At 63.3% G+C, this 57,069-nt stretch carries 55 protein-coding genes (2 of these 55 running past the window's edge); 22 read left to right on the forward strand and 33 right to left on the reverse strand.

The features are described 5' to 3' along the window. Positions 1–332: the 3' portion of an ABC transporter permease gene (locus tag P0D70_RS02295; RefSeq protein WP_408182148.1), read on the forward strand. The gene continues 463 nt to the left of window position 1, outside the view; 332 of the gene's 795 nt are visible here — the last part of the coding sequence; its start codon lies beyond the left edge, outside the window; it ends in the stop codon at positions 330–332. Positions 333–357: 25 nt separating this feature from the next. Beyond that, a complete protein-coding gene (locus tag P0D70_RS02300) occupies positions 358–1,785 on the forward strand; it encodes an aldehyde dehydrogenase family protein (RefSeq protein ID WP_091802660.1) in 1,428 nt (475 codons plus the stop codon). A gap of 107 nt (positions 1,786–1,892) precedes the next feature. On the opposite strand, the gene P0D70_RS02305 is transcribed toward P0D70_RS02300, so the two are convergent. From P0D70_RS02305 to P0D70_RS02320, 4 genes are all read right to left on the reverse strand, one after another. After that, entirely contained in the window at positions 1,893–3,572 is a 1,680-nt protein-coding gene (locus tag P0D70_RS02305; protein ID WP_408182152.1) for a GMC family oxidoreductase, read from the reverse strand. Positions 3,573–3,691: 119 nt separating this feature from the next. Further along, positions 3,692–4,750 carry an ABC transporter substrate-binding protein gene (locus P0D70_RS02310; protein WP_408182155.1) on the reverse strand — a complete coding sequence of 353 codons (1,059 nt, stop codon included), beginning with the start codon at positions 4,748–4,750 and terminating at the stop codon, positions 3,692–3,694. A 341-nt stretch (positions 4,751–5,091) separates the two neighbouring features. After that, the gene (locus tag P0D70_RS02315) at positions 5,092–5,508 is read right to left on the reverse strand and encodes a rhodanese-like domain-containing protein (protein ID WP_408182157.1); all 417 of its coding nucleotides are present in this window, start codon (positions 5,506–5,508) and stop codon (positions 5,092–5,094) included. A gap of 120 nt (positions 5,509–5,628) precedes the next feature. After that, entirely contained in the window at positions 5,629–5,934 is a 306-nt protein-coding gene (locus P0D70_RS02320; protein ID WP_091802669.1) for a hypothetical protein, read from the reverse strand. 152 nt (positions 5,935–6,086) lie between these two features. On the opposite strand from P0D70_RS02320, the gene P0D70_RS02325 reads away from it, so the two are divergent. Beyond that, positions 6,087–7,388, forward strand: a complete 1,302-nt coding sequence (locus tag P0D70_RS02325; RefSeq protein ID WP_408182373.1) for an NRAMP family divalent metal transporter — start codon at positions 6,087–6,089, stop codon at positions 7,386–7,388. Positions 7,389–7,450: 62 nt separating this feature from the next. Here the strand turns inward: P0D70_RS02325 and P0D70_RS02330 are convergent, their stop codons facing one another. The 3 genes from P0D70_RS02330 to P0D70_RS02340 all read right to left on the reverse strand — a co-directional run bounded on the left by P0D70_RS02330 (position 7,451) and on the right by P0D70_RS02340 (position 9,829). Further along, on the reverse strand, positions 7,451–7,969 hold the full coding sequence (locus P0D70_RS02330) for a response regulator (RefSeq protein WP_091802672.1): 519 nt from the start codon (positions 7,967–7,969) through the stop codon (positions 7,451–7,453). A gap of 286 nt (positions 7,970–8,255) precedes the next feature. Next, the gene (locus P0D70_RS02335; RefSeq protein ID WP_408182163.1) at positions 8,256–8,768 is read right to left on the reverse strand and encodes a phasin family protein; all 513 of its coding nucleotides are present in this window, start codon (positions 8,766–8,768) and stop codon (positions 8,256–8,258) included. 176 nt (positions 8,769–8,944) lie between these two features. Beyond that, positions 8,945–9,829 (reverse strand): manganese catalase family protein, encoded by an 885-nt coding sequence (locus tag P0D70_RS02340; protein ID WP_408182165.1) that lies wholly within the window; start codon positions 9,827–9,829, stop codon positions 8,945–8,947. 527 nt (positions 9,830–10,356) lie between these two features. On the opposite strand from P0D70_RS02340, the gene P0D70_RS02345 reads away from it, so the two are divergent. Next, positions 10,357–12,426, forward strand: a complete 2,070-nt coding sequence (locus P0D70_RS02345) for a putative bifunctional diguanylate cyclase/phosphodiesterase (protein ID WP_408182167.1) — start codon at positions 10,357–10,359, stop codon at positions 12,424–12,426. A 121-nt stretch (positions 12,427–12,547) separates the two neighbouring features. Then, positions 12,548–13,354, forward strand: coding sequence for a hypothetical protein (locus tag P0D70_RS02350; RefSeq protein WP_091802684.1), 807 nt, complete (start codon positions 12,548–12,550; stop codon positions 13,352–13,354). Positions 13,355–13,463: 109 nt separating this feature from the next. Here P0D70_RS02350 and dapA read toward each other — a convergent pair whose 3' ends face one another. Beyond that, the gene (dapA, locus tag P0D70_RS02355; protein ID WP_408182170.1) at positions 13,464–14,387 is read right to left on the reverse strand and encodes a 4-hydroxy-tetrahydrodipicolinate synthase; all 924 of its coding nucleotides are present in this window, start codon (positions 14,385–14,387) and stop codon (positions 13,464–13,466) included. A gap of 383 nt (positions 14,388–14,770) precedes the next feature. On the opposite strand from dapA, the gene P0D70_RS02360 reads away from it, so the two are divergent. Further along, on the forward strand, positions 14,771–16,063 hold the full coding sequence (locus P0D70_RS02360; RefSeq protein WP_091802691.1) for an aspartate carbamoyltransferase: 1,293 nt from the start codon (positions 14,771–14,773) through the stop codon (positions 16,061–16,063). 46 nt (positions 16,064–16,109) lie between these two features. Here P0D70_RS02360 and P0D70_RS02365 read toward each other — a convergent pair whose 3' ends face one another. Next, positions 16,110–16,961, reverse strand: coding sequence for an alpha/beta hydrolase (locus P0D70_RS02365; RefSeq protein WP_408182172.1), 852 nt, complete (start codon positions 16,959–16,961; stop codon positions 16,110–16,112). 181 nt (positions 16,962–17,142) lie between these two features. After that, positions 17,143–18,024, reverse strand: coding sequence for an aldo/keto reductase family oxidoreductase (locus P0D70_RS02370; RefSeq protein ID WP_408182174.1), 882 nt, complete (start codon positions 18,022–18,024; stop codon positions 17,143–17,145). 104 nt (positions 18,025–18,128) lie between these two features. Between P0D70_RS02370 and P0D70_RS02375 the strand changes: the two genes are divergently transcribed. Continuing rightward, positions 18,129–19,031 (forward strand): LysR family transcriptional regulator, encoded by a 903-nt coding sequence (locus tag P0D70_RS02375; protein WP_408182176.1) that lies wholly within the window; start codon positions 18,129–18,131, stop codon positions 19,029–19,031. 149 nt (positions 19,032–19,180) lie between these two features. Continuing rightward, a complete protein-coding gene (locus P0D70_RS02380) occupies positions 19,181–20,398 on the forward strand; it encodes a sensor histidine kinase (RefSeq protein ID WP_408182178.1) in 1,218 nt (405 codons plus the stop codon). Between the two features lie 145 nt (positions 20,399–20,543). Here P0D70_RS02380 and P0D70_RS02385 read toward each other — a convergent pair whose 3' ends face one another. The 3 genes from P0D70_RS02385 to dld form a co-directional block, all read right to left on the reverse strand. Further along, complete coding sequence (locus P0D70_RS02385) at positions 20,544–20,891, reverse strand: hypothetical protein (protein WP_408182180.1); 348 nt, start codon at positions 20,889–20,891, stop codon at positions 20,544–20,546. Positions 20,892–20,902: 11 nt separating this feature from the next. Then, positions 20,903–21,916 carry a hypothetical protein gene (locus P0D70_RS02390; RefSeq protein ID WP_408182182.1) on the reverse strand — a complete coding sequence of 338 codons (1,014 nt, stop codon included), beginning with the start codon at positions 21,914–21,916 and terminating at the stop codon, positions 20,903–20,905. A gap of 261 nt (positions 21,917–22,177) precedes the next feature. Next, entirely contained in the window at positions 22,178–23,917 is a 1,740-nt protein-coding gene (dld, locus tag P0D70_RS02395) for a D-lactate dehydrogenase (protein WP_408182184.1), read from the reverse strand. A 156-nt stretch (positions 23,918–24,073) separates the two neighbouring features. On the opposite strand from dld, the gene P0D70_RS02400 reads away from it, so the two are divergent. Next, complete coding sequence (locus P0D70_RS02400; RefSeq protein ID WP_408182186.1) at positions 24,074–24,973, forward strand: LysR family transcriptional regulator; 900 nt, start codon at positions 24,074–24,076, stop codon at positions 24,971–24,973. Positions 24,974–25,172: 199 nt separating this feature from the next. On the opposite strand, the gene P0D70_RS02405 is transcribed toward P0D70_RS02400, so the two are convergent. The 9 genes from P0D70_RS02405 to P0D70_RS02445 form a co-directional block, all read right to left on the reverse strand. Further along, positions 25,173–25,757 carry a hypothetical protein gene (locus tag P0D70_RS02405; protein ID WP_091802717.1) on the reverse strand — a complete coding sequence of 195 codons (585 nt, stop codon included), beginning with the start codon at positions 25,755–25,757 and terminating at the stop codon, positions 25,173–25,175. 540 nt (positions 25,758–26,297) lie between these two features. Beyond that, entirely contained in the window at positions 26,298–27,500 is a 1,203-nt protein-coding gene (gene pcaF / locus P0D70_RS02410; protein WP_091808795.1) for a 3-oxoadipyl-CoA thiolase, read from the reverse strand. 464 nt (positions 27,501–27,964) lie between these two features. Then, a complete protein-coding gene (gene denD / locus P0D70_RS02415; protein WP_408182189.1) occupies positions 27,965–28,945 on the reverse strand; it encodes a D-erythronate dehydrogenase in 981 nt (326 codons plus the stop codon). Positions 28,946–28,962: 17 nt separating this feature from the next. Further along, positions 28,963–29,751: a 2-oxo-tetronate isomerase gene (gene otnI / locus P0D70_RS02420; RefSeq protein WP_408182192.1), complete on the reverse strand. Its 789-nt coding sequence runs from the start codon at positions 29,749–29,751 to the stop codon at positions 28,963–28,965. 69 nt (positions 29,752–29,820) lie between these two features. Then, a complete protein-coding gene (locus tag P0D70_RS02425; RefSeq protein WP_408182194.1) occupies positions 29,821–31,155 on the reverse strand; it encodes an MFS transporter in 1,335 nt (444 codons plus the stop codon). A gap of 72 nt (positions 31,156–31,227) precedes the next feature. Next, positions 31,228–31,890, reverse strand: coding sequence for a 3-oxo-tetronate 4-phosphate decarboxylase (gene otnC / locus P0D70_RS02430; RefSeq protein WP_408182196.1), 663 nt, complete (start codon positions 31,888–31,890; stop codon positions 31,228–31,230). Then, a complete protein-coding gene (gene otnK, locus P0D70_RS02435; RefSeq protein WP_408182198.1) occupies positions 31,887–33,197 on the reverse strand; it encodes a 3-oxo-tetronate kinase in 1,311 nt (436 codons plus the stop codon). The genes otnC and otnK overlap by 4 nt, the downstream gene beginning before the upstream one ends. Positions 33,198–33,211: 14 nt before the next feature. Beyond that, complete coding sequence (ltnD, locus tag P0D70_RS02440) at positions 33,212–34,102, reverse strand: L-threonate dehydrogenase (protein ID WP_408182200.1); 891 nt, start codon at positions 34,100–34,102, stop codon at positions 33,212–33,214. Positions 34,103–34,169: 67 nt separating this feature from the next. After that, complete coding sequence (locus P0D70_RS02445) at positions 34,170–34,874, reverse strand: FadR/GntR family transcriptional regulator (protein ID WP_408182202.1); 705 nt, start codon at positions 34,872–34,874, stop codon at positions 34,170–34,172. A gap of 207 nt (positions 34,875–35,081) precedes the next feature. Here P0D70_RS02445 and P0D70_RS02450 point away from each other — a divergent pair, with 207 nt between their 5' ends. Continuing rightward, complete coding sequence (locus P0D70_RS02450; protein ID WP_408182204.1) at positions 35,082–35,906, forward strand: IclR family transcriptional regulator; 825 nt, start codon at positions 35,082–35,084, stop codon at positions 35,904–35,906. A 58-nt stretch (positions 35,907–35,964) separates the two neighbouring features. On the opposite strand, the gene P0D70_RS02455 is transcribed toward P0D70_RS02450, so the two are convergent. After that, positions 35,965–37,266 (reverse strand): MFS transporter, encoded by a 1,302-nt coding sequence (locus P0D70_RS02455; RefSeq protein ID WP_408182206.1) that lies wholly within the window; start codon positions 37,264–37,266, stop codon positions 35,965–35,967. 82 nt (positions 37,267–37,348) lie between these two features. Then, positions 37,349–38,539 (reverse strand): M20 aminoacylase family protein, encoded by a 1,191-nt coding sequence (locus P0D70_RS02460; RefSeq protein ID WP_408182208.1) that lies wholly within the window; start codon positions 38,537–38,539, stop codon positions 37,349–37,351. Positions 38,540–38,673: 134 nt separating this feature from the next. On the opposite strand from P0D70_RS02460, the gene P0D70_RS02465 reads away from it, so the two are divergent. Continuing rightward, positions 38,674–39,582 carry a LysR family transcriptional regulator gene (locus tag P0D70_RS02465; RefSeq protein ID WP_408182210.1) on the forward strand — a complete coding sequence of 303 codons (909 nt, stop codon included), beginning with the start codon at positions 38,674–38,676 and terminating at the stop codon, positions 39,580–39,582. A 6-nt stretch (positions 39,583–39,588) separates the two neighbouring features. On the opposite strand, the gene phnN is transcribed toward P0D70_RS02465, so the two are convergent. Genes phnN through phnF form a run of 3 tightly spaced genes read right to left on the reverse strand, consistent with a single transcriptional unit; the run spans position 39,589 to position 41,623 of the window. After that, positions 39,589–40,143, reverse strand: coding sequence for a phosphonate metabolism protein/1,5-bisphosphokinase (PRPP-forming) PhnN (phnN, locus tag P0D70_RS02470; protein WP_408182375.1), 555 nt, complete (start codon positions 40,141–40,143; stop codon positions 39,589–39,591). A gap of 5 nt (positions 40,144–40,148) precedes the next feature. Then, positions 40,149–40,868: a DUF1045 domain-containing protein gene (locus tag P0D70_RS02475; protein ID WP_408182212.1), complete on the reverse strand. Its 720-nt coding sequence runs from the start codon at positions 40,866–40,868 to the stop codon at positions 40,149–40,151. Beyond that, positions 40,865–41,623, reverse strand: a complete 759-nt coding sequence (gene phnF, locus P0D70_RS02480; protein ID WP_091802756.1) for a phosphonate metabolism transcriptional regulator PhnF — start codon at positions 41,621–41,623, stop codon at positions 40,865–40,867. The genes P0D70_RS02475 and phnF overlap by 4 nt, the downstream gene beginning before the upstream one ends. Before the next feature lie 181 nt (positions 41,624–41,804). Here phnF and phnG point away from each other — a divergent pair, with 181 nt between their 5' ends. The 7 genes from phnG (at position 41,805) to P0D70_RS02515 (ending at position 47,795) form a co-directional block, all read left to right on the forward strand. Then, entirely contained in the window at positions 41,805–42,302 is a 498-nt protein-coding gene (gene phnG / locus P0D70_RS02485; protein ID WP_408182215.1) for a phosphonate C-P lyase system protein PhnG, read from the forward strand. Next, positions 42,302–42,925, forward strand: coding sequence for a phosphonate C-P lyase system protein PhnH (phnH, locus tag P0D70_RS02490; protein WP_408182217.1), 624 nt, complete (start codon positions 42,302–42,304; stop codon positions 42,923–42,925). Before phnG ends, phnH begins: the two co-directional genes overlap by 1 nt. Next, the gene (locus tag P0D70_RS02495) at positions 42,925–44,103 is read left to right on the forward strand and encodes a carbon-phosphorus lyase complex subunit (protein WP_408182219.1); all 1,179 of its coding nucleotides are present in this window, start codon (positions 42,925–42,927) and stop codon (positions 44,101–44,103) included. The genes phnH and P0D70_RS02495 overlap by 1 nt, the downstream gene beginning before the upstream one ends. Further along, on the forward strand, positions 44,100–45,023 hold the full coding sequence (locus P0D70_RS02500) for an alpha-D-ribose 1-methylphosphonate 5-phosphate C-P-lyase PhnJ (RefSeq protein WP_091802768.1): 924 nt from the start codon (positions 44,100–44,102) through the stop codon (positions 45,021–45,023). The genes P0D70_RS02495 and P0D70_RS02500 overlap by 4 nt, the downstream gene beginning before the upstream one ends. Then, entirely contained in the window at positions 45,020–45,790 is a 771-nt protein-coding gene (gene phnK / locus P0D70_RS02505; RefSeq protein ID WP_091802770.1) for a phosphonate C-P lyase system protein PhnK, read from the forward strand. The genes P0D70_RS02500 and phnK overlap by 4 nt, the downstream gene beginning before the upstream one ends. An 8-nt stretch (positions 45,791–45,798) precedes the next feature. After that, the gene (gene phnL, locus P0D70_RS02510) at positions 45,799–46,563 is read left to right on the forward strand and encodes a phosphonate C-P lyase system protein PhnL (RefSeq protein ID WP_408182222.1); all 765 of its coding nucleotides are present in this window, start codon (positions 45,799–45,801) and stop codon (positions 46,561–46,563) included. Between the two features lie 98 nt (positions 46,564–46,661). Beyond that, entirely contained in the window at positions 46,662–47,795 is a 1,134-nt protein-coding gene (locus P0D70_RS02515) for an alpha-D-ribose 1-methylphosphonate 5-triphosphate diphosphatase (RefSeq protein ID WP_408182224.1), read from the forward strand. 90 nt (positions 47,796–47,885) lie between these two features. Here the strand turns inward: P0D70_RS02515 and P0D70_RS02520 are convergent, their stop codons facing one another. The 5 genes from P0D70_RS02520 to P0D70_RS02540 all read right to left on the reverse strand — a co-directional run bounded on the left by P0D70_RS02520 (position 47,886) and on the right by P0D70_RS02540 (position 52,331). Further along, complete coding sequence (locus P0D70_RS02520) at positions 47,886–48,332, reverse strand: lytic transglycosylase domain-containing protein (RefSeq protein WP_408182226.1); 447 nt, start codon at positions 48,330–48,332, stop codon at positions 47,886–47,888. Between the two features lie 58 nt (positions 48,333–48,390). Further along, positions 48,391–48,732 carry a hypothetical protein gene (locus tag P0D70_RS02525; protein WP_408182228.1) on the reverse strand — a complete coding sequence of 114 codons (342 nt, stop codon included), beginning with the start codon at positions 48,730–48,732 and terminating at the stop codon, positions 48,391–48,393. 11 nt (positions 48,733–48,743) lie between these two features. Next, a complete protein-coding gene (locus P0D70_RS02530; protein WP_408182377.1) occupies positions 48,744–49,052 on the reverse strand; it encodes a hypothetical protein in 309 nt (102 codons plus the stop codon). Between the two features lie 322 nt (positions 49,053–49,374). Then, on the reverse strand, positions 49,375–51,186 hold the full coding sequence (locus tag P0D70_RS02535) for a diguanylate cyclase domain-containing protein (RefSeq protein ID WP_408182380.1): 1,812 nt from the start codon (positions 51,184–51,186) through the stop codon (positions 49,375–49,377). Continuing rightward, positions 51,186–52,331 (reverse strand): ABC transporter substrate-binding protein, encoded by a 1,146-nt coding sequence (locus P0D70_RS02540; RefSeq protein WP_408182230.1) that lies wholly within the window; start codon positions 52,329–52,331, stop codon positions 51,186–51,188. The genes P0D70_RS02535 and P0D70_RS02540 overlap by 1 nt, the downstream gene beginning before the upstream one ends. Before the next feature lie 495 nt (positions 52,332–52,826). Here P0D70_RS02540 and P0D70_RS02545 point away from each other — a divergent pair, with 495 nt between their 5' ends. The 3 genes from P0D70_RS02545 (at position 52,827) to P0D70_RS02555 (ending at position 55,635) form a co-directional block, all read left to right on the forward strand. Next, complete coding sequence (locus P0D70_RS02545) at positions 52,827–53,069, forward strand: hypothetical protein (protein WP_091802790.1); 243 nt, start codon at positions 52,827–52,829, stop codon at positions 53,067–53,069. Between the two features lie 420 nt (positions 53,070–53,489). Then, positions 53,490–54,272 (forward strand): ABC transporter substrate-binding protein, encoded by a 783-nt coding sequence (locus P0D70_RS02550; RefSeq protein WP_091802793.1) that lies wholly within the window; start codon positions 53,490–53,492, stop codon positions 54,270–54,272. Between the two features lie 247 nt (positions 54,273–54,519). Continuing rightward, positions 54,520–55,635 carry a succinylglutamate desuccinylase/aspartoacylase family protein gene (locus P0D70_RS02555; RefSeq protein ID WP_091808806.1) on the forward strand — a complete coding sequence of 372 codons (1,116 nt, stop codon included), beginning with the start codon at positions 54,520–54,522 and terminating at the stop codon, positions 55,633–55,635. A 122-nt stretch (positions 55,636–55,757) separates the two neighbouring features. Here P0D70_RS02555 and P0D70_RS02560 read toward each other — a convergent pair whose 3' ends face one another. Then, the gene (locus P0D70_RS02560; protein ID WP_091802796.1) at positions 55,758–56,564 is read right to left on the reverse strand and encodes a MetQ/NlpA family ABC transporter substrate-binding protein; all 807 of its coding nucleotides are present in this window, start codon (positions 56,562–56,564) and stop codon (positions 55,758–55,760) included. A gap of 296 nt (positions 56,565–56,860) precedes the next feature. Between P0D70_RS02560 and P0D70_RS02565 the strand changes: the two genes are divergently transcribed. After that, positions 56,861–57,069: the 5' portion of a porin gene (locus tag P0D70_RS02565; protein ID WP_091802799.1), read on the forward strand. 955 nt of this gene lie beyond the right edge of the window; only the first 209 of its 1,164 coding nucleotides appear in the window; it begins with the start codon at positions 56,861–56,863; its stop codon lies off the right edge, out of view.

The following is a 57,069-nucleotide window of genomic DNA, read 5'->3' on the forward strand; positions in this document are numbered from 1 at the left end:
ATCTGCGCACCTTCGACCGCACGCAGGAAATGGTCGCGCGCAGCCTCGGCATGAATCGGTTTCGCAGCTTCATGACGGTTACGCTGCCGCAGATCAAGGCAAGCGTCATCTCCGGTGCGGTGTTCGTGTTCATCCAGGCGCTCGACGAAACGGTGGTCGCGCTCTTCGTGTCGGGCGGTTCGAACCAGACGCTGACGCGCCGCATGTTCGTGACGCTGCGTGACGAGATCGACCCGACCATCGCCGCGATCAGCACGATGCTGACCGCGCTTACGCTGTGCCTTGTGATGATCGTCGTGGTGAGCCGCCGTTCGGGCGCGGCACGCGCCTGATTTCTTTCCTCAAGATACCTATTACATGGTCAATGCACTGAAGTTCTATATCGACGGCGCGTGGGTCGAGCCGTTGGGCAACGCACGCCGCTCCGTCGTCGATCCCTGTACCGAGGAAGCCTTCGCCGAAGTGGCGATGGGCACGCCCGCCGATGCCGATCGCGCGGTAGCCGCCGCGAAACGCGCGTTCACGTCGTTCTCGCAGACCACGCCGGCCGAACGCCTCGCGTTGATCCGCCGCATTCTCGAGGTGTTTCTCGAACGTCACGACGAGATGGGCGACACCATTTCGCGCGAACTCGGCGCACCGCGCGCCATGGCGCATGCGTGGCAGGCCGGCATCGGCCGGCGGCATCTCGAAGAACTGATCCGCACGTGTGAGACGTTCGCCTGGCAGCGCCGGAAGGGCACGACGCTCGTCAATCACGAACCGGTGGGCGTGGTCGCGCTCATCACGCCGTGGAACTGGCCGATCAATCAGATCGTCTGCAAGGCCGCGCCCGCCATCGCGGCCGGTTGCACGATGGTGCTCAAGCCCAGCGAAGTCACGCCGCTGAACGCCCTGCTGTTCGCGGAGATACTCGACGCCGCGGGCGTGCCGCCGGGCGTCTTCAACCTCGTCAACGGCGACGGGCCAACGGTCGGCGCGGCGCTCGCGGCGCACCCCGACGTCGATATGGTGTCGTTCACCGGATCGACGCGCGCGGGCGTTGAAATTGCGAAGCTCGCGGCGCCGACAGTCAAGCGCGTGCACCAGGAACTGGGCGGCAAGTCCGCGAACATTCTGCTGGACGACGTCGATTTCGAGGCGGCGGTCACGGCCGGCGTCAACTCGTGCTTCAACAACAGCGGGCAATCATGCAATGCGCCGACGCGCATGCTCGTCCCCGCGGCACGTCACGACGAAGCCGTGGCGATCGCGCGGCGGGCGGCGCAAGCGCAGCGCGTCGGCCCCGCCGACCACGAGCGCACGACAATGGGCCCGGTTGTCAGCGGCGTGCAGTTCGAGCGCGTGGAGCGGCTCATCGCGGCCGGTATCGACGAAGGCGCGCAGGTCGTGGCCGGCGGCCTCGGGCGTCCGCCAGGTCTTGAGCGTGGCTTCTACGTGCAACCCACCGTGTTCGCGGACGTGCGCCCCTCCATGACGATCGCGCGCGAGGAGATCTTTGGCCCGGTGCTCGCGATCATGCCGTACCGCGACGAGGAAGAAGCCATCGCGATCGCCAACGACAGTCCCTTCGGGCTCGCGGCCTACGTTCAATCCGCCGATCTGGACCGCGCGCGGCGCGTGGCGTTCAGGCTCCGTGCCGGCAGTGTGTATCTGAACTACCCGTCATGGGACGCGGGCTCGCCGTTCGGCGGATACAAGCAGTCGGGCAACGGCCGCGAGTACGCCGAATGGGGACTCGAGGCGTTTCTCGAAGTGAAGGGCATTGTGGGGTTTGGCGACTGACTGTGTTCGGGCCTTGCTGGGCTAAATGCCCGGAGGTAGGCAAAACATTCGCTGCTCGACACATGCGCCGGGCCGTCGCGTTGCAATGCTACGGCCCGGCATCACATTCACGCGCGTTCGCGCAACATATCCGCAATCCGCTCCGCGATCATGATGGTCGGCACATTCGTGTTCGCGCACGGAATCGAAGGCATCAACGACGCATCGCATACGTAAAGTCCGCTGACGCCATATACCGCGCCGCGCGCGTCGCACACGGCGAGCGGATCGTCGGGGGCGCCCATGCGGCAGGTTCCAGACGGATGCCAGGTGCCGCCCACCGAGCGTGTCACGAAACGCGTCAGCGCGTGATCGTCGGCAAGCAGTTCGTCGAGCGTCACGCCTTGCGTGACCACACACCGCACGAGCCAGCCGCGCAACGGTCCGGCAATGTCGAGCAGTGCGCTCAGCAGGCCGCGCTGCAATGCATTCCACACGCCCGGCACGGCCACGCTCGCCACGCGGGGTGAATAGCTCGAAGGCAGCAGCGTGTTGCGATGCCTCGCCATCAGCGGATCGGCCAGAGTCCGGGCGCCAAAGCGCAGCGCGAGCTTCAGCCGTTCGAGATCGCGCGCGTCGGACAGCATGTTGAAGTCGACAGCGGGTTCGTCGTGCGGATCGGCCGACACGAGGCTCACGCGGCCGCGCGAGTACGACTTGTTGACCCAGAAAAAGAGCGTGCCGAGCCGGTAACCGACCGAGTGCCAACCCGATCGCGACAGGATCGCGCCGTGCATGTCGCCGGGCACCGCGCCGCTCACGCCCGAAGAAAAACGCACGATCGCCTGCTCGTGATGCTCGTCGGGATATAACGTGCGGGCGGCGCGCGGCAGAACCGCGGATACGGCGATCGATGGATGTTCCATCAGATTGCCGCCGACACCGCCGCGATCGGCCAGCACCTCGATACCGAGTGCGGTCAGCTCGGACGCCGGACCAATGCCGCTTCGCATCAGAAGGGCCGGGCTGTGAATCGCGCCCGCGCAGATGATCACCTGTCTGGCGCGCACTGCTTCGCTCACCCCGTCTTCGCCGACGAGCCGCGCGCCGATGGCGAGCTTGCCGTCGAACAGCACGCGTTCAACCAGCGTGTGCGTGCGGATCGTGAGATTCGGCCGGGCGCGCACGGCGTCGTCGAGATAGCAGACCGAGGTCGGGATGCGCTCGCCCGCTTCGCTCACTGCGATCGAACCGATGAACGTGCCGTCCTGCCACGTGCCGTTCTGGTCGTCATGCCGCGTGTAGCCACGCGCGTCGAGCGTGTCGAGCACCGCGCGTACGAATGGCGAGATGCGCGCCCACGGCGTGCGCTGGATCCGGACCGGCCCGCTCGCGCCGTGCAGCGCGCCGTCAAAGTCGCAATCGGTTTCGAGCTTGCGGAAGTACGGCAGACAGGCGGCCCAGTTCCAGCCGTGCGCGCCTTGGGCGTGCCATTCGTCGTAATCGGCCGGCGCGCCGCGGTTCGCCATCAGCGCGTTGATCGCCGAACCGCCGCCGAGCAGGCGCGCCTGCTCGTAACGGCGTGTCGCGGCCGAGGCGCTCATGCGTGCCTTCAGGCGCTGCCAGATGTTCGTGGTGTCGAGATAGGCGCGGCCCGGATAACGGCTGCGCACCGTTGCGGGCATGTCCGTTCGCGAGATATTGCGGCCGGCCTCGACGAGGCAGACGGTCTTGCCCGCGTCTTCGGAAAGACGCGCGGCCAGCACGCAGCCGGCCGAGCCGCCGCCGAGAATCAGATAGTCGATCACGTTCGATGTATGCGCAGACGATGCGCGGTGCGGGACGCGCAAAAAAACCGCTGGGATTGGCGCGCGGGTTTGACATTCAACTGTCCAGCAACCCGCGCGTGCGCAACCAGGTCTTTCGCTTACTGCATGAACTTGAGCCAGCGCGCCTTCGCCTGAATGCCGGCGTCCGACGCCCACCATTCCTCCGACATCAACGCCTGCTTCGACGCGTTCTCCGGTGAACTCGGCAACTCGCTCGCGCGCTTGGCGTCGATTTTGCCGGTCTTGAAGGCCGCAGGATTGCCCGGCCCGTAGTCGATATACAGCGGCAGGTTGGCCTGCAAGTCGGGCGACACGGCCGCGTTGAGGAACTTGATCGCATCGGGCAGGTTCGGCGCGTTCTTCAGCACACACAACTGCGTGTTCTGCAGAATGCCGTCGTTGTACGTGAAGTCGATGTCCGGATTGTCCTTGCGCACGGCGCTCGCGCGACCGTTCCAGATCATCGTCATGTCGACTTCGCCGTCGTGCAGCAATTGCGCCGACTGACCACCCGAAGTCCACCAGACGGTCACGTCCGGCTTGATCTGCTGCAGCTTCCTAAACGCGCGATCCACGTCGAGCGGATAGAGCTTGTCGCGCGGCACGCCGTCCGCGAGCAGTGCGGCTTCGAGCACGGTCTGCGGGTCGTTGCGCAGCGCACGGGTGCCGGGGAACGCCTTCACGTTCCAGAAATCGGCCCAGCTTTGCGGCACCTTCTTCAATGTCTTCTTGTTATAGCCGATCACGGTCGAATAGAACTCGTACGCGACCGAGTACGGCGTGCGGTACTTCTCCGGCATGGCCGCCGCATTCGGAATCTTCGCGAAGTCGAGCTTCTCCAGCAGCCCTTCCTTGCCGCCGCGCAGACAGTTGGAAGTCGGCGTGTCCACCACGTCCCAGATCGGCTTGCCGGTGGCGGCCTGAGCCTTGATCTGTGGCCACGCGTCCGGAATGCTGTCCTGGTTCACGGTGATATTCAGCAGCTTCGCAGCCGGGTCGAGGATGGCTTTGGTCTGGGCTTCCTGATAGGTCCCGCCTTGAGAGACAAAGGTAATCTTCCCGGCAGCGAAAGCAGGCGTCAGACACGCAGGCACGAGGCCCGCGACGCCAAGAATCAGAACCGCTGCAAGCGGGCGCAACGTTGGCTTCTTGATCACGACTATGTCCTCGAAACGGTTTGGCGAAAGATATCGTGGATGTAATGCGCGTTGAGCCAAATATAGTGAATCTATTTTTTTGCGACAATGCCGCAATTGTTGTGGGGTCCATGACATCACGTTATGGCAAACGTGCGGCGTTGCGTGCCGGGCGCGCGGCACTGCCCTGCCCGACCGTATGGTCTGCGTGGGCCGCCGCGCGCAGTATGAACATGCGCGGCGGCGCCCCACGGCAGCGCTTGAAATAGCTGGCACATCGGGCGGCTGCAACTCGCCGGATTCAGCCAAACGCTTCGTGTTCGGTTTCGAGTCTATTGTTCACAAACAGTCAAGCCAACGCCTCATTTCTCGATGGCAAGCTGGAAACCCTCGTCGAGCCAACCTGTCACGCCGCCGGTCATGACCTTGACCGGACGACCGAGGCGGGCGAGCCTGATTGCGGCGCGCGTGGCTCCGTTGCAGTGAGGACCCGCGCAATACGTGACGAAGAGTGTGTCGGGCGGATAATCGGCAAGCTTGGACTCGACGATCTTGCCATGCGGGAGGTTCACGGCGCGAGGCACATGGCCGCGGGCAAAAAGTGCGGGGCCACGCACGTCGAGCAGGACAAAATCCATAGCGAGCCCATCACTGGCTTCAAGCGCCGCGTGTACGTCCGCGCAATCTGTTTCGAATGACAACAGCGAGCTGAAGTGGGCGAGCGCCGCGGCGCTATCTGCTGCAGGAACGGCTGAGACCGGGGAGATGACCGGGGACATATAAGGCTCCTTGTGGGTGAATCGTTGCCATGCATTCTCCCGGTCTCATGGGCGAGCAACCAGTGGCCTGATTGACATATTCCGGCAACATCACGCCACGGCTGCCCGCTACGGCAAGCGCTAACGTGCGCCGTTGTCGGCGGGCGCCGCGTAGGTCCTCTTATGAAGTTCGGGCCGGACGCTGAACATCGGTTCGTTGATCCAGGTCACAAAATCGTCGTGCCAGTGATCCCACTCGTAGTCGCTCAACTCGAACTCGTCCTCGATAATTCCGGAATCGTCACTGGAGACGAATGCGTAGATAACCTTACTGCCATTCCAGAACGCGATAGCGTAGCCTGTCAGGTCGGCACTGGTGCCGTAAGGAATGTCGCGCAACATCGACGCCAGTTGCGTCTTGAACTGGTCGAGGGTCAAGGATTTCATCGCGCGCTCCGCTGTGTGGTTTCCAGTCCCGTCAGCAAGCTCCGCGCCCGGCGGCCGCTATGAGAGCCACGATGTACCGGCTTGTAAGATTGATAGGGCAGACTCTCGCGGTTCCCGCGACATCGCGGGCACGGATACTCAAGGGCTCAATGATGGATATCAACATCGACCCGTCCGATAAGCCGGACCCCGAGGTTCAGTCGTGGCTCGAAAAGCTCGGACCCGGCCTCATCACCGGCGCGGCGGACGACGATCCCAGCGGAATCGCAACCTATTCGCAGGCCGGCGCGCAGTTCGGCTTCAACATGCTGTGGACCGTCATCGTCACGTATCCGTTGATGGTTGCCATTCAGGTCGTCAGCGCCCGACTGGGACGCGTGAGTGGCCACGGACTCGCAACCAACATCCGGCGCCACTATCCGGCCTGGCTGCTCTATGGATCGGTTTTCCTGCTGCTGGTCGCCAATACGATCAATATCGCGGCGGATCTGACCGCAATGGGCGCCGCAGTGAACCTGGTGATCGGCGGTCCGACGCACATTTACACGCTCGCGCTCGGCCTGTTGTCAGTTCTGCTGCAGGTCTTCATTCCATACCGCAGTTACGTGCACGTGCTGAAATGGCTGACGCTTGCATTATTCGCCTACGTCGGCACGGTGTTCGTCGTCGATATTCCGTGGCACACGGTCATCGTGCGTACCGTCAGTCCACATCTGTCATGGAAAAGCGACTACGTCACCACCGTGGTCGCCGTGCTTGGCACCACCATCAGCCCCTATCTGTTCTTCTGGCAGGCGTCGCAGGAGGTCGAGGAAATGCGCGCCGCAACCGGGCAGCGGGCATTGAAGAACGCACCCGGCCAAGGACCGGCCAGTTTGCGCCGGATCCGGATGGATACGTGGGTCGGAATGGGCTTTTCCAACCTGGTCGCTTTTTTCATCATCCTGACGACTGCCGCCACCCTCAACGCCCACGGCCTAACGGACATCCAGACGTCGTCGCAAGCGGCGCTCGCATTGAAGCCGATTGCAGGAAGGTTTGCGTTCGTTCTGTTCAGTCTGGGCATCGTCGGTACTGGCCTGCTCGCCTTACCCGTGCTGGCCGGTTCCGCCGCGTATGCCATGGCCGGCGCCTTCAACTGGCGAAACAGCCTCGCGCTGAAACCGCAACTGGCGAAACGGTTTTACGGCATCGTCGTGCTGTCGACCCTTATTGGTCTCGCGATGGGATTCACGAGTATCGATCCCGTCAAGGCGCTTTACTGGAGTGCGGTGATCAACGGAGTCGTGTCCGTGCCCATCATGGCGCTCATGATGTTCATGGCGGTGAATCCGAAGATAATGGGCAGCTTCGTCATCTCGAGACGCCTGTCGGTCGCCGGTTGGGCCGCTACGGGAGCGATGGGAATTGCCGCGGTCGCCATGTTCTGGTTCATGCTCGCCCCCGCGAGTTAATACGCGGCGGGGCGGCGCTGCGATGTTTTTGCCAAGTGCGCCGAAGGGGGCGGCAGCGAAATTCAACTGCCGCTTCGCTGCGCCGACGCTGAACTATCCGATAGAGGGGATGGCGCCGACTCAGCGTTTCCCACTGGTTCATGCCGGAGCAACCTGAAAATCATGTTCTCGAGTTGCGGTAGTTCTGCAGGCTTCCGGCAAACGGCATCGAAACCGACCTCTTTCATTTCGCGGATGTAATCGGCGGTATCGAACGCGGTAAATGCCAGAAGGGGAATCTTCCCCGTCGCCTCGATTCTCCGAAGCGCCGCAGCCACACCAATGCCGGACAGGCCGGGCATGGCGACATCGAGAACTATGCAATCAGGGAGCCACGCCTTCGCTTCCCTCACGGCGTCCGAGCCGTGGTAGACGGTTCGCACGCTCATGCCGCCGGCCTGTAGATACGCGCTAAGCGCATCAGCCGACGGACGTGAATCATCCACGACGAGCACGCGCACGGGCACCGCGCTCGAAACGTACTCGCGCTGCCCTCCGGTCGAATGATCCGGGCAAGCGCGATTTTCAGAAATGGAATTCATGGGTTTTCTCTCGCTGCTGGCGCGTCGGTATTGCGCCGTTACCTAGTCGCAGCGCAACAGCCGTTCCCACTCTCCTGCGCCATTCATTCGCCCCCCTGCCGGCAACGGGCAGGCGTGGACGAAACAGTCGCGTGGCCAGCAATACTGGAGCGCGTGACGGCTGCCGGTTCTTTAGCGGATGCCGTGCGAGTGGCCGAACAGCGCCATCGCACGGCAACCACGACGCGCCAACATAGACGGAATGGAAAAAGACTCGTCCGTCAGACACGGCGCCGTCCAATGCTACTCAATGCAAGTCGCCTCGAACGTCGTCCGAAGAAACCACCCTGCCCGAGCTATCCACAATGCCTACCCGCTCAGCAGAGGCGACCGTGGATTGCGCCATGCCAGGCAGGTCCAGAATGCCGCCGCGCTCCTGAACGAAGGCGTTGCCACAAGCCATGTCGACCATTTCAGCGAGCGTATTCAAAGAACTACCGAAATGCGCCTGCATCGCGTTGAATAGTCCGATTCGCGTGTCGGCGGCAATCTCTTCCACATGCCGCCAATAGGCAAAGGTCTTCGTGACCGCAGCCGGAAATTGCTGCGACTGGAGATCGAAGACTTCACTGAGCGATTGAGCAGAAAGTGCCGCGTCCGCCAATGCCTGCTGCTCGGACAACGATGTCTTGACGGTCTGGATGTTGAGCTCGACAACTTTCTCGACCCCGGCAAGCACTTCGGTGTTGCAGTCGAAGGCAGCTTCGATTGCCGTGTCACGTTGACGCGAGGAGAACTGATCCGAGATTTGAGGGTACATAAAGACTCCGTTGTGGTTAGGCGCGGGTTGCGCCGCAAGGTGGCGTCGTCCGGACGCCCATCACGCCATGTGTGCTGCGCGGACGACTGAAACGAAACGCCGCGGCCCGCGTGGCGGGGCCGGCGACGGTGATTTCGACTACGAACGCTGTTACTTCGCTGCGACTTCGCCAGCTGTTACTTCGCTACGGCGGCATCCTGCCCGGCGCCGAGGTCAGCCCCGGTGACAGGGTCGGTTCCAGTCGCGGAAGCCGTTCGCGATGCCATCGCACTCAACACCTCGACCTCCTGTTCCGAAACCTGAACGCTCGCGAAACCATCGCCGCCGTCCACCGCCGGCTGCGGCTTGTCGACGAAGTCCCAACCGGGACCTTCATTCCACGGGCCGCGCGGCGCGTCGTCACCGTCGGACATGTTGTAATAAACGTTGGTAAATTCTGGAACGCCGGGCAATTTCCCCTGCGGGAAGTTGGGCTGGATAGAGTGCAAGGCTTTCTCAAACGATTTCTGATGCGCAATCTCGCGCGTCATGAGAAAGCCGAGCGCCTCCTTGATACCCGGGTCGTCGGTCACATTGATCAACCGCTCGTAGACAATCTTTGCTCGGGCCTCCGCAGCGATATTCGACCGCAGATCCGCGGTCGGCTCGCCGATCGTATCGATGTAGGCAGCCGTCCACGGCACGCCCGCCGAATTGGTCAAGGCCGGGCCGCCACCGTAGAGCAAAGCGGTAGTGTGCGAATCGTTGCCGCCTCCCGTGAGTGAACGGTAAAGCTCGGCCTCCTGCTCCACGCCTTCGGCAAGTTGACCCTTCGCGCCCTTGTTGAGCATCGCGACAATTGAGCCGACGATCTCCAGATGACTGAGTTCTTCCGTTGCGATGTCAAACAGCATGTCTCGCCTGCCGGGATCGTCCTCGCTAACCGCCTGCGTGAAATAGCGGCACGCCGCGGCCAGTTCACCTTGCGGGCCGCCGAACTGTTCAAGAAGCAGATTGGCCAGACCGGGATTGGGCATCGCTACACGGACGGTGTATTGAAGTCGCTTGTTGTGTACGAACATCGCATTTCTCCAGAAAAGATTGCGGGCGCCGCTGGAGTGCTTCACGCCGTGAGAGGCGGAAGGACTGACGGAGCAGAGGGACATTCATTGAAAAACCAGGTTTGTCGGCGATGACGAACGCGTATGCGGAATGCCCCACCGTGGGTCTCAGAGCAGCCGCTCTGGCGAAATAGGGTGCGCGCGCAGGAACGCGACGAGAAAACACCTGCGACTCCCGACTCCGCATGCACCGTGCCTGGCGCATGAGCGTTTTGATCGAGCCACGCCGCGCGCCGATGCATCGGTGGCGGTCCTACCGGCGCGCAAACGCCATGCCGCTTATCACGACGCCTCCCGTCAGCCCCCCCCCTCGCGCCGTCGAGCGGCGGCAATTACCCGCTCACTCACCGAAAGTTTCGCCCCGGCACGACCCGCGCACCGGCGAAGTGGCCGAAAGCTGGGGCTAACATGTTGAAAACGAATTAAATATTTGTCGCGAACGGTCGATAACATGTTCAGCCGCTTCCCTTTCGGCGGTTGGACTAGACATGCAGAGCTCATATAACCTTTGGCTGGTGGTCATTTCGTTCGCCGTCGCGACGCTCGCGTCCTATACGGCACTCGATCTGACCGGCCGGATCTTCCTGCTGGCCTCGCCACGTGCGCGGCGCGCATGGCGCCTGGGCGGCGCCGCGGCACTCGGTGTCGGCATCTGGTCGATGCACTTCATCGCCATGCTCGCCTTTTCGCTGCCGATTCCGCTCGGCTACGACTTCGCGACCACCGCCGCTTCGCTCGGACTCGCGACCGGCGCTTCATATCTGGCGCTGCACATCACGACCCATGAACAGTTGAGGGCAGGCCGGCTGCTGGCGGGCGGCGTGGTGATGGGATGCGGCATCGCCGGCATGCACTACGTCGGCATGGCGGCGATGCAGATGACGCCAGGCATCGTTTATCAACCGGCGTGGTTCGCCGCCTCGCTGGCCATCGCCGTCGGCGCGTCGAGCGCCGCGCTGTGGCTTGCGCGCGCGCTCAGCGACGACGACGCGCGCCACGTGGTGCGCAAGCGTCTCGCCGCGGCGCTGGTGATGGGCGTCGCGATCAGCGGCATGCATTACGCCGGCATGGCCGCCGCCGGGTTTCCGGCTGGTGCCGTGTGCGGCGCGGCCAAGGGTGTGAACACCACGTGGCTCGCGACCTCGGTGATCCTGTTCACCTTTGCCATTCTGACCGTCACGCTGATGCTGTCGCGTTTCGATGCGCGCACAACCTTTCTGGTCGGCTCGGTGTCGAGACTGAATGGCCAGATCGTGCAGCTCGCCACGCTCGACGCCCTGACCGGACTGCCGAACCGCAGCACGCTGACCGAGCGCATCGAACACGCGATCCAGCGCGCGCAGCGGCAGCGCTCCATGTGCGCGGTTCTCTTCATGGACCTCGACGGCTTCAAAACGATCAACGATTCGCTCGGCCACTCGGTCGGCGACCAGGTGCTGACCGCGTTTGCGCAGCGCCTGCTGCTGTGCGTGCGCGCGAGCGACACGGTGGCGCGGCTCGGCGGCGACGAATTCGTGGTGCTGGCGGAAAACCTCGGCTCGCGCGAAGACGCCGGCGCGCTGGCCGATGGCGTGCTCGACCGGATGCGCATGGGCATGTGGACCGACTCCCAGCCGCTCCAGGTCATGCCGAGTATCGGCATCGCACTCTATCCGCATGACGGCGACAGCGTCGACACGCTGCTCAAACACGCGGACGCGGCCATGTACGAAGCCAAACGCGCGGGCCGCAGCACCTTTCGCTTCTTCGAGCGCAGCATGAACGAAGCGGCCATGCGCACGCTGCAGATTCAGAACGCGTTGCACGACGCGCTCGCCGCCGGCCATTTCTCGCTGCACTTCCAGCCGAAGTTCAACGGTAGCGGCGAGTCGCTCGCGGGCGCCGAAGCGCTGATCCGCCTGCATCATCCGCAACTCGGCGAAGTCACGCCGCTCGAGTTCATTCCGATCGCCGAGCGCTCAGGGCAGATCGTGCAGATCGGCTACTGGGTCGTGCGCGAAACGTGCCGGCAGATTCGCCACTGGATCGCGCAAGGTTTGCCGTCGATGAAAGTGGCGGTCAACCTGTCGCCACGCCAGATGCTGCAGCCGAACCTCGTCGCGAGCATGCTCGAGATCGTCCAGGCCGAAGGCGTGGAATGCAGTCAGATCATGTTCGAGATCACCGAAACCGTGGCCATGCAGGACGCACCCAAAACCATCGAGATGATCCGCCAGTTTCAGGCATGCGGCTTCGAGATCGCGATCGACGACTTCGGCACCGGCTATTCGAGCCTCGCTTATCTGCAGCGTTTTCGCGTCAAGCAACTGAAGATCGACCGCTTCTTTACCAACGGGCTCGACGCGCACGGACCGGAAGGCAGCGCGATCGTGTCGGCGATCATCGCGCTTGCGCACTCGCTGGAAATGGATGTGGTGGCGGAGGGTGTCGAAACCGAATCGCAACTCGACATGCTGAGGACGATGATGTGCGATGAGATGCAGGGCTTCCTGCTCGGCAAGCCGCTCAACGCCAACGACTTCGGCAATCTGCTGCGGGAAAGAATGATCGCTGCGTGAACATGGCGATCTGCTGAAGCATGCAGTGCGGCGTGGCCGATAGCGGCTGCGCGAGCGGCGGCAGCGGCGGATCGCGATGAAGAATAAACAATAACAGGCAGCTCAGGGTGTCGGAGAGTTCATGAAATTTGATGTGGCAACGCTTACTTCGTTGTGGTTGATCACGTTTTTATGCGGTGCCCTCGTTACGACCGCGCTGTCGCATATGTTCGCGCGCGTCGTCGCGTTCCGCTTCTGGGCGGTTGGTTTCTATCTGCTCGCCGCGTCTTCGGCCTGCTTCGCGTTGCATTTCACATGGCATTACGACGCGCTCTTGATCGCCACCGCGACGCTCGCGCTGCAAAGCCGCATGCTGATCTGGGCGGGCGCGCGCGAGCTGTTCGGCATGAAGGCGCCGTGGCGTGCCGGACTTGCCGGCACGGCCGTGTTCTGCGCGCTCTACGGATGCGCTCTGCTCTTCAAGGTTCCGATGGTGTTGCGCGCCGGCCTGCTCGTGCTGTTTTTCCTGCCTGTTCGCGCGGCCACGCTGTATGAAGTGTGCCGGCGGCGCCGTCCGCACCTCGGGCCTGCTCGCCTGATCGCGATGATCGGCGGCACGATCGTCACACTCAACGCAGCCGCGCCGCTTGTTCTCGTGCTGCTCGATCGCACCAACGTGTCGCTGCTGCTCGGCAATCCGCAATACACGTCCGCGCTTTACGCGGTCGTGTTCGCGGGCGACCTGCTGCTGGCGAGCGGACTGATGGTGCTGGCGTTCAAACTGCAGATGGTCGAAATGAACATGCTCGCCACGCTCGAGCGTGGCGCCATGGAACACCTTGCCACCACCCAGGCAACGCGCGCGGATCGCCATACCCGGCACGCGCCCGACGATGGGTTCGGCCGGGACACGCCCGCGCAGCGCCAATCGCTGCCGGGACCGGTCTGATATTCCGGCCGTTCAGCCGGTCGCGCGCTCGTCGAGTGCGCTGCCGGCCAGCGAAGCAAGACGCCGCGCCATGACCCGCACGCGGGCTCATTCGCCATGAGCGCTTCGCTCAAACCGACGCCGCGGCTTCCCGCGATTCGATCCGCTCCCGTTCAGCCAACGCTTCGAGCCGCTCGCGCAGCGCACTGCTGGCACGCGTCATCGGCATGCGCAGTTCGTCGCGTATCAGTCCTTGCGCGGCGAGCATTGCCTTGACGGGCGCGGGGTTCGGTTCGGCGAACAGCGCCTGGATCAGCGGCGCGAGCGCATGGAAAATGCGCCGGCCTTCGTCGAGCCGCCCTGCCGCCAGCGCGCGATATAGCGCGACAAAGCGCTCGGGCCGCAGATGCGCGGACGCCGCAATCGCCCCGCTGCCCCCCAGACACAAGTTGCTCAAAATATTGATGTCCTCACCCGCGAGCACCCGCAGGCGGCCGTCGCGAATCAGCGCGAGCGTGGTGTCGAGCGAACCGGCGCAATCCTTTATCGCCTGAATCCGCGGATGGGCGGCAAGCGTGAGCAGCGTGTCGAGTTCGAGCCGCACGCCGGTTCGATACGGAATGTCGTACAGCACCACCGGCTTCTCGCTCGCATCCGCAAGCGCTGTGAAGTGATCGACAATTCCGGCTTGCGAAGGCCGGATATAGTACGGGGCGGCCATCAGCACACCGGCAATCGGCAGCGGATTCAGCTGCTCGATGCGCTCGCGCATGCTCGCCGTGTGATTGCCCGACACGCCGACCACCACCGGCAGCGCCCGCGCGTCTTGCGCATGGCGAGCGGCGGCCTGCGCTTCGTCGAGAATCGTCGCCAGCACGGCGTCCTGTTCGGCGGCGTCGAGCGCGGCCGGTTCGCCGGTCGTGCCGAGCGCGACCAGCCCGGCAATGCCCGCGCCTGTATAGCGGCGTACCAGCGCGCGCAAGGCGGCGTGATCGACGGCGCCCTCGGCGAACGGCGTGATGAGCGGAACCCAGATACCCGAAAAAATAGACATGTCCTTACCTCGATGACGACCGTATCGATTCCGTGCAGCGTGCGAGGGAGGAAAGACAGGAAGTGCCCAAGGGGCGTTGACCGGCTGTTCCGTCGCATCTGACGGAACAGCGTGCTCCGGTCAGATGAGCGGCTGTTTTTTGGCTTTGGCGCTGACGTTCGAATCACACGCGCGTGCGACTACGGCGCTCGCAAAAGCGAGGCGTGCGAAGGTCGACGGGCGGAGTCTGAACGTTGGGCCGGAATGCATGAGACGCAGTGTAACCGCGAGCGGCGCGGCTTGGCAAAGCCCATCTCGAAATGACTTGACTTCTGGCGCAGGGAAATTAATATACGCAACGCGTACATCGCACCCACTACTCCCTTCTTCCGACAGGTGCCTCAATGAGCGTCCCGCAGCAAGCCTTCCTACGCGACGCAATGCGTCGCCTGAATATGACGCGCGACACGTTCGCGAGTCGCATCGGGGTGTCGCGCCGGGCGCTCGATACCTGGCTCCTGCCGGACGATTCGCAGGAATCGCGGGCCATGCCGGAAATCGTCGAGCGTTTCGTGTCGGAAATCGTCGTGCACGGTGAGCCGGGAGAAAAATATACGCAAAGCGTAGATTCGCAGTCGCTCGCGAGCCAGATGCTATTCGAGGGCAAGCCGCAGTTGCTCTCCGTGGATCAATTCTCGCGCGACTCAGTGGAAGCGCTGTTCCGCGTGGCCGACATCATGCAGCCCATCGCCCGCCGCCGCAAAATCTCCCGTGTGCTGGAAGGCGCGGTGCTCGGCAATCTGTTCTTCGAGGCCAGCACACGGACCCGTGTGAGTTTCGGCTCGGCGTTTTGCCGGCTGGGCGGCTCGGTCTGCGACACCACCGGCTTCACCTTTTCGTCGATGGCCAAGGGCGAGTCGATCTACGACACCAGCCGCGTGATGAGCGGCTATGTGGACGCGCTGGTGATCCGCCACCCGGAGCAAGGCTCGGTGGCCGAATTCGCGCGCGCCACGAATGTGCCGGTAATTAACGGCGGCGACGGTCCGGGCGAACACCCGAGCCAGGCGCTGCTCGATCTGTACACCATTCAGCGTGAGTTCTCGCGCCTCGGCAAGATTGTCGACGGCGCCCATATCGCGCTGGTCGGCGACCTGAAATACGGGCGCACCGTGCATTCGCTGGTCAAGCTGCTGGCGCTGTATCGCGGCATCAAGTTCACGCTGATTTCGCCGCCCATGCTCGAAATGCCGAGCTACATCATCGAGCAGATTTCGCGCAACGACCACGTGATCGAGCAGACCCACGACCTGACCGCCGGCCTGCGTGGCGCCGACGTGGTGTACGCCACGCGCATCCAGAAAGAGCGCTTCACCGACGAATCGTTCGAAGGCTACACGCCGGATTTCCAGATCAATCAGGCTCTCGTGGATAGCGTGTGCGGCGCCGACACGCTGATCATGCACCCGCTGCCGCGCGACAGCCGGCCGGGCGCGAACGATCTGAGCGTGGACCTGAACCACGATTCGCGGCTGGCGATCTTCCGGCAAACCGACAACGGCATTCCGGTGCGGATGGCGATTTTTGCGGTGCTGCTGGGCGTCGAGAAACTGGTCCAGCATTCCATGCGCGATGCGGCATGGCGTCCGCCGGCCTATCTCGGACCGGACGACGCGGTATTTCACGGCATCGACTGACGGATTGGCGGGCGGCCTGAAACCGCCCCAAAGCACTGCACAGGACTCAAGCCGCGGCGCTCGTCGCGCTGCTCCCATTGCGCTTGAACGCCCCGGCGAAGAACAGCACCTGATACTGCACCGCATTGGCCCAATACTTCCAGGTGTGGCCGCCGGGCCGCTCCGCGTAATCGTGGGGCACGCCGAGTTCGACCAGCCGCTCGTGCAGCGTGCGGTTCGACTGCACCAGCGAGTCGTTCACCCCGCAATCGATCGTGAGAGCAATATGCGCGTTGCCGAAACTGCGCGCATTTTCCACGATCGCCTCGTTGTTCCAGAAATCGGCATGCCGCGTGGGATCGCCGAAAACACGGTTGATGCCCGGCTCATCCTCGCAGCCGCGCGGATCCACCGCTCCGCTGATACTGCCCGCGGCGCCAAATTCGTCCGGACGGTCCAGCGCGATATGCAATGCGCCGAATCCACCCATGCTCAAGCCGGTAATGGCGCGCGCCGCGCGCGTCGCGATCGTGCGGAAATGCGCGTCGACGTAAGTCACGACCTCCGTACCCACATAGGTTTCGTATCGGCTGCGCGGATCGACCGGGCTGTCGATATACCAGCTTTCGTGACCGCCATCGGGCATGACGAGTATCACGTGATAGCGGTCGGCCAGCTTGCCAATCTGCGAATTCGAGGTCCAGTCGGTATAGTCGCCACCCGAACCGTGCAACAGATAGACGACGGGAAAGCGGTCCGTCCCCTTGCCGCGCGCATATTGGTCGGGCAGCACGACCGTCGCTTCGAGCGACTTATGCATCGCAACGCTATGAATGGCGACGACCCGGGCCTGGAATGCCCAGGCGGGCGTCGTTAAAAGCAGCATCAGAATGAGCCAGAACGCACGAGCTTTGTTCATGGTTTGTCGCTCTTCCCTATCTAGGTGTCCGAAGAACACTGTCCGGTATCCGGCGGCAAAACTCTTCGAGAACTCTAGCAACGGCGACTTACAACCAAATTTCAGCGAAGCATACGATCCCGTCAGCTTGGGTCGGCTCCGGGCGCCGCGCGATCCTTGAGGGACCCGGCGAGAGCCTTTATCACGCCTCGCCGTTAGCGCCGCCTATCGCATCCAGCCGGGCGCACACGTCGTCGGTCAATTTCAACTGCGCCGCCTGCAGATTTTCGCGCAGATGCCCCAATGTGGACGTGCCGGGGATCAGCAGAACGTTCGGTGACCGATGCAACAGCCAGGCGAGCGCCAACTGCATCGGCGTCGCGCCGAGTGTTCGCGCAATGTCGGAAAGCGCGGTCGACTGAATCGGCGTGAAGCCGCCAAGCGGAAAGAACGGCACATAGGCAATGCCATTCTCCGCGAGGTCGTCGATCAGCGTGTCGTCTTCCCGGTGAACGAGGTTGTAGTGATTCTGCACGCAGACGATTTCGGCAATCCTCTGCGCCTCTGTTATCTGCGCGGCGGTCACGTTGCTCAAGCCGATGTGGCGCACGAGTCCGCGCCGTTGAAGTTCGGCAAGGGCAGTCACCTGTTTTTCGAGCGAACCTTCAGCGGGTGCATGCACGTTGCCCATCATCCGCATATTGACGACATCGATCACGTCGAGCCCGAGATTGCGCAGATTGTCGTGCACGCCACGCTCGATATCTTCCGGTTCGAGTGCCGGCAACCACGCGCCATCGCTGCCACGCACAGCGCCGACTTTGGTGACGATCACAAGGTCGTCGGAGTAAGGATGCAGCGCTTCGCGAATCAACTGGTTGGTGACGTGCGGCCCATAGAAGTCGCTCGTATCGATGTGATTGACGCCCGCCGCCACGGCCTCGCGCAGCACGGCAAGCGCCGCGTGGCGATCTTTCGGCGGCCCGAATACGCCAGGTCCGGCCAGTTGCATGGCACCGTAGCCCATGCGGCGCACAGGACGGCCGGCCAGTGGGAACGTGTCCGTAAGGATGGGATTCGACATGCGGCTCTCCTGGGTAAGTGGTTGAGCAGGAGTATGGTCGTGGTTGCGTTGTTTAATAAAGCCATCTAACGTGTACAGGTTGTTTAATAAAGTGAACAATCGACATGGAACTGAACGATCTGGCCGCATTCGTCTCGGTTGCCCGCGCAGGCGGCTTTCGGGACGCCGCGCGCATCAGCAACGTTTCGGCGTCGAGTTTGAGCATCGCCGTGCGGCGTCTCGAAGCAAAGCTCGGTCTGCGCCTGCTCAACCGCACCACGCGCAGTGTGGCCCCGACTGAAGCCGGGTTGCGCCTCATCGAGAAGCTGACGCCGCTGTTCAGCGAGATGGAAGCGGCGCTGGACGTGCTGAACGTATTCAGGGACAAGCCGGCCGGCACACTCAAACTGAACGTGCCGTCGAGCGCCGCGCGGATCGTCTTGCCGACCCTCATCGCGGCGTTCCTGAAGGCGTATCCCGACATCCGCGTCGAGGTCGTGGTCGAAGATGGCTTCGTCGACGTGCTCTCTATCGGCTGCGACGCCGGCATTCGCTACGACGAGCGACTCGAACAGGACATGATCGCGATTCCCATCGGGCCGCGCGTGCAACGCTTCGCCACGGCGGCCGCGCCTGGCTATCTCGACCAGCACGGCCGCCCCGACCATCCGGGCGAACTGCTTTCGCATGCGTGCCTGCGCGGCCAGTTCGCAGGGGGCGCAATGCCGATCTGGTATTTCGAGCGCGACGGCGAAGTGTTGCAGTTGAATCCATCGGGACCGCTGCTGGTGCGGCCCGGCGCGGCTATCGACCTGGCCATCAGCGCGGCTGTCGCCGGCGTGGGTGTCATTCATTTATTCGAAGACATGCTGCGCCCGCATCTGGACAGCGGAGCGTTGGAGCCGATTCTGGAGCCGTGGTGGCAGCGTTTTTCAGGCCCGTTTCTCTACTATCCGGGGCGTCGCCATTTGCCGGCACCGTTACGCGCGTTCGTCGACTTTTTGAAAGCGCTCGATCCACCTGCCTGACGCGGGTCCATAGCGAGCCATGCCTTCTATATTGACCGTGGCGGAAGCCGCCGGACCCATCGTCGCTGCAATGCTCTCCCAGCCGCGCTGGAGATGCTCCACAATGCGCGATTGCGGCGATAATGTTGCGAACTGATCCGAACCCCACCATGACCGATACACGCGTTAGCCCCCTGCGCAAATTTGCCGACTTCATTCGCTCGGAGCGCACCCGGTTCACCCAGCAGTGGATGAACGCCGTATTCGGCGACGTCGATCTCATCGAAGCGGACAAGCTCACCTACCAGCAGCTGGCGGATCATCTGCCGGAAATTCTCGAAGGCCTGTGCGCGGCGCTCGATATCGAAGATCTCGAACGGGTCGAACCGGCCATCGAGCGCGATGCGAGAAAACACGGCAAGGTGCGCTGGCGTCAGGGCTACCGTATCGAAGAACTGGTCCGCGAGCTCGATCTCTTTCATCAGGTGCTCGCCGACGCGCTCGAAGAATTCGCCGTTCTCGACGACACCTTCACGCGCCGCCATGAAAGCCGGGCACGGCGCCTGATTGCCGAAACGCTCAGCATGGTCACGCTCACGTCTATTAAAGAAGTGGTAAGCGAACGGGACCGCAAGATCGACGAATACACCGGCCGGCTCGAACGCGCCAATCACGAACTCACACTGAAACAGCGTCTGGTGAGCGACCTGTATGAGTCGCGCATGCAGATCACGCGCAGCGTGGTCCACGATCTGCGCAACTTTCTGAACGCCTTTTCCATCGCCTTGCAGTTGATCGCGCGCGCGCCCGCGAAAGCCGATACCGCATTGACGCTGGCGAACCGCCAGGCTGCCGATATGAAGCAGCTCGTCGATCAGATCGTCGAGTATTCCGTAGTGCTTGGCGACGGCGCCCCGCTCGTGCTCGAACAGGTCGATCCGCGCGAGCTCTACGATGAACTCGTCACGTCTTCACGTCCTTCGATCGAGGCCAAAGGACTCACGTTGCGTGCCGCTTATGACCCGGCATTGACCGCGGTCACGTCCAATCGTCTCAAGCTCAAACAGATTGCGGTCAATCTGCTCTCCAACGCCATCAAGTACACGAAGTCCGGTGAAATCGAACTCAACTTCGCGCTGGCCGGCGAGTCGCACTGGTCGATTCGCGTCTCCGACACGGGCGTGGGTATTGCGCCTTCGGACGCGGACCGCGTGTTCGACGAATTCGAGCGGGCCGCAGGCGAAGATATTCCCGGCACGGGCCTGGGTCTAGCGATCGTGAAGGAGTTGTGCCGGGTGTTGAATGGGCACATCGATTTTGTGTCGCGCGAAGGTGTAGGGACCACGTTTGAAATTCGCTTCCCGCTGGTGATCGCGGAACCGCAATAAGGCTTCGGGAGACAGGTAATTGGCGAGGCTGACTGCGAATCAGCCCCACGTTCTTGCGGCAGGAAGCGGGTAGTGCGAGCTTACTTGCGCGGGAATGACGCGACCGATGGCATCAGCCGGCGTGCGCTGGGTGTCGATCTTACCGCTACTCCACTGGCTCATTGTTGGCCGCCGACACACATCCACTCATCGCGCCGCCCTTGTCGCTCAGCCCGCGCACGACCACTTCGGATGATTTGCCATCACGTCTCGCCAGCTCCGCAAGGTCGAGCAGCGCCGCGTACCGGGTGGAGCAATCCCGCGACGACCCACTCGCCCTGCGCGTATCCGCTGCTGTCCCGAAGCGGCTCATTGCAATCACCAATCCTGTCGCAACGACGATCGCTGCGAGCGCACCTGGTTTGTAGAATCGCCGGGGCCGCGATTCATCGAAAGGGAGCACGCGCACTGCGCTTTCACCCTGCTCAACCGTCCCGCGTGATTTGTCTCGCATGGCAGCTCCCATCAAGACCAGTGCGCCGGCACCCACACACGCCCGACCCAATGGCCCGGCACCCAAACCACCGGACGCGGCGCCGGCGCGACATACACGACCCGCGGAGCGACATACACGGACGGCGGAGGCGGCGGTGCGTAGACAACCGGCGGCGCAACCACCACCGGCTTCGGTGCCACGACCACCGGAGCGGGCGCCACGACCACCGGAGGCGGCGCCACATAGGCCACAGGCTGCGTGACCACCACCGGCTTCGGCGCCACGACGACCGTCGTGCCACCTGTCGCAACAACACCTGTGCTTGCCACAACCGTCCCGCTCGACGTCACCGTGTTGCCGTGCGTGCCCGTCACGCTCGACGAGGTCGTCACGACACCTGGCGCAACACGTGTGGCCGAACCGGAGTGATCGACGCTACCGCCATCCCAACCGGTCACCGTGCCCGAACGCGAGCATGTCGAGCCAGCGCAGTTCGTCGACGCCGAATGGTTGACCGTATTGCCGTTCGAGCCAGTCACCGATCCGGACGACGAATACTGCCCCGGGCCGTTCTTCGTGACATCGCCTGAGGTGGTCGCGGTTTTGCCGTCAGGACCCGTGAGGGAGCCGGTATGCGAGCACGTTCCACCGGCGCAGTTGGTGTCGCCCGAGTGTTGGACCGAGTTGCCATAGCGGCCCGTCGCGGTGCCCGAATTCGAAAACTGGCCGGGTGCGGTGCGCGTGACCGTGCCGGTGTTGGTGGCGAGGCCACCGTAGGGGCCGGCAACGCCGCCTGCATGCGAACAACTGGCGCCGCCGCACGAGCCGTAACGCGCGCCGTTATAGGTGCCGTGCGAGGTGTACGCCGTGCCATGTTGCGACCAGGCGAACGCCGATGCACTGCCGAGCGCGAGCACGGCCGCGGCGGCGGAGAAAATGAGCTTGCGCAGCGCGTTGCGTGCGCATGAACGGGCCTGCTCCGAGGCGGAAACAGAGGCAACGGCGGAGACGGTGGCCGGGGCAACGAACGAACGATTCTTCACGATATGTCCTTCCTGGATTCGGGCCACTCCGGTCACTGCGGCGTGGCAACGAACGGACTATAGAAGGACGCATCGACATAATCGACAAGGAAGATATGTCGCGCTGTTTCACCACGAGGAAGCCCCGTGGGACAAGGGTTTGCGGCCTCTTTCCCGGCTGCGCGACATATTCCGACATAGATTGTTACAGGGCAATCGGTGACTCGCCGCCGCTTCACGCGAACCACGTCCGCGCTCATCATGTCGCCCGGTCGCGGCGCTTCAACCCGCCGCTTCGCGGTACTTCGCGAACTTCGAAGTCTGTCCGATTCCCGGGTTGAAGCAGTTGCAAGGATCGAGCTGCTGATAAAACGCGGCGAGTTGCGGCTTCGCGTGATACAGATGGCCGACGTTATGTTCCGCCGGATATTCCGCGCCGCGGCGATCGAGCAGCGTCCACATCTTGTGTTCGACTTCGAGGCAATCGTTGCCCTTCCTGACGATGTAATCCTGGTGAAACACGTGGCACAGGAAGTGGCCGTAGTACAGCTTGATGGAGATCGTCTGCTCGATCTCCGGCGGCAGCGTTTCGATCCAGTCGCGATCATTGCGGCGCAGCGCCACGTCGAGCGCGACGATGTCCTCCACCTCGCGCGCATGCACGGCGCGATAGCGGACCGCGGCGCCGGCGGCGGCAAAGCGCTGCAGGAACGCTTTTCTGCCCTCTTCGTCGGTGCATTCGAAATAGCCGCCCGTCGCGTTCTCAAAGTAGCCCGAAAGAAACGCGCGCGTTTCGGCAACACTGTCGGCCGCGACCTTCAGCATCAGGTGATGCTCGTACTTGTCACGATACTGCTTCATGCGCGGCGGCAGATGGCTCGGGAACAGGCGGCTCGCGGCCTGCATGACGCGGTCGGTAAAATGCGCAGGAAGAAAACCGAGGCGATCGAACAGCGCGTCGAACCGGCTTTTCAAGCCGAACAACGCCGGCAGCCGCGACGTGCCGAGATAGTTGATCGCGAGGAACATATCCTTGCCGTATTCCTCGGCAATGTCGAAGGCGTCGCGGTGCAGGTATTCACCCGAGATCGGCAGATGCTTGAAGTCGTGCAGCGCGTGCCGACGAATGTCGGTGAGTTCGTCCGGTAGATTCGTGCCGATATAGAACACCTTGGCGTTCTGCTCGATCGGAAACGTGTCGAGCCGCACGCCGAACACCATCAGCTTGCCGGCCGAGCCCGACGCTTCATGGAGGCGCTGCGGATCGGCGTTGAAGCGCGCCGGTGTATCGGCATCGATCTCGCGCACGTGAGTCGCGTAACTGTGGTCCGAACCGGCGCCCGCGTCGTGCCGGACGTCGGCATCCGAAAACTCACCGCGTTCGAGCCGGCCGAGAATCTCGTCGGGCGTCTTGCCGAGTTCGATTCCCAGATGATTGACGAGGCTCAGTCTGCCCGTCGCATCGACCCGCGCAAATGCCGCCATTTCCGTATAGGCCGGGCCGCGCTGCACCAGCGCACCACCGGAGTTGTTGCAGACCCCGCCGAATACCGACGCGCCGATACAGCTCGAGCCGATCACGGAATGTGGCTCGCGGCCGAGCGGTTTCAGCACTTTCTCCAGTTGATCGAGCGTTGCCCCCGGAAGGCAGACGACCTGCTTGCCGTCGTCGATGACATACACCTTCTTCATGCGGGTCGTGCTGACGATCACGATGTCGCGATCGTAGTCGTTGCCGTCGGGCGTCGAGCCGCCCGTGAGGCCCGTATTCGAAGCCTGCGTAATGACGATCACGTTCGCCGCGATGCATGCCTGCAGCACCTTCCATTGTTCGACGACGGTGCCTGGGCGCACCACCGCCAGCGCCTTGCCTGCGCCGAAACGAAAACCCGTGCGGTAGCGTCGGGTCGCGCTGTCATCCGTCAGGATGTGCTTCTTGCCGACGATGTTGCGCAGATCCGCAACGAGGCCTTGGGCCGCGCCGGCCGGCAGGTTTGCTAGTGCTGCGCGCGCTGCTGACATCGAACTTCTCCTCGGGAAAGGGTGACTGTGACGCGCCTCGCTTCCGGCCAGTGGCTTCGGGTGCGGCCTTTAAGCGCATCGGATTGACGCCAAGGTTAGAATCAGCGCAGTCATTAGTCCAGTATCTCGAAGCCACATTTTGGAGACGAAAAAGATATGGAATTTCGTCAGTTGCGCTATTTCCTCGCCGTTGCCGAGCATCTGCATTTCACGGACGCCGCCACGCACCTCGGCATTGCCCAGCCGCCCTTGAGCCAGCAGATCCTGAAGCTCGAACGGGAGATCGGCACGCCCTTGTTCATTCGTCATCCGCGCCGTGTCGAGTTGACCGAGGCCGGGCGGCTGTTTCGCGAGCGTGCTCAGCGAATCGTCGACGACGCGCGCGAGGCTTTCGTCGAAGTGCAGAATGCGGGACGCGGAGAGACGGGTCGGCTGTCGCTCGGGTTCGCGGGCTCCACGGTGTTCCACCCCACTGTCGCGCTGACGATGCAATGCTATCGGCACGCCTATGAGCGCGTGTCGATCAGTTGCGAGGAGAGCAACAGCTCGCTGCTGCTCGACAAGGTTGCCGAGCGGCAACTCGATGCCGCGCTCGTGCGTATGCCGCTGAACTGCCGGGATCTAATGGTGGAACCGCTGGTGGACGAAGATATGCTGGTTGTGCTGCCGGCGAGCCATCGTTTGAACCGGCGGCGGCGCGTCAATCTGGCAGACCTTGCGCACGATCCGTTTATCTTCTTTCCGCGGCCGATCGGTCCTGACCTCTACGACTCGATTATTAGCGCCTGCCGCGAAGCCGGCTTTGCGCCCATCATCAGCATGGAGTCGCCGCAGATATCGTCGGCGGCGAACCTCGTGGCAGCAGGATTCGGGGTCGCGGTGGTTCCCGCATCGATCCGGCAGATCCAGGTCGAAGGGGTGTCTTACCATGAACTGCAAGGCAAGCCACTTTCAACGGGTATCGCGTTGATTCATCGGCAACGCGAGAAGTCGCCGACCGTGCTGAATTTCGTGAGGATTTTGCGGCAGCAGCGGGCTGCCTCGCGCGCGGCATAAGGCCACCTCGCCACTGACAAACAGATGCCTTTGCCATGCAGGGTGTGAGGTGTAATGGAGGCGGCCGCCTGCAGACAGGCATGCGGGCTCCGAAGAGCCCACACATACCGTCTAGCAGGGCGGTGTCGTCATGCCAGGCTGCTTGACGTCACGGCGGTGATTGCGTTGACCGCCGTGACTGCGGCAATTACTGCAGCGGTCACTGCGCCGAATCTTGCGGCGACACCTGAACGGCCGCTGCCGAGACAAAAACAGCGTGAATCGTATCGCCCACCTTGACGTCCTTCAGATCCACGTCCGGACCGACCTGGAGCGTTTGCGTCTGATATGCGCCGCGCAGCGTGACCAGACGCTTCTTGCGATCGATCTTCTGCACGGTGGCAAGCACCTCGACCTGGCGCGCCGATTCGAAACCGCCCGAGGCCGGGGCGTACACCTGCGTGTCGACACGCGCGCGAACACCCTTGTCTTTGCCGGTGACCTTCTCGGCCTTCACGAGCAGCGCGTTCTTGTAGAGCACGTCGACCCGGTCACCTATTTTCAACTGGTCGAAACCCGCCACCTGCTGGCTCACCAGTACGACCACCGCGTTACCGCCCGGCCCCTTGAGCGTGAGCGTGCGGGTGCCCGGATCGATACCGACGATCTGTGCCTTCACGTGCACCGGCTCCACGGCGCTGACAACGCCCTGCGCCGCATTGGCCATGGCATCTTGCGCCCATGCCGGCTGAGCTGCGGCGAACGCCGCGACCATCAACGCTGCGCCAATTGTCGCTGCCTTCATATACGTGCTCCTTGGAAAAATGGTTTGATGCAGCGTAACGGCGATCTGAAACTTGGGAATGCCGATATTTAACGCCGCGAGTACCTGTACGTCTTCAGGATGATAGTTTTGAGAGGTACGACTCGGACGATTTTACATGGCTTACTGCACGCCGTGATTGATCAAATTGTGATTTTCGAATCAATGCGAAATCGATGTAAATCGCCGCGACGTGGCGTCGCAGCGGCACTTTGAATATTGACAATGCTGTGACATTTCGAGGCTATTCATATTGAGCGGCGCGTCTCAAATGCAAACAGCATTAAACACATACTGCAATACCCGCGAATGGGCAATCAATGTGCCGTGATATTCGGACTTAATCCCAACCTTCCATGGTCCGAATTAGATTCACAGTCGAAATACGCCCGATCTACGCATGACAAAAAAAACAGCCTCGTCGCGTGAGCGAAGAGGCTGTTTGCTTTTACTTGAACCCGAGCTTGGACCAACGCGCGCGCTGGCCCCTAATCGATCACATGGCGCGATCACACCGTGCGATCACACCCGTTCAATCGCGATCGCAATACCCTGGCCAACGCCGATACACATCGTGCACAGCGCAAAACGGCCTTGTGTGCGATGCAGCTGATACATCGCCGTAGTCACCAGACGCGCGCCGCTCATCCCGAGCGGGTGGCCGAGGGCGATCGCGCCGCCATTCGGATTCACGCGAGCGTCGTCGTCGGCCACGCCGAGTGCGCGCAGCACCGCGATGCCTTGCGAAGCGAAGGCCTCATTCAGTTCGATCACGTCGAATTGATCGATGGTCATGTTCAGGCGCGCCAGCAGTTTCTGCGTGGCGGGCGCGGGGCCAATGCCCATCACGCGCGGCGCGACGCCGGCCGTTGCGATACCCAGCACGCGAGCGCGCGGCGTGAGGCCGAAGCGCTTCGCCGTTTCTTCATTGGCAAGCAGCAGTGCCGCTGCGCCGTCGTTCACGCCCGACGCGTTGCCTGCCGTGACCGTGCCGTCCGGACGCACCACGCCCTTGAGCTTGGCGAGCGTTTCGAGGCTCGTTTCACGCGGATGCTCGTCTTGCAACACCGTGATCGGGTCGCCCTTCTTCTGCGCGATCGTCACGCCGACGATTTCCTGTGCGAGCGTGCCGTCGCGTTGCGCGCGCGCCGCTTTCTGCTGGCTGCGCAGCGCAAAAGCGTCCTGATCGGCGCGGCTGATGTTGTAGTCGGTCGCGACGTTTTCGCCGGTCTCCGGCATCGAATCGACACCATACAGTTTCTTCATCAACGGGTTGACGAAACGCCAGCCGATGGTCGTGTCATAGATTTCGGCCTGACGCGAGAACGCGCTGGTCGCCTTACCCATAACAAACGGCGCGCGGCTCATGCTTTCCACACCGCCCGCCACCATCAACGCGGCCTCGCCCGACTTGATGGCGCGCGCGGCAATGCCGACGGCGTCCATGCCCGAGCCGCACAGACGATTCACCGTCGTGCCCGGCACGCCTTGCGGCAAACCGGCCAGCAACAGCGACATGCGCGCGACGTTGCGGTTGTCGTCACCGGCCTGGTTCGCGCAGCCGTAGATCACGTCGTCGATCGCGTTCCAGTCGACGTCTTTGTTGCGCTCCATCAGCGCTTTGAGCGGCACCGCGCCCAGATCGTCGGCGCGCACCGACGACAGCGATCCCGCGTAGCGGCCGATGGGGGTGCGAATCGCGTCGCACAGGAATGCTTCGGTCATGTGATGTCTCCAGTTGATGTGCTGCGTGCGCCACGCCACGAGCGGATTGCCGGCGTGGCGCGGGCTGGATGCACGGATGCACGGATGCGCCGGCCCGGCGTCCCGCAAGAGAATTCGAACGCGACGGGAAGCGGCTGCAAAGCAGCCCTCACGTCAGATCAGCTTAACGCAGATGATGAACAGCGGGTTCGAGATTCGGGAAATTTGTTCTTTATACGAACATACGGTCATATATCGAACAACTAGCCTCGATAATAGGCGCGCGGCCGAAACCATGTCAAGCGCGGCCACGCCGGCACCAGGGAATACGTGCAGGCCGCGAAGCTGGTCGAAAAGGATCAGACGATTGACGCGCTCATGCCGGCGCGCCTGTGTTCACGGCGCCGGCACGAGGCTCGAGGACAGCTCAAAGACAGCTTGGGGATCGCTGGAGGATGGCCCGGAGAGCGCTCCGGGGTCCGCGACTACCGGATCTGGATGTTCTCGTCCGCGACATAGCTGCGGATCACGTCGGCAAAGCTGCGCTCGCCGCTCAACCCCAGCCTTTCGGCGCGCGACGTATCCCACCGGCCCGGCCAACTGCCCACGATTTTTTCGACCCGCTCATCCCGCTCCCAGACGATGCGCGCGGCGGCGGCGTCGCCCGCGACTTCGCGCAGCGCGGCGACCATCTCGTCGACGCTCACTGAAATGCCCGGCAGGTTCAGCACACGCTGGTTGCCGAGCGCGGCGGAGTCGAGTTCGAGTCCGGCGATCAGGCTCTCGATCGCCTTGCGCGGCGACAGCAGCCACAGGCGCGTCGAGCCCGCGACCGGGCACACCGCCGCTTCGCCGTTCAGCGGCTCGCGAATGATGCCGCTCGCGAACGACGAAGCCGCCGCGTTCGGCTTGCCCGGCCGCACGCTGATGGTGGGCAGCCGCAACACACGGCCGTCGACGAAACCACGCCGCGCGTAATCGTTGAGCAGCAACTCCGCGATCGCCTTCTGCGCGCCATATGACGACTGCGGATTCAACGCCGTATCATCCTGCACGACCTCGGGTAACGCGCCGCCATACACCGCCACGGAGCTCGTGAACAGCACACGCGGCCGGTGGCCACGCTGCCGGCACGTTTCCAGCAGCAGCCGTGACGCATCCAGATTGATGCGCATGCCGAGATCGAAGTCCGCTTCGGCCTGCCCGCTCACGATCGCGGCCAGATGAAAGATCGCCGAAGTCTGGTCGTCGATCACGCGTTCGAGCACGCTGCGCTCGGCGATGTCGCCGACTTCCGTGCGTACACGCTTGTCGTCGAAATTGTTGGCTTGCACTACGTCGAGCAGCACCAGCTCGGTAATCGTTTGCGGTGTGCCCTGCTTGTCTTTCAGGGAACCGCGCGCGAGCAGTTCACGCGCGAGACGCTGGCCGAGAAAACCCGCGCCGCCGGTAATCAGTACTTTCATGATGGGTTGTGTCCTTGTTAGCGGTTCGCGTTCAGATACGGTTTGAGCCAGCCGAGACCGGCCGAGGTGCCTGCGCGCGGCCGGTATTCGCAACCGATGTAGCCGTCGTAACCGAGCGAGTCGATCAGCTCGAGCAGATACGGATAATTCAGCTCGCCCGTGTCGGGCTCATGCCGTTCCGGCACGCCCGCGATCTGAATGTGGCCGATGCCCGCCATATCGCGTTTGAGTTTCACTGCAAGGTCGCCTTCGACGATCTGGCAGTGATAACAGTCGAACTGCACCTTGAGGTTCGGCGCGCCGACTTCCGCGCAGACCGCTTGCGCTTCGTCCTGACGGGTCAGAAAGAAGCCCGGCATATCGCGCGTATTGATCGGCTCGATCACGACCGTAATGCCTTCGGCTTGCGCGGCCTTCGCGGCATACGCGAGATTGTTCAGATACACCTCGCGATGCTTCGCGCGCGGCTGATCCGCGCCGATCAGGCCGGCCATCACGTGCAGCTTGCGATTGCCGATCACGCGCGCGTAGTCGAGCGCCATTTCGATGCCGCGCCGGAACTCGTCTTCGCGTCCCGGCAGCGAGGCAATGCCGCGCTCGCCAGCGGCCCAGTCGCCAGGCGGCGCATTGAAGAGCGCTTGCGTCAGACCGCTCGCCACAAGGCGCGATTTGATGTCGGCAGCGGGGAAATCGTAGGGGAACAGAAACTCGACCGCCTCGAAGCCGTCTTTCGCTGCGGCGGCAAAACGGTCGAGGAACGCGTGCTCGTTGTACATCATCGTGAGATTGGCGGCGAAGCGAGGCATGGCAGCAACTCCTTGAAAACGGGGTGTTTCCGCGCGCGGCAGCGACTCATGCCGCACGCGCGCATCGATTTATCGGTTGACCAGCTTGGGCGGCGTGAGCCACGTGGCAATCGCGCCGATCACGAGCATGCCGGCCAGCACGTACATGCCGGTCTGCGTGCTGTGTGTGAGGTCCTTCAGATAGCCGATCATGTACGGGCTCGCGAAACCCGCGAGATTGCCGATCGAATTGATGATTGCAATGCCGGCCGCGGCGGTCGCGCCCGACATGAACGCGGTCGGCAGCGACCAGAAGAGCGGCGCGCAGGTCAGCACACCGGCTGCGGCCAGCGAGAGAGCCACGATCGAGACCACCGTGTTGTCCGCGAACGAAGCCGCCACCGTGAAGCCGATCGCGCCGAACAGCGCCGGCACGATCAGATGCCAGCGGCGCTCACGGCGCTTGTCGGCGCTGTGGCCCATCAGATTCATCACGACGATCGCGCACAGAAACGGAATCGCGCTCAACAGGCCGATATTGAATGCACCCGTCACACCGGTCGATTTCACCAGCGTGGGCATCCAGAACGTCAGACCGTATTGTCCCGTCACGAACGCGAAATAGATCAGCGACATCCACCACGTACGCGGATCGCGGAACACCGCGCCGACAGAATGTTTCTGCGCCTTGTCCCGCGGTTGCGCAGCGGCGATTTCATTGGTGAGCAGCTGCTTTTCGCGTTCGCTCAGCCACTTCGCGCTGGAAATGCCGTTGTCGAGATACAGGACCGTGGCGATACCGATCGCGATGGCGGGGATCGCTTCGATCAGGAACATCCACTGCCAGCCCGCGAAACCCGAGCTGTTGTGGAAGGTCTGCATGATCCAGCCGGACAGCGGATTGCCGAAAATGCCCGACACCGGAATCGCCGACATGAACACCGCGATGATCTTCGCGCGCCGATGCGACGGAAACCAGTAGGTCAGGTACAGGATCACGCCGGGATAGAAACCGGCTTCGGCGAGACCCAGCAGGAAACGCAAGATATAGAACTGCATCGGCGTCTTCACGAACACGAACACCGCCGAGAGCAAGCCCCACGTAATCATGATCCGCGCGATCCAGATGCGCGCGCCGATCTTGTGCATCAGAATGTTGCTCGGCAACTCGAACAGAAAGTAGCCGATGAAGAACACGCCGGCGCCGAGGCCGAACACCGTTTCGCTGAACGCCAGGTCCTGCGACATCTGCAGTTTCGCGAAGCCGACATTCACGCGGTCCAGATAGGCGACCACATAACACAGCATCAAAAACGGCACGATGCGCCAGAACACCTTCTTGTAGGTGTGCTCGATTTCAGCGGCGCCGGGTTGTCCCGCGGCGGCTGTAACCGGGCGGCTGGATTCGGCCTGATATGAGTTCATGCATTGTCTCCTTGAATGGATGGCCCGACGCGGCGCATCGCGCGCGGCCGGGCTTTGTTTTGTCGGCTTCTTCTACCAGCGCGCTCCGAACACGCTGCGCAGTTCTTCGAGTGCGGCTTCGTCGAGCGGTGTGGGCCGTGGCTGGGTCATCAACCACAAACGCGCGGTTTCTTCGAGTTCTTCGAGCGCATAGGCGGCTTGCGCCACCGAACGCTCCCACACCACCGGACCAAGACGCTCCAGCAGCACGGCGCGAACGCTATCGGCGAGCGCGGCGATCTGCTCGGCGACTTGCGGAGCGCCGGGGCGCTCATAACGAATCAGGGGGACGTGGCCCACTTTCATCACGTAATACGGCGTGATGGGCGGCAGCACGTCGGTTTCGCGCCAGACGCCCGCGAGCGTCAACGCGACCAGATGCGTCGAATGGGTATGGACGATGCCGCGCGCTTCGCTATTACGCGCATAGATGCCGCGATGCAGCGCCAGCGTTTTCGACGGCCGACCGCCTGACATTGCGTTGCCGGCGAGGTCTACCTTGGCGATGGCGGCGGGATCGAGCCGGCCAAGACACGCATCGGTCGGTGTAATCAGCCAACCGTCGTCGAGCCGCGCGCTAATGTTGCCGGCCGTGCCCACCGTGTAGCCGCGTTGATAGAGACTCGCGCCGGTCACGCAGATTTCTTCGCGAACGCGCGCTTCGTTCGTCGTGTGAACTGCGGGCGCGCCACTCATTGCACATCTCCGTCCAGATGCCGCAGCGCCTTTTCGAAGAAGTCCGTCGTACCGAAGTTGCCGGATTTCAAGGCGAGCGCAAGCGGCTCGGCGGCGGTCGTCGCGGTAGCCGGCACGCCGGGATCGATCTGCGCGCCGATCCGCAGCGTGTGCACGTCTAGCGCCTGCACGACCGCGCCCGAGGTTTCGCCCCCCGCCACCACGAACTTGCGCACGCCACGCTCGCGCAAACCACGCGCGATCGACGCCAACGTGTTTTCGACCAGATGCCCCGCTTCGTTCACACCGAGCTGCCCTTGCACTGCCTTGACTTCGTCGGGCGTCGCGGTCGCATAGATCAGCATGGGCTCGGCTTTGTCGAGGTACGGCTGCGCAAAGGCCAAAGCCTGTTCGACCACGGCTTCGCCGCGCGCCGCCGCGAGCGGATCGATGCGAAACGCGGGCCGTGTGGCGCGCCACTGCGCCACCTGGGCATTGGTCGCTTTCGACGCGCTGCCGGCCAGCACCGCGGACAAGCCGTCGACTCGCGGCAACTGCGCGGCGTCCGCCCGTTCCGCCAGCAAACCCGCGCGGCGAAAGTTGGCCGGCAAGCCCAACGCGACGCCCGAACCGCCGGTGATCAGCGTGAGATCGGCGCAGGCTTCGCCGAGTACATAGAGGTCGGCGTCGGACACCGCATCGGCAATCGCCATGCGCACGCCTTCGTTGCGCAATGTATCGAACCTTTCGCGCACCGCCGACACGCCTCGCGCCACGGCGTCATAACGCACGAGTCCGACTTTCGATCGGGTCTGACGTTGCAGCACGCTCACGAGGTTCGCATCGCGCATCGGCGTGAGCGGATGGTTTTCCATGCCCGACGCGTTGAGCAACGCGTCGCCGACAAACAGATGGCCGCGAAAGATCGTGCGGCCGTTCTCGGGAAACGCGGGACACGCAATCGTGAATGCGCCGGCTGCGCTGTCGGCGGACAACGCGTCGAGCAGCGCATCCGTCACCTGGCCGATATTGCCCGCGTCGGTCGAATCGAAGGTCGAGCAGTATTTGAAGAAAAACTGGCGGCACCCTTGCGCACGCAACCAGTCCAGCGCGGCAAGCGATTGCGCGACCGCGTCGGCGGCGGGAATGGTGCGCGATTTCAGCGCAACCACCAGGGCGTCGGCCTCGAGCAGGTCATTCGATGCGGGCACGCCGATGGTTTGCACCGTGCGCATACCGCCGCGCACCAGCATGTTGGCCAGATCGGTGGCGCCGGTGAAGTCGTCGGCGATGCAGCCGAGCAGCGCGCGTTTCGTATGGGTCGTCATGGCGCTCCTCCTGCTTACTTCGCCGCCGGCACGTCGATGCCGGGGAAAATCTTGATCACCGCGGAATCGTCTTCACCACCGTGGCCGGCCGAAGACGCCATCATGAACATCTGATGCGCCGCCGCCGACAACGGCAACGGGAATTTCGAGCGGCGCGCGGTATCGAGCACGAGGCCCAGATCCTTGACGAAAATATCGACGGCCGAAAGCGGCGTGTAGTCGCCGTTGAGAATGTGCGGCACGCGGTTTTCGAACATCCACGAATTGCCCGCGCTGTGCGTGATGACCTCGTACAGCGCATCTGGATCGACGCCTTCGCGCAAGCCGAGCGCCATGGCTTCGGCCGCCACCGCGATATGCACGCCGGCCAGCAACTGATTGATGATCTTCACCTTCGATCCCGCACCGTGCCCGGAACCGAGGCGGTACACCTTGCCGGCCATCGCGGCCAGCACGTCCTCGCAGGCGGCATAGGCCGCCGCGGGGCCGGACGTCATCATGGTCATCTCGCCGGAAGCCGCGCGCGCCGCGCCGCCCGAAACCGGTGCGTCGAGCATCTGCAAACCGGCGGCCTCGATCCGCTTGCCGAGTTCGATTGCGAAGTCCGGCGCCACGGTCGCGCTGGCGATCACCACGCCGCCCTTTTTCATCGCGGCGAGCGCGCCCTGCTCGCCGAACAGCACGGCTTCGGTTTGCGCGGCATTCACGACCAGCGTGACGACCACCTCGCACTGCGCGCCGAGTTCGGCCGGTGTCGCGCAGCCCACACCACCTTCAGCGACGAACGCAATCAGGATCTCGCTGCGCAGGTCGCACGCGTGAACCCGAAAACCCGCGCGCAACAGCGAGCGCGCGACACCCAGGCCCATTGCACCAAGACCGATGACACCAACATTTCTGGACATGCTTGACCTCTATGAATTCGTTGAACGCCCGGGCCTGAATCCGGGCGCTGAGTCTGAGCACTGAAGCTCAGCAAATCCCCGCTTCCGCGAGACGCCGTGCCGCGTTGTACATATGCGTTCGTGCCGCATTGCGCGCCGCCATCGGATCGCCGGCCCGAATCGCGGCGGCGATCGCGGCATGCTCTTCGCGCACCTGACGCGAAAAGTCCTCGCGCAACGCTTCGTTGCGGCGCGTGACGACCGTGCCGGCCTCGAGGTACTGATTCAGGAACGTGAGGGTCTTGAGGAAATACGGATTGCCGGTGGCCGCCGCGATCGCGCGATGAAAGGCGACGTCTTCAGCCACGCCGTCCTCGCCTTCGGCCACCGCTTCGTCGATCTTCGCGAGCGCCGTGTCGATCGACACCATGTCGGCGTCGCTGCGGCGCATGGCGGCTTCCGACGCGACTTCCGCCTCGATCGCCCGGCGCAACGCGAGAATCTGCACCACCGAGCCCGGCTCGACCGCTTCCGCGTAGTCGATACGCAACGGCCGGATCGCACCATGCGCGGCGATGAACACGCCGCTGCCCTGGCGCGGTTCGACCACACCCTCGTTCTTCAGCCGCGAGATCGCCTCGCGGATCACCGTGCGGCTCACGCCGAATTGCTGCGCGAGCACAGCCTCGGTGGGCAGCTTGCCGCCTCGCTCGAAAGTGCCTTTGTCGATCTGCTTCAGCAACTGCTGCGCGACCGTGTCGCTCAACGCTCGCGCAGGAATCTTGTCGAACATCCATGCCTCGATTGATCATGTTATCGGGTCATCATACAAATTTTCGATGCGGCCTGCATCCATGCAAACCCTGGCATTTTTGAGCATCAGGCAGCGAAGTTGGCGAAACAGAAGGCTTAAGCTATCGTCACGCCTTTGCGCCGCATCGTGCCGGGTGAACCGGCGCGGCGCGTGCCCGCCCTTCCTCGAACGCACCTTTCAAGGTCCATGAGCCCAGCCCTGCCGCCGTCTTCCGCCGTTCCCGCCAGCGCCGAACCGGCCCCGGACAAACCGGGCGACTCCTATGTGCAGTCGTTCGCGCGCGGCCTCGCCGTGATCCGCGCGTTCGACGCCACGCGCCCCGAACAGACGCTCACGGATGTCGCCGCCGCCACCGGTCTCACGCGCGCCGGCGCACGCCGCATTTTGCTGACGCTGCAAACGCTCGGTTATGTGGAAGCCGAAGGGCGCCTCTTTCGCCTCACGCCGAAAATTCTCGACCTGGGCTTCGCGTATCTGACCTCCATGCCGTTCTGGAACCTCGCCGAGCCGGTGATGGAGCAACTGTCGGCGCAGGTTCACGAGAGCGTCTCGGCGGCCGTGCTCGATCGCACCGAGATCGTCTACGTGCTGCGCGTACCGACGCACAAGATCATGACGATCAACCTGTCGATCGGCAGCCGCTTGCCGGCGTATTGCACGTCGATGGGCCGCGTGCTGCTCTCCGCGCTCGACGAAGAAACACTCGAGGCGACGCTGAGTTCGGCGCCGCTCTACGCGCACACGCCGCGCACGGTCACTGACAAGGAAGAGTTGAAGAAAGTGATCGCGCAGGTTCGCCGCCAGGGCTGGGCCATTGTCGATCAGGAGTTGGAGGGTGGATTGATTTCGCTGTCCGCGCCGATTCGCAACCGGCAGGGGCGCGTGATCGCCGCGATGAATATCAGCGGCAATGCGCAGCGCAATTCGGCCAGGCAGATGGTGAAGGCATTTCTGGAGCCGCTGCAGCACGCCGCGCAGAACGTCTCGGAGATGGTGGCGAGGCGCGGCTGACACTAATGGACTGACTGACTGACGGGCGCCGCGCGATGCCGGCGCCCTGTCCGATCGATCAGTCGATCGGCCGTTCCGCGGTTTCCTTCAGCATCGACACCGCGATCAACGACACTACGACGCACGCCGCCACATACCCGGCCGGCGCCAGCTTGCTGCCCGTCAGCTTGATGAGCCACGTCGCAACCAGTTGCGCGGTGCCGCCGAACACGCAGACACTCAACGCATAGGCGATCGAAATGCCGGTGGCGCGCACGCGCCGCGGAAACGACTCGCACATCAACGCGAATTCCGACGCCGAGCCCATCGAATAGAACAGCAGCATCAGCGCGGTCAGCGACATGATGACGGGCAACTGCGGAAAGCGGTTGATCAGCATGAAGGCCGGAAACAGCAGCAGCACCAGCACGCCGCGTCCGAACAGGATCGGCCGCTTGCGGCTGCCGATCCGGTCCGACAGCATGCCGAACAGCGGGCACGTAACCAGCATCACGAAGCCCGAGGCGACGCCCACCAGCATCGACAGCGACATCGGCAGGCCGAGCGTGTGGATCGCGTAGGTCGGCATGTAGAAGGTCAGGATATAGGTCGAGACCGTGCCGCCCATCACCGTCAGCGTGATCAGGATCAGCGGGCGCAGATGCTGCGTGAAGAGTTCGTGCAACACGCCGCGCTCGATCGCGTGGCTGTGCGCGCTGGCCGCGTCGTCGGCCAGACGGCGGCGCAGGTACATGCCGACCGGCGCAATCAATACGCCGAGCAGGAACGGAATGCGCCAGCCCCAGCTTTCCAGCGATTCCTTCGGCAACGCGCCGGACAACGCCGCGGCGATGCCCGAACCCATCAGCGCCGCGCCGCCTTGCGTGGCCAGTTGCCAGCTCGCACGGAAACCGCGCCGCGTGCCGCCGCCCTGTTCGAGCAGCGTGGAGGTGGCCGCGCCGAACTCACCGCCTTGCGAAAAGCCTTGTACGAGACGCGCCAGCACGATCAGAAGCGGCGCCGCAAGACCGATTTGCGCATAGGTCGGCGCAATCGCGATCAGGCCGGTGCTCACCGCCATGAGCATGATGGTCAGATTCAGCGCGGCTTTGCGGCCCTTGCGGTCCGCGTACACGCCGAGCATGACGCTGCCGAGCGGGCGCGTGATGAAGCCTGCCGCAAAGGTCGCCACGGAGAGCAGCAACGAAGTAGTCGGGTCCGCCGACGGGAAATACAGCTTGCCGATGATCACGGCAAAAAACCCGTACACGGTGAAGTCGAAAAACTCGAGCCAGTTGCCGATCACCGCGGCGGCAATCGCGCCGCGGCTGGTGGGTTGGCTCGCCTGAACGGCGTGGCTCGCATCGGTCGTGGTGTTCATCGCGTGGTCTACCTCGTCGTTATGATTGTGCGGCTGGCCGATTGCGGTGCGGCTTGCTGGGTCCTGCGGCGTCACTTCGGCGTTACTGCGCCAGATAGCGCTCCACCAGCCGCGTCCAGAACGCCGCGCCGACCGGCAGATTGCGGTCGTTGAAGTCGTAGTGCGGGTTGTGCACCATGCAGCCGTCTTCGCCCGCGCCGTTGCCGATCCGCAGAAACGTGCCCGGCCGCTTCTGCAGCATGAAGGCAAAGTCTTCGCTTCCCATCAGGATGTCGGTTTGCGCGACCACCTTGTCGTCGCCGACCAGTTCGCGCGCCACTTCCACCGCGAAATCCGTTTCGGCATCCGAATTGACCACGACCGGATAGCCTTCGATGTATTCCACCACCGCCTTGCCGCCATAGCTCGCCGCCTGGGTTTCGGCGAGTTCGGTAATACGCTTCTTCAACAGTGCGCGCACTTCGGGGCTGAACGAGCGCACGCTCAGCTCCAGCTTCGCGCTGCTCGAAATCACGTTGTTCGCGGTGCCCGCATGCATGGAGCCGACCGTCACCACCGCCGGTTGCGACGGATCGACATTGCGCGCGACGATCGTCTGCAATGCCATCACGATGCTGGCTGCCACCACGACCGGATCGACCGTCAGATGCGGACGCGCCGCATGCCCGCCCACGCCTTCGATCGTGATGATCGCCTTGTCGCCCGCCGACATGAACGGCCCTTTGCGGAACAGCAGCACGCCCGGCTCCTCGCCGGGATGGTTGTGCACGCCGAACACGGCGTCACAGGGAAAGCGCTCGAACAGGCCGTCGTTGATCATCTTCAGCGCGCCGCTGTCGATGCCGCTCTCCTCGGCCGGCTGGAAATACAGGTGCACCGTGCCGGAAAAGTTGCGCGTGGCCGCGAGGCGTTGCGCCGCGCCCAGCAGCATCGTGGTGTGCCCGTCGTGGCCGCATGCGTGCATCTTGCCGTGCGTGCCGCTCGCATACGGCAGACCGGTTTGCTCGATGATCGGCAACGCGTCCATGTCCGCGCGAATGCCAATGCTGCGCTTGCCGTCGCCCACCTTCAGCGTGCCCACCACGCCCGTCTGACCGACGCCGCGCGTGACCTGCCAGCCCCATTGTTCGAGCTTGTCGGCGACCAGGGCGCCCGTCTGGTGCTCCTCGTAAGCCAGCTCCGGATGGTGGTGAATGTGATGGCGAATCTCGCGCAGGCTCTCGGCGGCAGGCACCAAATCGGACACTTCGGTAAAACGCGCGGCTTCGCTCATCTCTATGGCTCCAGGGGTTCACGGCCGCGTCAAAACGCGGCAAACAGGCGAGCACTATAGCCACGCCGTTTTGTTCGAATAAGATGCTGTTTTTTTCACCCCGATTAACAAACGTTATATACGGGATTACCCGAATGAAACTGCAGCAGTTGCAAGCGTTCGTCGCCGCCGCCCATCACCGCAGCCTGCGCGCCGCCGCGCGCGAGCTTGGCGTCACGCAGCCGGCCGTCACGCATACGATCCGCGAGCTCGAAAGCGCGCTGAATGCGGAATTGATGGTGCGCAGCGTACGAGGCGTCGAACTGACGGCTTGCGGGCTCGCGCTGCTGCCGCGCGCCGAACAGTTGCTCGGCGACATGCGGCGCACGGTGGAAGCCGTCGAACAGGTGAAGGGAGAACTGGCCGGCAGGGTCAGCGTGGGCACCATGCCGTCGATTGCGCTCACGGCGCTGCCGCACGCGGTCTCGAAGTTTCGCCGCGCGATGCCGCTCGTCAATCTGCATCTGGAAGAAGTGACGATACCGGACGCGGTCGCGCGTTTGCGCAATGGCGCGCTGGATATCGCGGCGATCCACCACGTGCAGGCGCTGGACAGCGACCTGGTGCAAGCGCCGCTCTACTCCACGCAGTTCGTCGTCGCCATGCGCGCCGGGCATCCGCTCGCCAACGTGACGCGCCTGCACGAGTTACTCGACGCGGAGTGGATCGTGACCGTGGGCGCCGATCACTTCCCCCATAGCGTGATGATGGCCATGTTCAACGCGCACGGCTTGCCGGTGCCGAAGCGGCTGGTGCGGGCGCCGTCGTCGTTCGCGGTGACGCTCGGGCTGGTGTCGCAAACCGACGTGATCGGCTGCTTCACGCGACCGCTTGCGCAAATGGTCGCGCCGCTCGGCATCCGCGTCGCGCAGATCGAAGAGGCGCTGCCGAACTACGATCTCAGCATCATTTCGCGGCGCGATCTGTTGCCGACACCGGCCGTACTTCAGTTCGTAGCGTGCTTGCAGGAAGCGACGCGGGAACGGATGGCGGCAGCCGGATAGTACGGCTTACTGAACGTCGGCTTCCGCTTTCAGAAACGCGATCAACGCGTGGCCCGCCTCATCCAGCGTGCCGGAATTGTCGATCGTGGTGCAGCGCACGCCGTCCGGCAGCGAGAACGGCGCGCGGCGCGCGAGCCGCGCCGCCACCTGTTCCGCCGATTCGCGCGCCCGCGCGCCGAGCCGGGCTTCGAGAATATGCGGCGCGGCGTCGACGTGCACCACTTCCGTGTTCGGATAACGCGCCAACGTGTGCTGCAAATGCTGACGCGAGCCGTTGACGACCACCGTGCAACCACGCGCCAGCCACGCATCCAGTTCGATACCGATGCCATAGCGCAGCGAGTGGCTGGACCATTCGAGCGCGAACAGACCAAGCACGGAGCGCGCGGCAAACTCTTCGACGCTCAACGCCACATGCGCTTCGCCGTTGCCGCTCGGCCGCGTGATATAGCGGTGCGCAAACAGAATCGGCTCGCCCATCAGCCGCTTGCGCGCGAACTCCAGCAGCGAGTCCTTGCCCGCGCCGGACGGCCCCATTACATAGATCAAACGACCTGTCATTGTCATTACACCTCGCCGGTCTGGAAGGGCACACGTTGCCACAACACGAACGGCTCTCCGGGCGCCGGTTCGACGAAGAGCGCAGCATGATCGACAATCAGCGGCCCAAGCGCGGGCGTGCGCGCTTGCCACCATGCGACCAGCGTGGCGCGCTCCTTCGCGTCGGCGAGCGAACTGGAGAGCGTCATGTGAAAACGGAATTCGTCGAGCACGTACGGATAGCCCCATTCGATCAACAGCGCACGTTGCCGTTCGCTCAGCGGCGCGGCCAGTCGACGCGAGAGATCCGCGGCCAACGGCCGTGCGCGCAACGCATCGAGCGTGTGCAAGGCACTCGTGGCCACGTCGCGAATGTGGGATTCGCCTTCTGCATCGGCTGGCCGCAGCGCAACGAAATCGCCAAGCGTTGCGGCTTCCACCGGCAGCGCGAATGCGCTTTGCGTGCGCGCCCATTCACGCGTGGCGTGCAATACGTGTGCCTGTGTCACGCCTTCGGCGAGTCTAAACGGCGCGACCAGTGTGCCGTGCCAGCCGTAGCGGCGCGGTGCTTCAGTCAACGCCGCGAGCGGTCGCGTCAGTTCCGGAGGTTGCGGAGCCTCGCAGCACTCGCCGCTTTCCGCGTCGCGCGCGAGCCACGCCGAACCGGCCTGCCACCACGCCGATTCACGCGCGGGCGCGTAATACACGGCGAAACGAGCCTCGGCGCCCCAGGCCGCGCCGCTCATAGGTCGTGCTCCACCAGCAGTTGCACGCGGTCCGCGGCAAAGTGGGTGAAGCCGTATTTGACCGGCGTGCCTTGCAGATCCACATCGACGTTTTCGACCCACAGCACGGGCTGCTGACGGTTGATATTCAAACGCCGTGCCACCTCCGGTTCGGGCAGCACGCTGCCGATGCGGCTCCACTTGCGCAGATAGTCGTTCACGCCGAATTCCGCCATGGCCTTGGTGATGCTGCCGGTACGCTCCAGCACCTCCGGCAAGTCCGCGAACCGCGCCGCGGGATACCAGTTGCGCGCGAAGGTGAGCGGCACGCCGTCGGATTCGTGCAGCGATTCGATCCGGTAAACCGGCGCACCGGCGCGCAGACTCAGCGCCTTGGCAACGCTCGGCTCGGCCTTCACGCGCGCGGCCGACAACATGGTGCCGGCCGCCGCGTGATGCTGCTGGCGCAGGTTTTCCGTGAACCGCGTGCGGCGGCCGATCGTATAGTCAATCGCGCCGGGTTGCACGAAGGTGCCGCGCCCCTGCTCGACGCTGACGAGGCCCAGCGCGGCAAGACCCAGCATGGCCCGGCGCACGGTATGCCGGTTCACGTCGAAGCGTTTGGCCAGTTCGCCTTCGCTCGGCAGACGCCCTTCTTCGCCGAAACCGCTGGCGGCGATTTCCGCCGCCAGGATCTGCTCGATCTGCCGCCACACGGCAACGCCCGCGCCGCGTTCGAGCATCGTGCCCGGCGTCGCGTTGTCGTTCGATGTCATGGTGCTGTCATTCCCTTGGGTTCAAATAATCGCTATGACGTGCATTGTAGTGCGCAAGCCGTGATGGAAATGTGAAACGGCGGGTATGCGCTACACGGCTCGACAAGCATATTCCTAAACGTCTAGACGTTTAGATGAATAGATGGTCAAATGTTGACTCGCTGGAACAACAGGACATTCGATGAGTGCCACTTCCACCTCGCCCTCCACCGCCCTGCCTTCGTCGGTCCGGCGCGTATGGATGGCCGTGCTGGCCCGCACGCCACGAGCCGATCTCGAAGCCGCGCTCGAACGCGCCTTGCAGGGCATCCCCACTCCAACGTATGACTGGCTGCGTCCGCCGGAAATCGGCCTCGCCATGGTGCGCGGGCGGATCGGCGGCAGCGGCGACCCGTTCAATCTCGGCGAAGCCACGGTCACCCGCGCCACCTTGCGTTTGCGCGCGTCGGCCGACGCTGACGCGACGGTTGGCGTGGCGTGTCATCTGGGCCGCGACCGCCGCCGCGCCGAACTGGCGGCGCTGGCAGACGCCCTCTTGCAAATGCCGGCGCATCACGCCGTCTTGCATGAGCAACTGATTGAGCCGTTAGCCGCGCAGCAGGCCGCGAAACGCGCCGGGCGGCAACAGGACGCCGCGGCCACGCGCGTCGAATTCTTCACGATGGTTCGGGGCGACTAATGGGAAACTCACAGATTGCATTGTCCAGCGCGTTGACCGACTTAACGCCAGGCTTCGCCGATCCGGTGCACGACACCCAGGCGGTGTTTCGCACTTTGCTCGATGCGCTGTCGCGTCCGGGCACGGTCGGCGTGATCGAGAACGTGTTGCCCGAAGTGCGAGCCACCCGCGCGGACCTTGCCGCCTTCGCCGCGCTGCTCGCACTCTGCGACTACGCCACGCCGGTGTGGCTCGCGCAACCCGATACGGCGCTCGGTTCGTCATTGCGCTTTCACACCGGCGCGCCGCTCGTTGACGAACCCGCACAAGCCGCCTTTGCCTACCTCCACGACGCCGGCACGTTGCCGCCGCTGCAGAGCTTCGCGCTTGGCGCGGCGGAATCGCCCGAACAGTCGGTCACGCTGTTGATCCGCGTCGAAGCACTCACGGGTGGCGCGCCAATCGTGCTGAGCGGCCCGGGTATCCAGCACACCGCGACGATTGCTCCAGTCGGCCTGCCCGAACGTTTCTGGCGCGAACGCGCCGCCCTCGCTCCGCTCTTTCCCTGCGGTGTCGATTGTTATCTCGTCTGCGGCGCACGCCTGATCGGCCTGCCGCGCACAACTCAAGCGAAGGTGAACTGATGTACGTTGCCGTCAAGGGTGGAGAACGCGCGATCGAAGCGTCGTGGCGTCTGCTCGACAAGGCACGCCGCGGCGACACGCGGCTAGCCGAACTCAGCGTCGCGCAGATTCGCGAACAATTGCGCCTCGCGGTAGCGCGCGTCATGACCGAAGGTTCGGTCTACGATGAAGGCCTCGCCGCGCTCGCCATCAAGCAGGCCGCCGGCGATCTGGTCGAAGCGATCTTCCTGCTGCGCGCGTATCGCACCACACTGCCGCGCTTCGGCTACACGCAACCGATCGATACCGAAGCGATGCAGGTGGAGCGCCGTATTTCAGCGACCTTCAAGGACGTGCCCGGCGGCCAGTTGCTGGGCGCGACTTACGATTACACGCAGCGGCTGCTGGATTTCGCGCTGCTCGCGGATGGCGATGCGGATAGCGATGCGCATGGCAACACGGCGGCAAGCGCGACGTCGTCGTCTTCGAGTCGAACTGCCGGCTCTGAAGTGGAAGCCATGCCCCGCGTCGTCACCTTGCTCGACAAAGAAGGTCTGATCGAACAGGAACGCCCCACGCCGAACGCGCCGGAACCCGGCGACCTCTCGCGCGAGCCGCTCGCCTTTCCGGCGAGCCGCGCCACGCGCCTGCAAAATCTCGCGCGCGGCGACGAAGGCTTTCTGCTCGCCATGGGTTACGCGACGCAGCGCGGCTACGCGCACTCGCATCCGTTCGCGGGCGAGATCCGCTTCGGCACGATCGCCGTGGAAATGGAACTCGACGAGTTGGGCGAAGCGGTTGAAATCGGCGACATCGACATAACCGAATGCCAGATGATCAATCAGTTCGCCGGCAGCGGCGCCGTGCCGCCCACCTTCACGCAAGGCTACGGTCTCGCGTTCGGTCACTCAGAGCGCAAGGCAATGGCGATGGCGCTCGTGGATCGCGCATTGCGCGCCGAGGAACTCGGTGAAACGCTGGCCTCGCCCACGCAAGATATCGAATTCATGCTCTCGCATAGCGATAACGTCGAAGCGTCCGGGTTCGTGCAGCATCTGAAACTGCCCCACTACGTCGACTTTCAGTCGGAGCTGGAACTCGTGCGCCGTTTGCGCGCGCAGCACGCCGCGCAGAGTCAGGATCAGGGCATCGAGCAACGCGCGGATCAAACCAACGGTCAGCAGGAGCAGGCAGCATGAACGCGCCCGACACATCCCACGCCAACGCCTCGTACGACAGCGCGGCCGACGGCTACAACTTCGCGTACCTCGACGAGCAGACCAAACGCATGCTGCGCCGCGCGTTGCTCAAGGCGGTGGCCGTGCCGGGGTATCAGGTGCCGTTCGCTTCGCGTGAAATGCCGCTGCCGTTCGGCTGGGGCACCGGCGGCATTCAGGTCACCGCGGCGATCATCGGCCGACAGGACACGCTGAAGGTGATCGATCAGGGCTCCGACGAAACCACCAACGCGGTCAATATTCGCCGTTTTTTCGCGCGCACCACCGGCGTGGCGACCACGCGCCGCACGGTCGAGGCGACGATCATCCAGACCCGTCACCGCATTCCCGAAACACCGCTCACGGACAGGCAGATTCTGGTCTATCAGGTGCCGATGCCCGAGCCGCTCTTTCGCCTCGAACCGCGCGTCGCCGAGTGCAAGAAGCTGCATGCGCTCGCCGATTACGGCCTGATCAGCGTGAAGCTCTATGAGGACATCGTGCATCACGGCAGCATCGCGACCACCTACGACTACCCGGTGATCGTCAACCACCGTTATCTGACTTCGCCTTCGCCTATTCCGAAGTTCGACAACCCGAAGATGCATATGAACCCCGCGCTGCAATTGTTCGGCGCCGGCCGCGAGCGTCGCATTCACGCGATTCCGCCTTACACGCACGTGCGCAGCCTCGACTTCGACGATCATCCGTTCGAAGTGCAGAAGTGGCAACACGCCTGCGCGCTATGTGGTTCGACTGAGAGCTTCCTCGACGAAATGATCGTCGACGATGCGGGCAAACGCATGTTCGTCTGCTCCGACAGCGACTACTGCCACGAACGCCGCGGCGACGAAGAACCCGATTTGCCGTTGCGTGCCGCGCGCGAGGGAGAACACGCATGACGCCGCTCCTCACCGCCCGCTCGCTCACCAAACAATACGGCGGCCGCAATGGCTGCAGGAACGTCAGCTTCGACCTGTATCCGGGCGAAGTGCTGTGCATTGTCGGCGAATCAGGTTCGGGCAAGACCACGCTGCTGAACACGCTCGCGCTCAAGACCGCGGCCGACAGCGGCTCGCTTCACTACACGGCTACTCACGGCGACCAGCTCGATCTGCTCGCCTTGTCCGAACCACGCCGCCGTTTGCTGATGCGCACCGAATGGGGTTTCGTTCAGCAGAATCCGCGCGACGGACTGCGCAGCGGCGTCTCGGCCGGCGCGAACATCGGCGAGCCGTTGATGGCTGTCGGCGCGCGCCACTATGGGGATATCCGCTACGCGGCCACGCAGTGGATGGAGCGCGTCGAACTCGATTCCTCACGCATCGACGAATTTCCGGCGGCGTTTTCGGGCGGCATGCAGCAGCGTTTGCAGATTGCGCGCAATCTCGTCACCGGTCCAAGGCTCGTCTTCATGGACGAACCGACCGCCGGCCTCGACGTATCGGTGCAGGCGCGCCTGCTCGATCTGCTGCGCACGCTGACGTCGACGCTGCATCTGTCGGTGCTGATCGTCACGCACGATATCGGCGTCGCGCGTTTGCTCGCGCACCGGCTGATGGTCATGCAAGGCGGCGAAGTGGTCGAGGCGGGACTGACCGACCAGGTGCTCGACGATCCGCAGCACCCGTACACGCAAACGCTGGTTTCCTCGGTTCTGCCGGTTTGAGGTTCACAATGCGATCCATTGAAACAAGCACTGAAGCGCGCGCCGCCGAGCACGCATTCGTCGACAACGCGGCGCTGATGCTGCGCGCGGTCGGCATTGGCAAGACCTTTGTGTTGCACGGCCAGGGCGGCGTGCGAATCGAAGCGCTGGCGGGCGTCTCGCTCGAAATCGAGCGAGGCGAATGCGTGGTGCTGGTCGGGCCGTCGGGTGCGGGCAAGAGCACACTGCTGCGCTGCCTGTACGGCAACTATCTGGCGACGAGCGGCTTGATTGCGATTCGCGACCTTGGAAATGACGGCCGGCCCGTATCCATCACCGGGGCTGAGCCGCACGACGTACTGCGCCTACGCCGAAGCGTGGTCGGTTACGTGAGCCAGTTTCTGCGCGTGATTCCGCGCGTGCCGACACTTACGCTCGTAGCCGAACCGCTGCTCTCGCGCGGCGTACCGGAAGACGAAGCACGCTCGCGCGCCGCTGCGCTACTCGCCAGATTGAACGTGCCTGAAAGACTGTGGTCGCTCGCGCCCGCCACGTTCTCAGGCGGCGAACAACAGCGCGTGAATATCGCGCGTGGTTTGATTGCCGAGCACCCGCTGCTTTTGCTCGACGAACCGACGGCCTCACTCGACGCCGACAACCGCGACGTGGTCGCCGACCTGATCGTCGAAGCACGCGAGCGCGGCGCGGCGATCGTCGGCATCTTTCACGACGAAGACACGCGCAACAAGGTCGCCACGCGCCGCCTGGAACTGAAGCCGCCGCTGCGTCACTGAATGACACAAATCGGGCGCGCAACGGCACTACACTGACACATGCGGCCCCAGTGCGTAAAAAGCCCACACTCAAGTCTGACTGACTACGGAGCAAGTCGATGTTGATCAGGAACGCTCGCATCGTGACGCGAGACGAAGTATTCACCGGTGTGGTTCGCGCCGAAGACGGCGTGATCCGCGAAGTCGAGCGCGGCACGACCGCGGCGCGCGAAGCCGAAGATTGGGACGGCGACTATCTGTTGCCCGGCCTGATCGAACTGCACACGGACAACCTCGAGAAGCATCTCGCGCCGCGTCCGGGCGTGCAATGGAATACCGATGCGGCCTTCGTGATTCACGACGCCCAGGTGGCCGCGGCCGGCATCACCACCGTATTCGATGCGCTCGCCATCGGTTCGCGCACGAACGTGGGATTGCGGGGCCGCGATCTGCAAACGCAATGCGCCGAAGCGCTCACGCGCTTCTCCGAGCGCAAGCTGCTGCGCGCCGAACACTTTCTGCATCTGCGCTGCGAAATCGCCACCGCCGACGTGGTAGAAGTGTTCGATTCGTTGTGCGCGCATCCGTTGCTGCGGCTCGCCTCGGTAATGGATCACACGCCCGGTCAGCGTCAGTGGCACGACCGCGAACAATGGCGCCGCTTTCAGGAACGCAACGGCAAACTGAGCGACGAACACGTGGCGACCGCGCTCACCGAACTCTCGGTCGAACAGGCACGGTACGCCGACGCGCACCGCCGCGAGATCGTGGCGCGCTGCAACCGGCTCGGCATTCCGGTGGCAAGCCACGACGACACGCTGATCGAACACGTCGAACAGGCCAAAGCAGAAGGCATCGTGCTCGCGGAGTTTCCGACCACCCGCATCGCCGCCGAAGCCGCGCGCGAGCACGGCATTTCGACCATCATGGGCGCGCCGAATATCGTGCGCGGCGGCTCGCATTCGGGCAACGTGTCGGCGCTCGAACTGGCACGAGCGGACCTGCTCGACATCCTGTCGTCGGATTATGTGCCGTCGAGCCTGATGACCGCCGTGTTCGATCTGGTCGACCAGGCCGGCTGGACGTTGCCGCGCGCAATGGCAACCGTCTCCGCCGAACCGGCGCGCACCGCCGGTTTGCATGACCGCGGCGCGATCGAACCCGGCTTGCGCGCTGACTTCGTGCGCGTAACCATGCTCGACAGGCTGCCGGTGCCGCGCGCTACATATCGCGGCGGCGCACGGATCGTTTGAAGGGAAGGCGCTCAAGACCTTGATGGCTCGCCGGACGCGCGGTCCGCGCCTGGTGCATGGTGCCTGGTGCCCGGGGCCTGGTGAGCGGGTTCAGCGCGCGGACGGCAACTGCCCCCATGCCACCAGCACCTTCTGAATTCCACGCGCATAGGCGTCGCGCTGTTTCGGCGTTTCCGAATGGTAGGCGCCGATCGCGCGCCACGTATTGCCGTGCTTGACCATCTTCTGTTTCAGCAGCCAGGCCGCCACATACACGTTCACGCACGGATCGACCAGCGCGCGATGCGGCACCCCTTCGCGCGCGAGGTCGTCGAAGTGAATCGAGTTGATCTGCAACTGACCCACGTCGATCGAGCCATTTGCGTTCTGCCGTATCGCGCTTGCGTCACCCTTCGATTCGTACCATGCGAGTGCGCGCAGCACCCACGGATTCACGCCCTGATAAGCCGCTGCTTCGTTGAAGCAGTCGTCGGCTGCTTGCGCGGCGCCGCATACCGACAGGCAGGCGAGTGCTGAGAAGACAATCTTCAAGGACATGACGCATCCTTCCGTTTGATAGTGATGCAGCGTGACCCGCGTCGGAGCGCCGGCCGGTTTATCTGGCCAGCGCCAGATCGATCTGCCGTTGCACCGAGTCGAGATACGCATGCGAGGCGTCGGACACGACGATCCGCACGACCGGGGCGGGCGGGCTTCTGCGCTCCTGCGCCTGCGCCGCCACATGCGTTTTCTTTCGATGCGATACCGGCTTCACCGGCAATTCGTCATCGCCCGCGCCCGGCGGCGGCAGCATGGCCAGCGACGGCAACGGCGGATACACCTTGTCCGCCGCGGCGGGAAACGCGCCAGCGGATTGCAGGTCCGCGCCAGGCTGTCCGGCGAAGGCCGGCGCGCTGAGGAGCATGGCCAGCGCCAGCAAAGTGATGCGAACGGTCACGGTGCCCTCCTTCATTGGACCGTCCTGATCGATACGCTATACGGCTGACCCAATCCGGTGGTGCGGTTCTCGAAGTTCACCCGGGCCGCGCGCTGGGCCGGCACGCCCTTCCACACCGCCTGATTCAGGTACGCGAAGTCCTGCCCCAGCGCCGTCACGAGAACGACCGTGGACTGCGGCTGCGCGGCGGCGAGTGCGCCCGCCTTCGCGAGCACGGTGGTCAGTTGCGGATCGCGCGCGCCGAGCGCGTCAGGCGGAATGTCGAAACTGAGCACCTCGTTCGGCGCCTTATCCGTATGGGCCGCGCTCGGCGGCGGCATCGGGGCGCAGCCGGCGAGCGCGAACACGGCAGCCAGCAACCCTATCTGTCGCTTCACGGAAATCTCCCGTCGATTCATTGCTATAACGGAGTTTTCGGCAACCTCGAGGGAAAGTTGATACGGCGGAAACGCTTCACCGAAAATCAAAAAGACTTGTCTCAAGATCGGCGCAAACGATTGCTTCAACGCTCGGCGAAGCGAAGATCGAGGCAAAGTTGCCTCGCGATTCCGGCAAGAAAAAAGGAGCAGGCGCAGTAGACGGAAAGCAGATCGCAAGCAGCTGGAAAGCTGACTGGAAAGCAGGATGCGCGTTTTGGCTGCATCAGGCCGTCGGTTCGGCCTCGTGTCCTTGCGTTGCGCCCTCGCCGGCCTGCGCGTGCGCCTCGACCTGCTCGCGCCGGCGCGCTTCGAGCACATCCTGGTAACGCATATACGCGCAACGTCCGCCGGATTTAGCCGCATACATCGCCGCGTCGGCGTTGAGCAGCAATTCTTCCGCCGTGCCGCTGTCGTCGGGAAACTGGCTAATGCCGATGCTCGCGCCCACCGTCATGTTCTGCCCTTCAACCCGGACCTCTTCGTTCAGCGCCTCCATGATGCGCGCGGCGATCGCGGGCGCCGCCTCTGCCGCGCGCGGCCCTTCGATCAGCACGATGAACTCGTCGCCACCCAAACGCGCCACCAGGTCCGCGGAACAGAGCACCTGCTTCAGGCGACGCCCCACCGCGGCGAGCACCGTGTCGCCGACGGAATGGCCGAACTGGTCGTTGATCTGCTTGAAACGGTCGAGGTCGACGAACAGCACGGCGAGGCCTTCCTCTCGCCGCGTGGCTTCCTCGATCGCGCTTTCGAGCTTCTCCATGAACAGGACGCGGTTCGGCAGTCCGGTCAGTCCGTCATGCGTGGCGAGATGCACGAGTTCACGTTGCTTGGCGTGCAGCACGTCCATTTGCGATTTGATTTCGCGCCGCAGCCGGTCGAAGCAGCGCGCCAGCACGCCGATCTCGTCGGTCCGGTTGAGCGGCAGCGTAGGCATGGCGTGTTCGGCGAACAGATGCGTTGCCGCATGCGCGAGCATGTGCAGCGGCTTGGTCAGCGCGCGCGCGAACAGAATGGCGAGGAACAGCGCCAGCACACTGAAAATCAGCACCATGCGCACGATACTGTTGCCAAGCAGATTCGCGCCGGACAGGACGTCTTCGAGCGGCTTGGCGAGACCGAGCACGATGAAGCGGTTGCCCGCCAGATCACCGAAAGGCCTGCGCACGAAAGCGAGTACCTGGCCGGCGGCCTGCTTCGGCCGCGCAAGACCGTCCACCAGCACCTCACCTTGCGACTGTTCGAAGAGCGGCCTCGTGACGGAGAAACTGTCCTGCATCAGCACGCGCCGGCCCCGATCGAAGCCGAAGGTTTTCGAGGCATCCGGATGAACGAGGAAATCGCCCCATTCGTTGGCGAGGTAGACCCGATAGTCGCTCGGCAAATCGCTTTGCAGCCGTTTGAACAGCGCCTCCAGATCGATATCGATCACGACGACGCCCACCACGTCGCCATGCGCGTTCGCCACAGGCGTGCCGAGCCGCAGCGTCGGCTTGCCCTGGGCTGCATGCGAGCCGTACTCATGGTTCACCGAGATCGGCGAAATGTAAATGCGGCCCGGCGCAAACGTCAGCGTGTCGAATACATAGGCAAACTGACCTTTCTCCTGCAGGTTCTTCCCTTCGACCCGCACGAGGCCGTCCGCGTCGCGGTCGAAGCGGACCAGTTCGAGCCCATAGTGCTGGCGCGTAATCAGGCGGATTTGCAGGTACTCGAGGTGATGCACCATGAAACTGGAATACACCTGCGCCAGCCGTTCGCGGGCCGCGTTCGGGCCGACGCCGTCGTCGGTCTGCGCGATGTCCGCCGTGGACGGCATGCTCGCGAGCACCAGCGCGTCGGAGCCGACATCGTCGATCGAGGCGGAAAAGCGCTGGCCCAGCAATTCCGTCGACGTGAGCAGGCTGCGCCCGGCTTCGTTCACGAGCATCGTGCGGTTCGCACGATACGCGTAATAGCCGGTCGCGCCCGACGCGAGCACGCCGATGCACGCGAGCAGCACGGATAATTTGAAGGTCAGCCCGGGGCGTATCATCAAAAACGCTCCGACCGGTCCCCGGACACGATTCTGGCCCACAGGTCCTCGCGCCGCTGAGTATTTTCCACCGGACCGATCCACACGATACGCGCGTTATCGCTGTTTTCCACGGGCGCCGTCAACGTATTGGCCAGCCCCTGGCGTTGTGTCAGCAATGCGCTGACGTCCGGTTCGAGCATGTAATTGATCCACGCGAGCGCAAGCGGCTGATCGGCCGCCGCGCGTGTCATCGACCAGCAATCCAGCCATGCGAGCGCGCCCTCGTCGGGAATCACATAGCCCACGTCGGCGCCCGCCCGGCGCAGCAACTCGACCTGCTGGGTGCCGTAGTTGCCGAACATCAACGCAACCTTATGCTGGATGAAAAACGCGGTCGCCTCCTCGGGCAACGTGTAATAGGTCAACAGATTGCGGCGCAGATCGACGAGCTTGTGAGCGATCGTGCGCATTTGCGCGGCATCGAGTTGAAAGGGATGGGAATAGCCCAGCGCCAACGCAGTGAACGAGAAATTGTGCTGCGCACTGTTGAAGTCGAGCACCTTGCCGCGGTAACGCGGATTCCACAATTCGCGCATGGAGCGCGGCGCCACGGCGACCTGCTTGCGGTCGTAGATCAAGCCCATCGACGAGTACGTGAACGGAATGGCGTATGCCTTGCCGCCCGACGTGATGCCGCCAATCGAGGCAAGCGCCTGAAAGCGCGGCAATTGTTTTCTGGTGTTCGGCAACCTGGCGAGGTCGAGCGGCGCCAAAAGATTCGCCTCGGTATAGCGCTGGATTTCGGCGGTATTGGCGGCGAGCACGTCGAAGGGCGGCGTCCCTTTCGCATGCATCTGCGCCCATAGCGCCTCGTCGGAATCGACCAGCGTGACTTCGACGCGGGCCTTGTAACGCGCCTCGAAACGCTTCACCACGTCGGCGTCAGCGTAGCCTGGCCACGCGAGCACGCGCAGGACGTTGTCGTCGGCTTTAACCGGCGCGGCCGCACAAAGGCCGACGGAAAAAACCACGCCGGGTAGAAATGTCAAAAGTCCCAGACAAACGCTGCGACACAATAAATAGGCGCGCGCAAACACGCCGATTCGTGATTGAAAGAATCGTTTACAAACGCGCTTTTCATCTGCCGCAAACATTATGTGCATATACAACACCGTTTAGCAGAAGACCTGATGGCGAGCGTCGACGCACGGAATCGATCCGCGGACTGTCGTCCGGCGACATTCTTCAGACAGATACGCTCTGCGTGAGGCATTGGGCCGGGCGCGAGGAGCAACGATGATAGCGCTAAGAAAACCATTTTTGGTTGTCGGCTTCGCCGAGTCGAACAAATTCCGTCAAACGGGATACAGCAAGCGCGCTCATCTGCATTTAACGGCAGTTTATGCGGAATCTTTAACTCGACTACGGCCGTTTGAAACATTTGAACCCGTGAAACACGAGCGATCTGCGTCTTAACACGTAAGAGTCGCGGCTAAATTGTGCGAGGACAAACCCCGCGACACATTGCTAAAGAAACGCCGCGCGGATGCCGATAAACGTTCGCCTGCCCAGTCCGCCGCCGGCGGTCGAAGGCAGCGTCGCGCGATGCCGCGCGGCCTGTCTTCCGGGTAGTCGACGAGTCGGACAAGAAACAGACAATGCGCTTGAGCAAAACAGAATGGGTGTGGGTGGCCGTGGCGGCCGGATCGATTGCGTGCTTCGGCAGTTGGCTTCAGGGCGAAATGAATCGTGCGGCACTCGAGCGCACCCAGCGCGAAACCCAGGACATGCGCGGCACCTGCGCGGGCATGTCCGCACAGGACGCGCAGATGATGGACAAGGGCGCACTCTGGTGCGGCGAGGTCGGCGCGGAACGCGCGGATTCGCTCGCCAAGGAGTGAATCGCCGTCTTGTGCTCTGCCTGCGCTGGCACGCGTGGGACCGCGTGGAATCGCGCACCATCCGGGCAGCCGCGACAACCGCGAAGTAACGTGACGCACGCACGCACGCACGCAAATTAGCCAACTTCATTACTGCGGCATTACGTGCGCGACACGTACGCGAGACGAGCGGACGTTGCCACCCGATACGCATCAGCGACGCTTTCGCATCTCCACCACATTCACGCATTAGAAGCCAGCCTCTTGCGCCATCCGGTGTTTCACTAGCTACCCAATCTTTTTGAACTGATAAGCTTGGCGCGCGCTGCTGGCCGCCCCGGCTGGCAGCTTCAACCCAAGCCCGGTCGTGAGTCGCGCCGGGTGCCCCGCAGCGGCACAACCGCATGCGGGCGTATTTGAACTACACCGAGGAGTAAAACAGTGAAAAAACTGCTAGCGGCTTTGACGGTTGCTCTGCTTGCTACCGTCTCGATTGGCGCACACGCTAAAGATTGGTCGACCATCCGTTTCGGCGTTGACGCCAGCTACCCCCCGTTTGAGTCGAAGGGCTCGGACGGCAAGCTCGTTGGCTTCGATATCGACCTCGGCAATGAAATCTGCGCGCGCCTGAAGGCCAAGTGCGTGTGGGTCGAAAACGACTTCGACGGCATGATCCCGGCCCTGAAGGCGAAGAAGTTCGACGGCGTGCTGTCGTCGATGTCCATGACGCCGCAACGCGCCGAGCAGATCGCTTTCTCGAACAAACTGTTCAACACCCCGACGCGCCTCGTGGCGAAGAAGGGTTCGGGCATCCTGCCGACGGCCGACTCGCTCAAGGGCAAGACGGTTGGCGTGGAACAAGGCACGATCCAGGAAACGTACGCGAAGACGTACTGGGAAGCGAAGGGCACGAAGGTCGTGCCGTATCAGAACCAGGATCAGGTCTACGCCGACTTGCTGTCGGGCCGTCTGGACGCAGCGCTGCAAGACGCAGTGCAAGCTGAAATCGGCTTCCTGAAGACGCCGCGCGGCGCCGGCTTCGACTTCGTCGGCAAGAACCTCGACGATCCGAAGATCCTCGGCAACGGCGCAGGCATCGGCATGCGCAAGGAAGACACCGATCTGAAAGCGAAGGTCGACAAGGCAATTGCCGACATCATCAAGGACGGTACGTACAAGAAGCTCGAGAAGAAGTACTTCGACTTCGACGTGTACGGCGGCTAAGCTGGCCATGCGCGTCTGACGACGCGCCCTGCCGGTTTGCAGAAACGGGCTCCGCCACAGGCGGAGCCCGTTTCATTTACAGCGCCGCATAAAACCACATACCGCGTCATATCGGCTAAGATCGTGCGATCGAGGCGCCCGCAAAGCGCCGCCCGCCGGCCCGAGACTGACCGGCTATCAAGCAAGTTTCCCCACTGTTATCAACGAGATAGCGCGGCACGCCCAGTTGGCCGCGGATTTGAAAACCATGCAAACCCAAACCCATCCGCTGATTGCTCCGACGCTCGGCACCGCCCGCAACCTGACGAGTTTCCACTACGGTCCGGGCGGCGGCCAGAAGATTTACATCCAGTCGTCGCTGCATGCCGACGAGTTGCCCGGCATGCTGGTCTCGTGGGCACTGCGCCGCAAGCTGACGGCGCTGGAAGCGGCCGGCAAGATTCGCGGCGAAGTCGTGATCGTGCCGGTGGCCAATCCGATCGGCCTGAATCAGCACTTTCTCGGCCATCTGACCGGGCGTTTCGAAACCAACACGGCCCAGAACTTCAACCGCAATTTCCACGATCTGTCGGCGCTGGTGCAGCCGGTGATCGAGTCGCGCCTGACCGACAATCTCGACGCAAACCGCACGGCGATCCGCACGGCCATGCGCGAGGCGCTCGACGCGCAAACGCCGCAGACCGAACTCGAATCGCAGCGCCTCGCGCTGCAAAAGCTTTCATACGACGCCGACGTCGTGCTCGATCTGCATTGCGACTGGGAAGCGGCGATGCACCTCTACACGAACCCGGACCTGTGGCCGGAAGTCGAGCCGCTCGCCTGCTACCTGGACGCCAAGGCATCGCTGCTCGCGCTCAATTCGGTGGGCAATCCGTTCGACGAAATTCACAGCTTCTGCTGGTCGGATCTGCGTGGCCGCTACGGCGACCGCTTCCCCATTCCGAACGGCTCGATCTCCGTCACGATCGAACTGCGCGGCCAGCGCGAAGTGTCGTACGAGTACGCCGAGCATGACGCGCAGGCGATCATCGAATACCTGACCTCGCGTGGCGTGATCGACGGCACGGCTGCCGCGCTGCCGCCGCTCGAATTCGCCGCCACGCCGCTCGCCGGCGCCGAGCCGATCGTCGCACCGATCAGCGGCGTGCTGGTGTATCGCTGTGAAGTCGGCACCTGGGTCGACGTGGGCCATGAGATCGCCGATATCGTCGATCCGCTGACGGAGCAAGTCGTCACGCTCAAGAGCAGCGTGGCCGGCGTGCTGTACGCACGGCATTTGACGCGCTTTGCGACGGCCGGTCTGGAATTCGCACGCATTGCCGGTGCGAAGGCGTTCCGCAGCGGCTCGCTGCTGAGCAACTAAGGCAAAAATCGCGCTCGTGCCACCTTATCGCGCGGCACGAGCGCGAGAGTTCGAGCCGCAATGCAAATCGCCCGCTGAAACAGCGGGCGATTTGCATTTATGCGGCATCAGTCAAACCATGCTCAGAAAGCCGGGATGATCGCGCCTTTGAATTGCGTATCGATGTACTTGCGCACTTCGTCCGATTCGTACGCCGCCACCAGCTTCTTCACCCACGGCTGATTGCGGTCCTGCTCGCGCACCGCGATCAGATTCGCGTACGGGCCTTTCAGGTCTTCGATCGCGATTGCGTCTTTGGTCGGCTGCAGGCCGGCCTTGACCGCGTAATCGGTATTGATCGAAGCCGCGTCGAGGTCGCCGAGCGCACGCGGCAATTGCGCGGCATCGAGTTCCACCAGCTTGATCTTCTTCGGATTTTCAGCGACATCGAGCGGCGTCGCGTTCACGCCGTTCGTGCCGACGCCCGGCTTCAACTTGATCACACCGTACTTCTGCAAAAGCAGCAGCGCGCGATTGCCGTTGGACGGGTCGTTCTGGATGCCGACCTTCGCGCCTTCCGGCAAGTCCTTGAGCGACTTGAGTTTCTTCGAATAGAAGCCCATTGGCGACACATAGGTCAAGCCGACGTTGACGATCTTGTAGCCGCGCTGCTTGATCTGGCTGTCGAGAAACGGCTGGTGCTGAAAGCCGTTGGCGTCGAGGTCGCCCGCGTCGAGCGCAGCGTTCGGCTGCACATAATCGTTGAATTCGATGACTTTGACGTTCAGACCTTCGCGCGCCGCCACTTTCGTCACGACCGACCAGATTTGCGCGTCCGGGCCGCTCATCGTGCCGATCTTGAGTTGTTTGTCGTCCGCGTGCGCGAACGTGGCCGTCAGCGAAAAGGCGGCGATGGCGAGCAGGTTCTGGAGGATTGTCCGGCGTTGCATGCGTCTTCCTACATGTGATGTGTTGGTAGGCGCGCATCGTCGCATGCGGCTGTGACGGCGGAAAACCAATCGTTTTTCACACGCTTATATGCACGAGCGGGAAAAAGCTTATACGCGCATGCCCTGCTCGATTTCAGCTGGCGAAGCTATGTGAGTGTCGCGCTCACGCGACAGATTCGGAAAATAAGCAAAGCTGTCACATACCTTACTCTGCGTTCCCTTAAATTTCGGGCCATCGCACGACCCGGCCAAAGAGCCCGGCGTCGCGATCGCTTAATTTTTAATCGGAGAAAGTCTTGAACAAAAAAGTATTTGCCGCCGCTACTCTCGCCGTCTTCGCCTCCGCTGCTCACGCGCAAAGCAGTGTCACCCTGTACGGCCTGATCGACGCCGGTATCAGCTACGTGAACAACTCGAAGACCGCAACGGGCCACGACAACCTCTTCAAGTACGACGACGGCGTCGCACAAGGCAGCCGTTGGGGCCTGCGCGGCACGGAAGACCT

This window comes from Paraburkholderia sp. RL17-381-BIF-C, assembly GCF_046026435.1.
In the GTDB taxonomy this organism is placed as follows: domain Bacteria; phylum Pseudomonadota; class Gammaproteobacteria; order Burkholderiales; family Burkholderiaceae; genus Paraburkholderia.

Coding starts and splice junctions, on each gene's coding strand:
- P0D70_RS02460 (WP_408182208.1), bottom strand. CDS start 38,539: ATGAGCGAAGCCGCGCGTTTTACCGAAGTGTCCGATTTGGTGCCTGCC.
- P0D70_RS02545 (WP_091802790.1), top strand. CDS start 52,827: ATGCGCTTGAGCAAAACAGAATGGGTGTGGGTGGCCGTGGCGGCCGGA.
- ltnD (WP_408182200.1), bottom strand. CDS start 34,102: ATGTCCAGAAATGTTGGTGTCATCGGTCTTGGTGCAATGGGCCTGGGT.
- P0D70_RS02365 (WP_408182172.1), bottom strand. CDS start 16,961: ATGAACAAAGCTCGTGCGTTCTGGCTCATTCTGATGCTGCTTTTAACG.
- phnN (WP_408182375.1), bottom strand. CDS start 40,143: ATGACAGGTCGTTTGATCTATGTAATGGGGCCGTCCGGCGCGGGCAAG.
- P0D70_RS02340 (WP_408182165.1), bottom strand. CDS start 9,829: ATGTTCGTACACAACAAGCGACTTCAATACACCGTCCGTGTAGCGATG.
- P0D70_RS02455 (WP_408182206.1), bottom strand. CDS start 37,266: ATGAACACCACGACCGATGCGAGCCACGCCGTTCAGGCGAGCCAACCC.
- otnK (WP_408182198.1), bottom strand. CDS start 33,197: ATGACGACCCATACGAAACGCGCGCTGCTCGGCTGCATCGCCGACGAC.
- otnI (WP_408182192.1), bottom strand. CDS start 29,751: ATGCCTCGCTTCGCCGCCAATCTCACGATGATGTACAACGAGCACGCG.
- P0D70_RS02320 (WP_091802669.1), bottom strand. CDS start 5,934: ATGAAATCCTTGACCCTCGACCAGTTCAAGACGCAACTGGCGTCGATG.
- dld (WP_408182184.1), bottom strand. CDS start 23,917: ATGTCAGCAGCGCGCGCAGCACTAGCAAACCTGCCGGCCGGCGCGGCC.
- P0D70_RS02560 (WP_091802796.1), bottom strand. CDS start 56,564: ATGCAACGCCGGACAATCCTCCAGAACCTGCTCGCCATCGCCGCCTTT.
- P0D70_RS02475 (WP_408182212.1), bottom strand. CDS start 40,868: ATGAGCGGCGCGGCCTGGGGCGCCGAGGCTCGTTTCGCCGTGTATTAC.
- P0D70_RS02405 (WP_091802717.1), bottom strand. CDS start 25,757: ATGAAGGCAGCGACAATTGGCGCAGCGTTGATGGTCGCGGCGTTCGCC.
- P0D70_RS02315 (WP_408182157.1), bottom strand. CDS start 5,508: ATGTCCCCGGTCATCTCCCCGGTCTCAGCCGTTCCTGCAGCAGATAGC.
- P0D70_RS02450 (WP_408182204.1), top strand. CDS start 35,082: ATGAGCCCAGCCCTGCCGCCGTCTTCCGCCGTTCCCGCCAGCGCCGAA.
- P0D70_RS02380 (WP_408182178.1), top strand. CDS start 19,181: ATGACCGATACACGCGTTAGCCCCCTGCGCAAATTTGCCGACTTCATT.
- P0D70_RS02385 (WP_408182180.1), bottom strand. CDS start 20,891: ATGCGAGACAAATCACGCGGGACGGTTGAGCAGGGTGAAAGCGCAGTG.
- P0D70_RS02535 (WP_408182380.1), bottom strand. CDS start 51,186: ATGATACGCCCCGGGCTGACCTTCAAATTATCCGTGCTGCTCGCGTGC.
- P0D70_RS02360 (WP_091802691.1), top strand. CDS start 14,771: ATGAGCGTCCCGCAGCAAGCCTTCCTACGCGACGCAATGCGTCGCCTG.
- P0D70_RS02400 (WP_408182186.1), top strand. CDS start 24,074: ATGGAATTTCGTCAGTTGCGCTATTTCCTCGCCGTTGCCGAGCATCTG.
- P0D70_RS02370 (WP_408182174.1), bottom strand. CDS start 18,024: ATGTCGAATCCCATCCTTACGGACACGTTCCCACTGGCCGGCCGTCCT.
- dapA (WP_408182170.1), bottom strand. CDS start 14,387: ATGTCTATTTTTTCGGGTATCTGGGTTCCGCTCATCACGCCGTTCGCC.
- P0D70_RS02425 (WP_408182194.1), bottom strand. CDS start 31,155: ATGAACTCATATCAGGCCGAATCCAGCCGCCCGGTTACAGCCGCCGCG.
- phnF (WP_091802756.1), bottom strand. CDS start 41,623: ATGACATCGAACGACAACGCGACGCCGGGCACGATGCTCGAACGCGGC.
- P0D70_RS02515 (WP_408182224.1), top strand. CDS start 46,662: ATGTTGATCAGGAACGCTCGCATCGTGACGCGAGACGAAGTATTCACC.
- phnL (WP_408182222.1), top strand. CDS start 45,799: ATGCGATCCATTGAAACAAGCACTGAAGCGCGCGCCGCCGAGCACGCA.
- P0D70_RS02330 (WP_091802672.1), bottom strand. CDS start 7,969: ATGAATTCCATTTCTGAAAATCGCGCTTGCCCGGATCATTCGACCGGA.
- phnG (WP_408182215.1), top strand. CDS start 41,805: ATGAGTGCCACTTCCACCTCGCCCTCCACCGCCCTGCCTTCGTCGGTC.
- P0D70_RS02350 (WP_091802684.1), top strand. CDS start 12,548: ATGAAATTTGATGTGGCAACGCTTACTTCGTTGTGGTTGATCACGTTT.
- phnK (WP_091802770.1), top strand. CDS start 45,020: ATGACGCCGCTCCTCACCGCCCGCTCGCTCACCAAACAATACGGCGGC.
- P0D70_RS02335 (WP_408182163.1), bottom strand. CDS start 8,768: ATGTACCCTCAAATCTCGGATCAGTTCTCCTCGCGTCAACGTGACACG.
- P0D70_RS02375 (WP_408182176.1), top strand. CDS start 18,129: ATGGAACTGAACGATCTGGCCGCATTCGTCTCGGTTGCCCGCGCAGGC.
- P0D70_RS02530 (WP_408182377.1), bottom strand. CDS start 49,052: ATGCCGCCGCCGAGCGCGGCCCATACGGATAAGGCGCCGAACGAGGTG.
- denD (WP_408182189.1), bottom strand. CDS start 28,945: ATGAAAGTACTGATTACCGGCGGCGCGGGTTTTCTCGGCCAGCGTCTC.
- otnC (WP_408182196.1), bottom strand. CDS start 31,890: ATGAGTGGCGCGCCCGCAGTTCACACGACGAACGAAGCGCGCGTTCGC.
- pcaF (WP_091808795.1), bottom strand. CDS start 27,500: ATGACCGAAGCATTCCTGTGCGACGCGATTCGCACCCCCATCGGCCGC.
- P0D70_RS02540 (WP_408182230.1), bottom strand. CDS start 52,331: ATGCACATAATGTTTGCGGCAGATGAAAAGCGCGTTTGTAAACGATTC.
- P0D70_RS02300 (WP_091802660.1), top strand. CDS start 358: ATGGTCAATGCACTGAAGTTCTATATCGACGGCGCGTGGGTCGAGCCG.
- P0D70_RS02465 (WP_408182210.1), top strand. CDS start 38,674: ATGAAACTGCAGCAGTTGCAAGCGTTCGTCGCCGCCGCCCATCACCGC.
- P0D70_RS02555 (WP_091808806.1), top strand. CDS start 54,520: ATGCAAACCCAAACCCATCCGCTGATTGCTCCGACGCTCGGCACCGCC.
- P0D70_RS02325 (WP_408182373.1), top strand. CDS start 6,087: ATGGATATCAACATCGACCCGTCCGATAAGCCGGACCCCGAGGTTCAG.
- P0D70_RS02445 (WP_408182202.1), bottom strand. CDS start 34,874: ATGTTCGACAAGATTCCTGCGCGAGCGTTGAGCGACACGGTCGCGCAG.
- phnH (WP_408182217.1), top strand. CDS start 42,302: ATGGGAAACTCACAGATTGCATTGTCCAGCGCGTTGACCGACTTAACG.
- P0D70_RS02520 (WP_408182226.1), bottom strand. CDS start 48,332: ATGTCCTTGAAGATTGTCTTCTCAGCACTCGCCTGCCTGTCGGTATGC.
- P0D70_RS02345 (WP_408182167.1), top strand. CDS start 10,357: ATGCAGAGCTCATATAACCTTTGGCTGGTGGTCATTTCGTTCGCCGTC.
- P0D70_RS02500 (WP_091802768.1), top strand. CDS start 44,100: ATGAACGCGCCCGACACATCCCACGCCAACGCCTCGTACGACAGCGCG.
- P0D70_RS02495 (WP_408182219.1), top strand. CDS start 42,925: ATGTACGTTGCCGTCAAGGGTGGAGAACGCGCGATCGAAGCGTCGTGG.